This is a genomic window from Kitasatospora sp. NPDC101157 (assembly GCF_044768255.1).
Classification (GTDB): domain Bacteria; phylum Actinomycetota; class Actinomycetes; order Streptomycetales; family Streptomycetaceae; genus Kitasatospora.
Map to the genome: position 1 here is coordinate 1 of NZ_JBIWPL010000034.1, position 53,198 is coordinate 53,198.

Annotated in this window: 46 protein-coding genes; 26 read left to right on the forward strand and 20 right to left on the reverse strand. The window is 73.6% G+C overall.

Annotation, left to right across the window (positions count from 1 at the left end):
* Window positions 1-1,085 precede the first annotated feature (1,085 nt).
* Window positions 1,086-1,652 (forward strand): hypothetical protein, encoded by a 567-nt coding sequence (locus ACIRVF_RS38290; RefSeq protein WP_402828853.1) that lies wholly within the window; start codon window positions 1,086-1,088, stop codon window positions 1,650-1,652.
* Between the two features lie 140 nt (window positions 1,653-1,792).
* Here the strand turns inward: ACIRVF_RS38290 and ACIRVF_RS38295 are convergent, their stop codons facing one another.
* From ACIRVF_RS38295 to ACIRVF_RS38305, 3 genes are read right to left on the reverse strand one after another with little or no spacing between them, the layout of a single operon-like run.
* A complete protein-coding gene (locus ACIRVF_RS38295; protein ID WP_402828855.1) occupies window positions 1,793-2,530 on the reverse strand; it encodes a hypothetical protein in 738 nt (245 codons plus the stop codon).
* 7 nt (window positions 2,531-2,537) lie between these two features.
* Window positions 2,538-3,320 (reverse strand): hypothetical protein, encoded by a 783-nt coding sequence (locus ACIRVF_RS38300; protein WP_402828857.1) that lies wholly within the window; start codon window positions 3,318-3,320, stop codon window positions 2,538-2,540.
* Window positions 3,317-3,805, reverse strand: a complete 489-nt coding sequence (locus ACIRVF_RS38305; protein WP_402828859.1) for a GNAT family N-acetyltransferase — start codon at window positions 3,803-3,805, stop codon at window positions 3,317-3,319. The genes ACIRVF_RS38300 and ACIRVF_RS38305 overlap by 4 nt, the downstream gene beginning before the upstream one ends.
* A 280-nt stretch (window positions 3,806-4,085) precedes the next feature.
* Here ACIRVF_RS38305 and ACIRVF_RS38310 point away from each other — a divergent pair, with 280 nt between their 5' ends.
* The 4 genes from ACIRVF_RS38310 to ACIRVF_RS38325 all read left to right on the forward strand — a co-directional run bounded on the left by ACIRVF_RS38310 (window position 4,086) and on the right by ACIRVF_RS38325 (window position 7,987).
* Window positions 4,086-4,931 (forward strand): class I SAM-dependent methyltransferase, encoded by an 846-nt coding sequence (locus tag ACIRVF_RS38310; protein WP_402828861.1) that lies wholly within the window; start codon window positions 4,086-4,088, stop codon window positions 4,929-4,931.
* On the forward strand, window positions 4,924-5,676 hold the full coding sequence (locus tag ACIRVF_RS38315) for a hypothetical protein (protein WP_402828863.1): 753 nt from the start codon (window positions 4,924-4,926) through the stop codon (window positions 5,674-5,676). Before ACIRVF_RS38310 ends, ACIRVF_RS38315 begins: the two co-directional genes overlap by 8 nt.
* A 93-nt stretch (window positions 5,677-5,769) precedes the next feature.
* On the forward strand, window positions 5,770-6,492 hold the full coding sequence (locus tag ACIRVF_RS38320; protein ID WP_402828865.1) for a hypothetical protein: 723 nt from the start codon (window positions 5,770-5,772) through the stop codon (window positions 6,490-6,492).
* 76 nt (window positions 6,493-6,568) lie between these two features.
* On the forward strand, window positions 6,569-7,987 hold the full coding sequence (locus ACIRVF_RS38325; RefSeq protein ID WP_402828867.1) for a M64 family metallopeptidase: 1,419 nt from the start codon (window positions 6,569-6,571) through the stop codon (window positions 7,985-7,987).
* A 164-nt stretch (window positions 7,988-8,151) separates the two neighbouring features.
* Here ACIRVF_RS38325 and ACIRVF_RS38330 read toward each other — a convergent pair whose 3' ends face one another.
* Window positions 8,152-9,111, reverse strand: a complete 960-nt coding sequence (locus tag ACIRVF_RS38330; protein ID WP_402828869.1) for a helix-turn-helix transcriptional regulator — start codon at window positions 9,109-9,111, stop codon at window positions 8,152-8,154.
* A 113-nt stretch (window positions 9,112-9,224) separates the two neighbouring features.
* Here ACIRVF_RS38330 and ACIRVF_RS38335 point away from each other — a divergent pair, with 113 nt between their 5' ends.
* On the forward strand, window positions 9,225-10,790 hold the full coding sequence (locus ACIRVF_RS38335; RefSeq protein WP_402828871.1) for an MFS transporter: 1,566 nt from the start codon (window positions 9,225-9,227) through the stop codon (window positions 10,788-10,790).
* Here the strand turns inward: ACIRVF_RS38335 and ACIRVF_RS38340 are convergent.
* From ACIRVF_RS38340 to ACIRVF_RS38350, 3 genes are all read right to left on the reverse strand, one after another.
* Window positions 10,760-11,110 carry a hypothetical protein gene (locus ACIRVF_RS38340; RefSeq protein WP_402828873.1) on the reverse strand — a complete coding sequence of 117 codons (351 nt, stop codon included), beginning with the start codon at window positions 11,108-11,110 and terminating at the stop codon, window positions 10,760-10,762. The two genes, ACIRVF_RS38335 and ACIRVF_RS38340, sit on opposite strands and share 31 nt — an antisense overlap.
* Window positions 11,111-11,127: 17 nt before the next feature.
* Complete coding sequence (locus ACIRVF_RS38345) at window positions 11,128-11,487, reverse strand: hypothetical protein (protein ID WP_402828875.1); 360 nt, start codon at window positions 11,485-11,487, stop codon at window positions 11,128-11,130.
* A gap of 362 nt (window positions 11,488-11,849) precedes the next feature.
* A complete protein-coding gene (locus ACIRVF_RS38350) occupies window positions 11,850-12,401 on the reverse strand; it encodes a DUF1772 domain-containing protein (protein WP_402828877.1) in 552 nt (183 codons plus the stop codon).
* Between the two features lie 357 nt (window positions 12,402-12,758).
* Here ACIRVF_RS38350 and ACIRVF_RS38355 point away from each other — a divergent pair, with 357 nt between their 5' ends.
* Window positions 12,759-14,255: an MFS transporter gene (locus ACIRVF_RS38355; protein ID WP_402828879.1), complete on the forward strand. Its 1,497-nt coding sequence runs from the start codon at window positions 12,759-12,761 to the stop codon at window positions 14,253-14,255.
* A gap of 8 nt (window positions 14,256-14,263) precedes the next feature.
* Here the strand turns inward: ACIRVF_RS38355 and ACIRVF_RS38360 are convergent, their stop codons facing one another.
* Complete coding sequence (locus ACIRVF_RS38360; RefSeq protein WP_402828881.1) at window positions 14,264-15,901, reverse strand: alpha/beta hydrolase; 1,638 nt, start codon at window positions 15,899-15,901, stop codon at window positions 14,264-14,266.
* A 170-nt stretch (window positions 15,902-16,071) separates the two neighbouring features.
* Between ACIRVF_RS38360 and ACIRVF_RS38365 the strand changes: the two genes are divergently transcribed.
* Window positions 16,072-16,506, forward strand: a complete 435-nt coding sequence (locus ACIRVF_RS38365) for an SRPBCC family protein (RefSeq protein WP_402828883.1) — start codon at window positions 16,072-16,074, stop codon at window positions 16,504-16,506.
* Here the strand turns inward: ACIRVF_RS38365 and ACIRVF_RS38370 are convergent.
* Complete coding sequence (locus ACIRVF_RS38370; RefSeq protein ID WP_402828885.1) at window positions 16,496-17,335, reverse strand: hypothetical protein; 840 nt, start codon at window positions 17,333-17,335, stop codon at window positions 16,496-16,498. The two genes, ACIRVF_RS38365 and ACIRVF_RS38370, sit on opposite strands and share 11 nt — an antisense overlap.
* A gap of 97 nt (window positions 17,336-17,432) precedes the next feature.
* On the reverse strand, window positions 17,433-18,380 hold the full coding sequence (locus tag ACIRVF_RS38375; protein WP_402828887.1) for a TIGR01777 family oxidoreductase: 948 nt from the start codon (window positions 18,378-18,380) through the stop codon (window positions 17,433-17,435).
* Between the two features lie 213 nt (window positions 18,381-18,593).
* On the opposite strand from ACIRVF_RS38375, the gene ACIRVF_RS38380 reads away from it, so the two are divergent.
* From ACIRVF_RS38380 to ACIRVF_RS38390, 3 genes are all read left to right on the forward strand, one after another.
* Window positions 18,594-18,857 (forward strand): hypothetical protein, encoded by a 264-nt coding sequence (locus tag ACIRVF_RS38380; protein ID WP_402828889.1) that lies wholly within the window; start codon window positions 18,594-18,596, stop codon window positions 18,855-18,857.
* A 230-nt stretch (window positions 18,858-19,087) separates the two neighbouring features.
* Window positions 19,088-19,741, forward strand: a complete 654-nt coding sequence (locus ACIRVF_RS38385) for a class I SAM-dependent DNA methyltransferase (RefSeq protein WP_402828891.1) — start codon at window positions 19,088-19,090, stop codon at window positions 19,739-19,741.
* 145 nt (window positions 19,742-19,886) lie between these two features.
* A complete protein-coding gene (locus tag ACIRVF_RS38390; protein WP_402828893.1) occupies window positions 19,887-20,582 on the forward strand; it encodes an alpha/beta fold hydrolase in 696 nt (231 codons plus the stop codon).
* Between the two features lie 199 nt (window positions 20,583-20,781).
* Here ACIRVF_RS38390 and ACIRVF_RS38395 read toward each other — a convergent pair whose 3' ends face one another.
* Entirely contained in the window at window positions 20,782-22,722 is a 1,941-nt protein-coding gene (locus ACIRVF_RS38395; protein WP_402828895.1) for a YhgE/Pip family protein, read from the reverse strand.
* A complete protein-coding gene (locus ACIRVF_RS38400; protein WP_402828897.1) occupies window positions 22,719-23,501 on the reverse strand; it encodes an ATP-binding cassette domain-containing protein in 783 nt (260 codons plus the stop codon). The genes ACIRVF_RS38395 and ACIRVF_RS38400 overlap by 4 nt, the downstream gene beginning before the upstream one ends.
* 310 nt (window positions 23,502-23,811) lie before the next feature.
* Here ACIRVF_RS38400 and ACIRVF_RS38405 point away from each other — a divergent pair, with 310 nt between their 5' ends.
* The 5 genes from ACIRVF_RS38405 to ACIRVF_RS38425 all read left to right on the forward strand — a co-directional run bounded on the left by ACIRVF_RS38405 (window position 23,812) and on the right by ACIRVF_RS38425 (window position 33,211).
* Complete coding sequence (locus ACIRVF_RS38405; protein ID WP_402828899.1) at window positions 23,812-24,555, forward strand: SOS response-associated peptidase; 744 nt, start codon at window positions 23,812-23,814, stop codon at window positions 24,553-24,555.
* A 146-nt stretch (window positions 24,556-24,701) separates the two neighbouring features.
* Window positions 24,702-29,966 (forward strand): tetratricopeptide repeat protein, encoded by a 5,265-nt coding sequence (locus ACIRVF_RS38410; RefSeq protein ID WP_402828900.1) that lies wholly within the window; start codon window positions 24,702-24,704, stop codon window positions 29,964-29,966.
* A gap of 5 nt (window positions 29,967-29,971) precedes the next feature.
* Window positions 29,972-31,228, forward strand: a complete 1,257-nt coding sequence (locus ACIRVF_RS38415) for a CHAT domain-containing protein (protein WP_402828902.1) — start codon at window positions 29,972-29,974, stop codon at window positions 31,226-31,228.
* Complete coding sequence (locus tag ACIRVF_RS38420) at window positions 31,225-32,268, forward strand: hypothetical protein (protein ID WP_402828904.1); 1,044 nt, start codon at window positions 31,225-31,227, stop codon at window positions 32,266-32,268. The genes ACIRVF_RS38415 and ACIRVF_RS38420 overlap by 4 nt, the downstream gene beginning before the upstream one ends.
* Window positions 32,269-32,674: 406 nt before the next feature.
* Window positions 32,675-33,211, forward strand: coding sequence for a LodA/GoxA family CTQ-dependent oxidase (locus ACIRVF_RS38425; RefSeq protein ID WP_402828906.1), 537 nt, complete (start codon window positions 32,675-32,677; stop codon window positions 33,209-33,211).
* Here the strand turns inward: ACIRVF_RS38425 and ACIRVF_RS38430 are convergent.
* Together ACIRVF_RS38430 and ACIRVF_RS38435 are read right to left on the reverse strand one after the other, a co-directional pair.
* On the reverse strand, window positions 33,148-33,693 hold the full coding sequence (locus ACIRVF_RS38430) for a hypothetical protein (RefSeq protein ID WP_402828908.1): 546 nt from the start codon (window positions 33,691-33,693) through the stop codon (window positions 33,148-33,150). The two genes, ACIRVF_RS38425 and ACIRVF_RS38430, sit on opposite strands and share 64 nt — an antisense overlap.
* A gap of 135 nt (window positions 33,694-33,828) precedes the next feature.
* Window positions 33,829-35,070 carry a styrene monooxygenase/indole monooxygenase family protein gene (locus ACIRVF_RS38435; RefSeq protein WP_402828909.1) on the reverse strand — a complete coding sequence of 414 codons (1,242 nt, stop codon included), beginning with the start codon at window positions 35,068-35,070 and terminating at the stop codon, window positions 33,829-33,831.
* A gap of 256 nt (window positions 35,071-35,326) precedes the next feature.
* Here ACIRVF_RS38435 and ACIRVF_RS38440 point away from each other — a divergent pair, with 256 nt between their 5' ends.
* Both ACIRVF_RS38440 and ACIRVF_RS38445 read left to right on the forward strand, forming a co-directional pair.
* Window positions 35,327-35,680: a zinc ribbon domain-containing protein YjdM gene (locus tag ACIRVF_RS38440; protein WP_402828910.1), complete on the forward strand. Its 354-nt coding sequence runs from the start codon at window positions 35,327-35,329 to the stop codon at window positions 35,678-35,680.
* Window positions 35,681-36,059: 379 nt separating this feature from the next.
* Window positions 36,060-37,787 (forward strand): penicillin-binding transpeptidase domain-containing protein, encoded by a 1,728-nt coding sequence (locus ACIRVF_RS38445; RefSeq protein WP_402828912.1) that lies wholly within the window; start codon window positions 36,060-36,062, stop codon window positions 37,785-37,787.
* Between the two features lie 17 nt (window positions 37,788-37,804).
* On the opposite strand, the gene ACIRVF_RS38450 is transcribed toward ACIRVF_RS38445, so the two are convergent.
* Window positions 37,805-38,284, reverse strand: coding sequence for a hypothetical protein (locus ACIRVF_RS38450; RefSeq protein WP_402828914.1), 480 nt, complete (start codon window positions 38,282-38,284; stop codon window positions 37,805-37,807).
* A gap of 156 nt (window positions 38,285-38,440) precedes the next feature.
* On the opposite strand from ACIRVF_RS38450, the gene ACIRVF_RS38455 reads away from it, so the two are divergent.
* The gene (locus ACIRVF_RS38455; RefSeq protein WP_402828916.1) at window positions 38,441-38,950 is read left to right on the forward strand and encodes a DUF2199 domain-containing protein; all 510 of its coding nucleotides are present in this window, start codon (window positions 38,441-38,443) and stop codon (window positions 38,948-38,950) included.
* 56 nt (window positions 38,951-39,006) lie between these two features.
* Window positions 39,007-39,537 (forward strand): GNAT family N-acetyltransferase, encoded by a 531-nt coding sequence (locus ACIRVF_RS38460; RefSeq protein WP_402828917.1) that lies wholly within the window; start codon window positions 39,007-39,009, stop codon window positions 39,535-39,537.
* Window positions 39,538-39,586: 49 nt separating this feature from the next.
* Here the strand turns inward: ACIRVF_RS38460 and ACIRVF_RS38465 are convergent, their stop codons facing one another.
* Window positions 39,587-40,072, reverse strand: coding sequence for a nitroreductase family deazaflavin-dependent oxidoreductase (locus ACIRVF_RS38465; RefSeq protein WP_402828920.1), 486 nt, complete (start codon window positions 40,070-40,072; stop codon window positions 39,587-39,589).
* A 144-nt stretch (window positions 40,073-40,216) separates the two neighbouring features.
* On the opposite strand from ACIRVF_RS38465, the gene ACIRVF_RS38470 reads away from it, so the two are divergent.
* Window positions 40,217-40,900 (forward strand): TetR/AcrR family transcriptional regulator, encoded by a 684-nt coding sequence (locus tag ACIRVF_RS38470; RefSeq protein ID WP_402828922.1) that lies wholly within the window; start codon window positions 40,217-40,219, stop codon window positions 40,898-40,900.
* Window positions 40,901-40,908: 8 nt separating this feature from the next.
* Here the strand turns inward: ACIRVF_RS38470 and ACIRVF_RS38475 are convergent, their stop codons facing one another.
* Both ACIRVF_RS38475 and ACIRVF_RS38480 read right to left on the reverse strand, forming a co-directional pair.
* Window positions 40,909-41,448 (reverse strand): GNAT family N-acetyltransferase, encoded by a 540-nt coding sequence (locus ACIRVF_RS38475; protein WP_402828924.1) that lies wholly within the window; start codon window positions 41,446-41,448, stop codon window positions 40,909-40,911.
* Between the two features lie 20 nt (window positions 41,449-41,468).
* Window positions 41,469-41,846 (reverse strand): hypothetical protein, encoded by a 378-nt coding sequence (locus ACIRVF_RS38480; protein ID WP_402828926.1) that lies wholly within the window; start codon window positions 41,844-41,846, stop codon window positions 41,469-41,471.
* A 655-nt stretch (window positions 41,847-42,501) separates the two neighbouring features.
* Between ACIRVF_RS38480 and rox the strand changes: the two genes are divergently transcribed.
* Entirely contained in the window at window positions 42,502-43,932 is a 1,431-nt protein-coding gene (rox, locus tag ACIRVF_RS38485; RefSeq protein WP_402828928.1) for a rifampin monooxygenase, read from the forward strand.
* Window positions 43,933-43,954: 22 nt separating this feature from the next.
* Here the strand turns inward: rox and ACIRVF_RS38490 are convergent, their stop codons facing one another.
* Complete coding sequence (locus ACIRVF_RS38490) at window positions 43,955-44,188, reverse strand: hypothetical protein (RefSeq protein ID WP_402828932.1); 234 nt, start codon at window positions 44,186-44,188, stop codon at window positions 43,955-43,957.
* A 77-nt stretch (window positions 44,189-44,265) separates the two neighbouring features.
* Window positions 44,266-45,045: a VOC family protein gene (locus ACIRVF_RS38495; protein ID WP_402828934.1), complete on the reverse strand. Its 780-nt coding sequence runs from the start codon at window positions 45,043-45,045 to the stop codon at window positions 44,266-44,268.
* 263 nt (window positions 45,046-45,308) lie between these two features.
* On the opposite strand from ACIRVF_RS38495, the gene ACIRVF_RS38500 reads away from it, so the two are divergent.
* From ACIRVF_RS38500 to ACIRVF_RS38515, 4 genes are all read left to right on the forward strand, one after another.
* On the forward strand, window positions 45,309-45,686 hold the full coding sequence (locus ACIRVF_RS38500; protein WP_402828935.1) for a hypothetical protein: 378 nt from the start codon (window positions 45,309-45,311) through the stop codon (window positions 45,684-45,686).
* Window positions 45,679-50,265 (forward strand): AAA family ATPase, encoded by a 4,587-nt coding sequence (locus ACIRVF_RS38505; RefSeq protein ID WP_402828937.1) that lies wholly within the window; start codon window positions 45,679-45,681, stop codon window positions 50,263-50,265. Before ACIRVF_RS38500 ends, ACIRVF_RS38505 begins: the two co-directional genes overlap by 8 nt.
* Window positions 50,266-50,465: 200 nt before the next feature.
* Complete coding sequence (locus tag ACIRVF_RS38510) at window positions 50,466-51,446, forward strand: phosphotransferase family protein (RefSeq protein WP_402828938.1); 981 nt, start codon at window positions 50,466-50,468, stop codon at window positions 51,444-51,446.
* Window positions 51,447-51,720: 274 nt separating this feature from the next.
* Window positions 51,721-53,088: a cell filamentation protein Fic gene (locus tag ACIRVF_RS38515; RefSeq protein ID WP_402828940.1), complete on the forward strand. Its 1,368-nt coding sequence runs from the start codon at window positions 51,721-51,723 to the stop codon at window positions 53,086-53,088.
* Window positions 53,089-53,198 lie beyond the last annotated feature (110 nt).

The following is a 53,198-nucleotide window of genomic DNA, read 5'->3' on the forward strand; positions in this document are numbered from 1 at the left end:
GAACCAACCTGCACGCCCCACGCCCGCCCTGCTACCCGTACCAGGGCCGTCCGGATGGCTTCACCCCCTCCCACGCCACCCCAACCCCACCCACACCCCCCCAACCACACCACCCCAACCCCACCCGACACCCCAACCCCCACCCTCACCCACACGAGTGCCCCACACCACCCACCCACCCCAGAGAACGACACCCACCCCTCCTCGACCGAACGAGTGACCCACCCACCCCAGCCCCACCACCACAGCCACCCAGGGCGACGGAGAGACCCCCGGACAACGGGAACATGCCGGACGACGCGAGTGGGCCAGGCCGCGGGCTGGCCCGTGCCTGCGGGTCAGGTCACCGAGCAGGCCAAAAAAGACGCTCGACCTGCCGCCGTCCGCGCCGGGGCTGGCAACGGCCCGCCCCCAGTTGGCGCCGCCCGCCCCGCACAGGCCCCCGCCCCCCACCTCCGGCGCCATGTCGTCCACCAGCGCGCAGACCTCCGGACGGGCCTGAGCGTCGGGGTACTTCTGACTACGGGCCATCGTTGGCCCGCCGATGTCATTGGTGCCGTCGTCGTTGAGCCCAAAACCCCACCCGACGCACCGCGGACCGCCACCGGCGCCGATGCCGGCCGGCCGGCGGGCACTGCTGAGTGCGGGGGCCGGTCAAATCGCTCCGGCCACCGCCCGGTAGCGTCTACCCCTTCGGGCGCCATCAGCGCCTGGAGTTCAAAAGGTGAGTGCTGATGACACGTGGCGAACTGCCTGTCGTGTGGAGCCTGCCTCCTGAGGATGCCCGAGCCGGATGGCGGGCCTTGTGGTGGAGCGTCGGACCGGGCAACGACCTTGCGGTGATGCTGGTTCAGGAACGGAACCTGCGCCGTTCCCCGCATGTCAAGGGATGGCTCGGATGGAGGGTCACGGGTCCGTGTGACGGCGTATTGGTCACGATCTCGGGCGGGACGGAGGACCGCACCCCCGTTACCGGCATCCCCGCGGGGACCGGACACCTGGCCCTGCTTCCGGGGGCGCGGTTCTTGTTGGCGTCAGGCCGGACGGGCCAGGACCAGAACGGGATCTGGGAGAGGAACGCGGTTGTGCACTCCCCCGAGGGTCACCCGGTGAAGCGCTTCTGCATCGGCGATGACATCGACTACCTCATCACCGACCGCCACGGTGGCATCTGGACCTCCTACGGTGACGAGGGCATCTACGGCGACCACCCGGAGACCAGCGCCGGCCTGGCCTGCTGGGACACCGACGGCACCCTCACCTGGAGCCCTCAGGGACGGCTCCCCGTATGGCCCTTGAGCGGAAACGCGGGCGCCACCGAGGCGGCGGCAGCCTGGCTCGCCTGGTACAGCCACAAGGGTGCCTTCATGTCCCGAGTCGATCCCGCCACCGGCGACGTCACCAGCTACCGCAACCCGCTGAGAGACACCGACGGCATCGCCGTCCGCGGCACCCGGATGCTCCTCAGCCGCCGGTCCCACAACCGTCCCGAGGTCGAGCTGAGCCGCGCGGAACTCATCGGCGACGCCTGGGTGATCACCGCTCAGGAGAAGCTGCGACTACCGGGCCCGGTGGTCAGGCGCTGCGCCCAGGGCCGCGACGGTTTCCTCTGGCTCCGCGCCGGTGACAGCTGGGTACAGGTGGAGGCTTGAGCCGTCAACGCTCGACCGCGGGCCGCTGCTTGCACCGCCGCGCACGATGTCGGACCGGGGCAGCCGATGGTCTCCGCTTCCAGGACCGCCGCGCCGCCGATCTCGCAGCCCGGATCGCAGCTCCGGCAGGCTGATCCGCGCTACCCGGGGCGAAGGACGGGCTCGATCTCGGCGAGCACGTCGTACAGCTGACGGGCACCCGGCGCGACGCGGTCGTCCGTGTCCCGCGAAATCTCCGCGCATATCCGCATCGCGTTGTCCCGGTCCTCGGCGAAGACGCTGAACACGTCAACGACTGCCGTGTGGATCCAATCGCTGTGATGCGGGTTGGCGACCGCCATCGCGGAGGCGACGATCGTCAGCCCGATCCTGTCCTTTCGTCGGAACAGGGCTTCCGCGGTCACCCGGGTGACGAAGGTGTCACCCGGGTCGAGCACGAGCTCCAGCAGTGGCCCATGGGCCTCCTGCATGTCGGCGAAAGCCGCCAGGCCGTGCCCGGCATCCGCCCGGTCGCGGTAGTCCTGGCTTCGCCCGAGCTCGCGGAGCGCCGCGAGAGCAGCATGCCGCCGGTCACTGTTCCCCTCCAGCAGAGCACGCAGTCGCCTGACCTCAGCGATCAGCCGAGGCATGTCCTGTCGCGCGGACGCGATGAAATCGAGATCGGCATCCAGTTGCAGGTCCGGACCGACCTGGACCTGCTCTCCGTCGGTGAACCGACTGAGATAGATCTCATCGTCTTTCACGACAGTCGCTGGGGCGATCTGGATGCAGCTCGCCCCGCCGGTCGCACCTCGGGTCTCCAGCACAGGAATCCACGGGCCCGTGGACGCGGCCGCGATGCGCACCTCCATGGAATCGAGCTCTTCTTCAGTCGGCATGACCGGATCATCCACCCCGACCTGGCAAAGCGTCCATGGTGTCGGCGTACTCGTTGAGTTGGAGGACGGGCCTGGGCCGCCGCATCAGTAGCAGGTCCTCGCCCCAGGCGTCCAGCACCGCCGCGTGGCCGGCAGCGCGGGCAGCCGCCTCCACCCGGGCGAAGAGCCGCTGCTGCGCCGCCACTTCGCCGGTCGCGGTGATCCGGGCGACGGTGTCCAGCAGGGCGGCGCTCTCCCAGCCGGGCAGCGGGAACCGGTCCAGCTCCCAGGCCAGGTACTTGTTGTAGGGGCGCGGGCGGCGGTCCAGGGTGAAGAGCAGGAGCAGGAATCCGACGCTCGCGGCCGCGTCGAGGTGGCCGGCGAGCGGGTTGCCGTCGCGGTGGTTCTTGACCGAGCGGTAGAGCGCGTTGGCGTAGGCGTCCAGCAGAGCGGCGCCGGACCGGAAGGCCTCCTCGGCGCCGAGCCGTCCCGTTGCGGCGACGATCCGGCTGACCTCCCCGTCGCAGCGGTCGACCAGCACCTGGGAGCGGGCGGTGGCGTACCGCTCCCAGGCGGCGGGCCGGCGGAAGCGTTCGAGGGTGGTGACGACCAGGTCGAGCCGCGCGGAGCGGTAGCCGTCGAGCGCGGCCGGCTCGCTCGCCGCGTCGTCGTCGTCGAGGATGACGTAGAGGTCGTGGTCGGAGTGACGGGTGGTCATGCCGTCGTGGGCCCGGGAGCCCTTGAGGACGAGCCCCGCGACGGCCGGGTCGGCCGTCGCATCGGCGACGAACGCCTGGAAATCCAGTGTCACGCCAGGTCCTTGCGCATCAGGGTGCACATCGTCTCGTACCGCTGGAGCGAGCCGTCCTCGGCCTCCACGTCCCAGGAGTCGAGCTCGCGGCCGAAGGCCCGGTAGCCCAGGCGTTCGTAGAGGGCGCGGGCGCGCGGGTTGCTCTCCTCGACGCCGAGTTCGGCGCGGGTCAGGCCCCGGGCGCCGATCCGCTGCTCGGCGGAGCGGACCAGCAGCGTGCCGATCCCGCAGGACTGCAGGGCCGGATGGACGCCGAGTTGCCAGAGCGTGCCGGCGCCGGGCTTGACCGTGTAGTCGATGCCGCCGACCGCCACCGGGAGCCCGACCGGCGTGCAGACCGCCAGGTAGTCGATCTCCCCCGCCTCGGCGCGGCGGATCTGGTGGACGAGCTCGCGCACGTGCTTGGGTGAGCCGGCCCAGGTGCAGGCCGGCAGGTCCGCGTCGGTGAGGCCGCGCACCGACAGATGCAGCCTGATCTCGGTCATCACCGCATCCCTTCGACTCCGGCAGTAGCCGTTTCCCATTTCAGCAAGCCGGTCCCCGCGCCGTCCAAGGGGTTTCGGACCGGCCCCGACGTCAGGCGGTGATGCCCGTGAGCGGGGCGCCGGCCCAGCACACCCTGGACTTCCTCTTGGAACCCTGGTCCACCAGCGTCCGTGCCGTCGTCGCGCCAGGCCGCGAAGTAGAAGTGGACGGCCGACCTCGGCGGCAGGGAAACCGAGGAGAACGGGCGCCGACCGTCGCCCGCGCCGATACCGTGGCCGGATGGATCAGAGCGAGCGGGACCTCCACGCATCGTCGTTCGGCGCGGCCGCGGCCGCCTACGCCGAGCACCGTCCGGACTACGCGCTCGATGCGGTGAGCTGGGCGCTGGGGGCCGCGCCCGGTCCGCGGGTGCTCGATCTCGGGGCGGGAACCGGCAAGTTGACCGCAGTGGTGGTCGCGTCGGGAGCGGAGGTGGTCGCGGTCGAGCCGGATCCCGCGATGCTGGCGGAGCTGCGCCGTTCGCAGCCGGCGGTCCGGGCGCTGTCGGGCAGTGCCGAGGCGATTCCGCTGCCGGACGCCTCCGTCGATGCCGTGCTGGCGGGAAACGCCATGCACTGGTTCGACATGGCGGTCGCGGGGCCCGAGATCGACCGGGTGCTCGCGCCGGGCGGGGTCCTGGCGGGGTTGTGGAACGTCATGGACGACGAGGTCGAGTGGGTGGCGGAACTGGCCCGCGTCAGCGGGCCCGCGGCCGTCGGACCGCGGGACACGCCGGCCAGTTGGCGGGCCGCGACGGCCGGGGCGCACCTTCCGAAGCCCGCCGGGACGCGCGGAACGCGGGAGGCGGCCGGGACCGACGGGGTGGCCCGGTTCGGTTCGCCGGAGCAGCGGCTGTTCCCGCACGGGCAGCGCCGCACCGCGGACTCCCTCGTCGCGACCCTCGGGACGCGCGCCGGGATGCTGGTCATGCCCGAAGCGGAACGGAAGGCCGCGCTGGCGCGGATCCGGTCGTTCCTCGCCCGCAGGCCGGAGACCGCCGAGGGCGAGTTCACCCTGCCGATGCTGACCGCCGTGCTGCGCGTCCGGCGGTCGAGGGTGCGGACGCCGGGCGGTGGCGATGCCTGAGGATTCGCCCCCCCGGGACGCGCCCCCGCCGACGGATGAGCCGCAGGAACCGACGGAGCCGACGAACCCGAAGAAGTCGGCAGCCTCACCGAGCATCCGCAGCCGGCTCCTGGCCCTGGCCCGCGTCCCGGTCCTGCTCGCCGGCCTCGCCGTCACGGTGCTCGGCTTCGTCCGGTTCGTCGACGTCTTCCAGGAGATCCACCTCTACCGGACCGTGCCGACCTGTGCGACCCCGGCGGCGCGGCCCGGAGCGCTCTGCGCGACCGTGGAGAGCGGCAGGGTGACGGAGCAGTGGAAGGAGCCAGGCGACGGCTCGACCACCTACAAGCTGACCGTCGCCCGTGAGACCGCGCCGGTCCGCAGCTACATGGTGGGCCAGGCGTTCTACGAGGACGTCAGCCCGGGCACCGTCGTGGAGCTGAAGATCCTGCGGGGCAAGGTGCTGGAGGTCAGCTACCACGGGCACCGCGCGCGAGCCCTCAACTTCCCGTGGCTGAAGTGGATCGAGTTCAGCGTGGTCATCGGCGCCGGGGTGGCCCTGGTGCTCGCCGGCGGCTATCTGGACGAACTGGTACAGCTGGTGGGCATGTTGGCGGTCACCGCGGCGGTCACCGCGGTCGCGACCGCCATCGGCGCGGCTGTCCTGATCACCGTCCAGTGGCCACTGGTCATCAGCCTGGCCATCGGCGCAGCCCTCTGGCTGCTCGCGGTCTACACCGGCCACCGCACCATCGAGGAGTCCTGACCCGCCCGGCCGCCCACCCGACCCACCTGCCCGCCCACCCGTCTGCCCACCCCGCCCCGCCGCACTGTCCGACCCCCGCACTACGCTCCCCGCATGACTGCCGCACCGCACCTTCCCGGTTTCGAGGACGACGAGCTGCTCGCGGGCGAGGACCTCGCGAGCGAGCCCGCCTTCTGGCTCGCCCACCTGCTCCTGGCGCTGGGGCACGACGTGGAGGAGCCGGAGGCGTACGGCATCGCCCGCGACGCCTACGACGCCATGGTGGAGCGGCTGTTCGTCACCGAGACGCCGACGCTGCTGCTGCGGGTGCCGTTCCGCCACGGCCACACCGCCTGCGTCGTCTACCAGAACTTCGAGGACGAGTGCGACACCGACTTCCTCGTCCACCACCCCGCCTGGGGCCGGTTCGGCTTCCTCGGGCAGTTCGGCCCGCACGGCTCCGGACCCGGACTCTCCTGGCCGGAGCTGGTCAACCTGGCGCGGTCCGAGGGCGATCCGGGCGCCGAAGGGCTCCAGGACCACGCCCAGCGCTTCCTGCTCCTGCTCCCGGCACTCGGCGACGCGGACACGCCCGTGGAGGAGGCCCGGCGGACGGTGGCCGAGGCGCTGACGGCGGTCGGGTTCCGGCCGGACTCCGTCGGGGAGTTGGCCGCTCAGCTGCTGGGCGATCCCGAGCACCAGCCGCGCTGGTGCCTGACCCCGGACAGCCCGATCCCGATCTGCTCCTCGGACTACAGCCCCCGGCAGATACCGTTGGCGCTCGGCATCACGGAGGCCCAGGCCCGCACCCTGGCGGAGGCACTCCGCGGGCACTGAGCACTGCCGAGCGATTGTCAGGTCCCGAACAAGGGAAGGACCCTCCCCACACCCGCCGTCCACCGGGAGGACCCTCGTGCACACCAGGACCGCCAGTACGGCCAATACGGGCAGTATGGCCAGTACGGCCAGTACGGCCAGTACGGCCAGGACCAGCAGAACGGCCAGGGCCGCGTCCGCCCTGCTGACCGCCGCCCTCGCCGCGACCCTGTTCGGCGCCGCCCCCGCCTGGAGCGCACCGGCGGACGGCCTCGGTACCGCGGCGGACGGCCGGGGCGCGCCGACGGCGGACGCACCCCGCCGTCAGGTGGAGGTCTTCGCCGAGGACGGCGGCATCTCCCGCGCCACCGCCCCGACCGCCTCCCCCTACCTGGCCGCCCCGGCCGCCGGCCTCGCCGCGCCGGACGGCGACGGCGAGGTCACTTCCCTGGTCCGCAACGGCGACCCGGCCACCAAGCTGGACGTGGTGGTGGTCGGCGACGGCTACTCCGCCCAGGAACAGGGGAAGTTCCGCACCGACGCCGCCGAGAAGTGGCGCGAGATCACCGCCGTCGAGCCGTACGCCACCTACCAGCGCCTGTTCAACGTCTGGGCGGTGTCCGCCGTCTCCCCCGAGTCCGGCGTCACCGGCGATCCGGACCGGGCGACCGTGCGGCACACCGCGCTCGGCTCCTACTTCTGGTGCGACGGGGTGGAGCGGCTGCTCTGCGTGGACGAGAAGGCGGTCGAGCGCTACGCCGCCAAGGCCCCGCAGGCGGACCTGGTGATCGTGGTGGCCAACAGCGCCAAGTACGGCGGCGCGGGCTACAACGACGTCAAGTCCCCGGTGGGCTACGAGGGCATCGCCACCGTCGCGGGCGGCAACGCGAAGTCCGGACAGATCGCGGTGCACGAGACCGGGCACTCGCTGGGCAAGCTGGCCGACGAGTACGCCTATGACGGCCAGGGCACCTACCAGGGCGACGAGCCACCGGAGGCCAACCTCAGCACGTTGACCGCCGACCGGATGAGCGACCAGGACACCAAGTGGGCCCGCTGGCTGGGCCAGTCCTCGCCCGACGGCGGGACGGTCGGAACCTACCAGGGCGGCGGCTACTACCCCACCGGGCTCTACCGGCCGACCGAGAACTCGATCATGCGGTCGCTCGGACGGGAGTTCAACCTGCCCGGGCGGGAGGCGATGATCGCCGGCTTCTACCGGCACGCCACCCCGCTGACCAGCCCCACCCCCACCGGCAGCTGGCTCACCGCCGCCGACCGGCTGACCGTCGACCTGCCGGTGCCCGGCACCGTGTTGCGCTGGTACCTGGACGGACGCGAGCAGCCCCGGCTGCGCGGGCGCACCGCGCTCGACCTCGACGCCCTCCACCTGACCGGCCCGCGCTCCCGGCCGCACCTGCTCAGCGCCGTCGCCACCGACCCGACCCCGGCGGTCGCGGACCCGGCGCTACGGGCCGAGCTGACCGGCAGTCTGTCCTGGCTGGTGACGCGCTGACCGGCCCCACCAGGAACCGTCCGGCCGGCCGTTGACGGCGCACGCCGCGCCGGAGCACGCCGCGCCGGAGCCCGCCCGCCGTCCGTCCGCCCGCCGTCCGCCTGTGCGAAGGGTCACGAGGCGGCCGCGGCCGTGACCATCAGGACCGCGACCACCGAGCAGCTTCAGGACGTGCCGCGCTGACGTACTGCGCTGAAGACCTTCTTCGAGCGGCCGCTCTCACCGCTGACCGGCGAATGGTCGTCACACGACGGGACGGGCACGTCCTGGTCGGAGCCGGTGAGGGCGCCGAGGAGGTGGAGCGCCTCCTCGGCGGGACTTCCGGGCGGGGCCGTGTACACCACCAGGAGGTGGTGGGCGGCGCCGGGGACGTGGAAGGTCTCGTAGTCGAGCGTGACGTCGCCGACCGCGGGGTGCCGGAAGCGCTTGGGGCCGTGGGTCTTCTCGTGCACGTGGTGGCCGGCCCACAGCCGGCGGAAGGTCTCGCTGCCCAGGGACAGTTCGCCTACCAGGCGCACGAGGTCCGGATCGTGGGGGTGCCGTCCGGCGGCCATCCGCAGGATGCCGACGGTGGTGCGCGCGGCCTCGTCCCAGTCGAGGTGGACCTCCCGCGCGTGCGGGTCCAGGAAGATGCGCCGGGCCATGTTCCGCTCGCGGGGGGCCAGGTGGGGGAAGTCGGCGATCAGGGCGGCGGCCGGCCGGTTCCAGGCCAGAACGTCGTTGCGGTCGTTCATGATCAGGGCCGGGGTGACCGGAATGGCCTCGACGATCTGCCGCAGTGCCGGCCGCAGCTCCTCGCTCCGTCCGGCGGCCGCCGCCCTCGCCACCGCCCGGCGGGGCGGCCGGGCCAGGTCGTACAGGTGGGCGCGCTCGGCGGGTCCGAGGCGGAGCGCCCTGCCGAGCGCGTCCAGCACCTCGTCCGAGGGGCGCTCGGCGCGCCCCTGCTCCAGCCGGACGTAGTAGTCGGTGCTGAGCCCGACGAGTTCCGCGACCTCCTCGCGGCGCAGGCCGGGCACCCGGCGACGGCCGGTCTCCGGCAGGCCCGCGTCGGCCGGAGACACCAGGGCGCGCCGGGCGCGCAGGTAGTCGCCGAGGCTGCCGGTGATCGCGTTCCTGTTGGCCATGCGCCCCAGTATGGAGGGCTCCGGCGGGCGAGCGGCGACCGGAGGGTGGCCCTGTCGTTCCCAGGGAACGGCGGACACTTCATGCCCCGGCAGCTCCCGTCGACGATCGGGGCATGTCCACTCCCTCCTCTCTCACCACCGCCCGCCGACCCGGGCCGGACGGCTCCCGACCGGCGGACGACGGCGGCCGCGGCTACTGGCCCACCGTCGTCGCGGTCGCGTCCGCGAGCATGATGCTGCCGTTCTCCGTGACCGGTGCCGCCGTCGCACTGCCGAACATGGCGGCGCACCTGGGCTCCTCGGTCGGCGCCGCCCAGTGGATGCTGAACGCCTTCAACATCACCTTCGCCGCCCTTCCGCTCGCGGCCGGCAGCCTCGCGGACCGGCTCGGCCGACGGCGCGTCCTGCTGACCGGCATCGCCCTGGTCGGGGCGGTGTCCCTGCTGGTCGCGCTGGCGCCGTCGATGGCCGTCGTCGATGCGGCCAGGGCGCTCCAGGGGGTCGGGGCCGCGGCCGTCCTGGCCTCGGGCGCGGCGGTGCTGGCCCACTCCACCTCCGGGCGGCGTCGCCAGCTGGCCTTCGGGGTCCTCGGCTCCTCCTTCGGTACCGGCCTGGCGATCGGACCGCTGCTCGCCGGAGCCCTGGTCGACGCGGTCGGCTGGCGCTCGGTGTTCGTCCTGGTCGCGGCGATGTCCGTACCCGCGTGGCTGTGCGCGACCCGCGCGCCGGAATCCCGCTCCGCCGACCGGCCCGCTCTCGACGTGGCGGGGGCGGTCGCCTTCACCGCCGGGCTGGCCTGCCTGTCCTTCGCCTTCGTCCGGGCCGGGTCCGCGGGCTGGGGCGCCCCGAGCACCCTGCTGCCACTGGTCGCGGCCGTGGCACTGGTGGCACTGTTCGCCGTGGTGGAACTCCGCCGGGGCGACCGGGCGATGTTCGACGTCCGCCTGCTCCGCCGGCCCGAGTTCCTCGCGGTGGTCTGCCAGCCCTTCACGGTCACCCTCGGCTTCGTCATCCTGCTGGTCTACCTGCCCGCCTACCTCCAGGGCGTCGCCGGCTGCACCGTCCTGACCAGCGGACTGCTCCTGCTCCCGATGACCGCCCCGGTGCTGCTGCTGCCGCTCGCCGCCGGTTGGCTGGCGACGCGCACCTCGGTACGGGCGGTGCTGACCTGCGCCTCCGGGCTGATCGCGGTCGGCGCGCTGCTCCTGACCACCCTGCACGGCAACGGCTCGTGGCCCGAACTGGCGCTGCCCCTGCTGCCCTTCGGGGCCGGGGTGGGGCTGGCGTTCGGAGTCATGGACAACGCCGCCGTCAGCACCGTCCCGGTCGGGAACGCCGGAGCGGCGGCGGGCATCTTCAACACCATGCGGATCACCGGCGAGTCCGTCGCCGTCGCCGGGGCCTCCGCGCTGCTCACCGCGCTCACCGCCGCCCGGTTGGGCAGCGGCGGTCTCCCCGCCGGATCGGCGACCCGGGTCGCCGGGCAGGCCGTCCAGGGGCAGCTGGCCGAAGCGCACCGGGCCGCCCTGACGGAGGGGCTGACCAGCGCCTTCCACACCCTCGGACTCGTGCTCGCGGGGCTCTCCGCGCTCGGTGCGGTACTCACCCACCTCGCGCTCGCGCCCCACCGGGCGGTCCCGGAGCCCCGTCAGGTCGGCGGCATCCGGTCCGGAGGCTGAGCCCGGTCGGAGGCGGCCCGCCAGATCCGCCCGTCGGGGAGGTTCTGGCGGGCGCCGAGGAAGTAGTCCAGGCCGTCCGCGAAGCCGAGCGGGCCGAGCAGTTCCTCCAGCGGCCGCCACAGCCGCGCCGGGACGGGATACCCGCCCGCCATCATCCAGTCGTCGTCCCCGAGTTCGGCCGCGAAGAGGTGCCGGATCCGCAGGTAGTCCTCCCGCCCGAACCGGCGGGAGGAGTGCTGACGGTCGTCGGAGCCGTAACCCTCCAGCTCCCAGAGCACGTTGTGCCCGTCGGCGAAGGGATAGGCGTCATCACGGTCCACGGCCACACCCTATGTCCTCAGACGGCGGGCCAGCGGCGCTCCGTGCCCTCCGGGGGGCGGCGCCGCAGGGGGGCCAGTTCGCGCTCCAGCGTCCGGACGTCCCGGGCTATGCTCGCCGCAAGTTCCCTCGGGGCGGTGTCGCTCGGCAGCCGGCGCGTCCAGGAACGGGCCTTGGCCGGGCCGTCCTGGACCATGTGGAAGGTGAGGCCCACCACCCCGCCGACGTCGGCCAGGTTCACCAGGATCCGGGTGTCGGCGAGGTCGATGGTGACCTCGTTGCCGATGCAGGAGCAGGCCACCAGGCCCTCGATGCCCTCCTCCGCCAGGTACCTGGCCAGCGGAACCGCCCTCCCCCGGACCAGAAACGGACGCCCCACCGAACCCACGGGACCCGCCTCCTCTCGCCGTACGCGTGCCGCCTCGGCCGGGCGCGAGCGCGCCGCAACAGACCGGACTCCGCCCATGCTCCACCACACCGCCGAAAAGCGCCAACTTCGTGTCTCGCCAAGTGAATTGAGCGCATGCACCCGACCGGCGCACCGGCGCACACCCGGGCGCACCGGACGGCTCACGACACCGCGCACGGACGGTCCGCCGAGGGTCCGCCGACGGTCGGACCGGCGACGACGGGACGGGGGCCGACCCGGGAGGCACCCCCTGGCGCGCGAAGTGCCCGCCCGCGCGAGGCGGACGGGCACGGGGAGACGCGACGACCGGCCGCCCGGCTCAGCGGCCGTCTTCAGCGGCTGAACCGTCCGTGCAGCACCAGGGAGCGGGTGAGCGCCAGCAGACCCGCCGTGCACAGCGCGGTGCGGAGCATGTTCGTCGCGACCCACGTGCCCTCGAACTCGGCCCGCACGGCGGCGAAGTCATGGATCCGGGACGGGTCCCCGGCCGCCGCCAGCTCGTTGTTCAGCGGGATGTCGACCCCCAGCGTCACCACCAGCGCCACCACGTACAGCGCGGTCGCCGCGACGGCCCAGAGCGCCGCCCGCCGACGGCCCGACCCGTGCTGCAGCCAGGCTGCGGCGCCCGTCGCGACGAAGGCGCCCACGAAGACGAGACCGAACGCGCCGTTCTCGATCGACCTGTTGATGTGCTGCATCGCCGTCACGTACGTCCGGTCGTCACAGGCCGCCAGGCCCGGCATCACCGACACGTCGAAGGCGAAGAACAGTCCCGCCATCAGCCCCATCGCGATGGTGGCGCCCACCAGCACCGGACCGGCCGCCCTGCCCGGCCCGGCCCCGGGCGCCCGACTCCCGTGCTCGGCACCGACCGGAAGGTCCATCACACGCGTACCAGCCCTCATGACCACCCTCGCTCGAAGACACGGAGGAATCCCTGACACCGGCCCGTCGAGGGCGCACCGCACGCCCGGCCGGTCCGACGCGATCCGCGGGCTCCGGTGCTGTCCCCGGCCCGACCGGTTCGTCGTCCTGCCGTCGATTCAACGGCCCTCCGAGCCGGCGGACCATAGCCGCCGCGCTCACGTCCATGCGTGAGCGTCTACGCCGCCCGGCCGCCCGGCCGACCCCGCCCGAGCGGCGGCCCGGCCGCCGCCGGGGCATCATGACGAGGGAGTCGCCACCGTTCACCGAACGTGACCAGCACGCGGCAGGCAGCCGGCCGGCGAAGGAGGCCCGTCATGACCGACCCGTCGAAGCCCTCCCAGCGAGCCAGGCGGCAGCCACCCCCCAGGGTGATCGCCACCGACGTGCCCGCCCGCCTCGACCGGCTGCCCTGGTCACGCTGGCACTGGCGGGTCGTCATCGGACTGGGCACCGTCTGGATCCTGGACGGCCTGGAGGTGACGATCGTCGGAAACATGGCGGGCCGGCTCGCCCAGAACGGCAGCGGCATCAGCATCACCACCGCCCAGGTGACCACCATCGCGGCGGCCGTCTACGTGGCCGGCGCGTGCAGCGGGGCGCTGTTCTTCGGCTGGCTGACCGACCGGCTCGGCCGCAAGAAGCTCTTCATGGTCACCCTCGCCGTCTATCTGGCCGCCACCGCCGTCACCTCGCTCTCCTGGACGGCCTGGTTCTTCTTCCTCTGCCGCTTCTTCACCGGCTTCGGCATCGGCGGCGAGTACGCCGCGATCAACTCGGCCATCGACGAGCTGATCCCGGCCCGGGTGCGCGGCCGGGTCGACCTGGTCATCAACGGCAGCTTCTGGGTCGGCGCCGCGATCGGCGCCTTCGCCTCGATCGCACTGCTCGACACCTCGCTGTTCGCGACGGACCTCGGCTGGCGGCTCGCCTTCGGCATCGGCGTGGTGCTGGGCCTGGTGATCCTGCTGGTGCGCCGGCACGTCCCGGAGAGTCCGCGCTGGCTGTTCACCCACGGCCGGGCGACGGAGGCCGAAGAGGTGGTGGCCGAGGCGGAGGAGGCGGTCGAGCAGGCGACGGGGCAGCCGCTGCCACCGGTCACCGGGGAGCCGATCCTGATCCGCGAACGCGAAGCCCTCGGCTTCGGCACGATCGTCCGCACGGTGATCGCCCGCTACCCGCGCCGCACCACCCTCGGCCTGGCCCTCTTCATCGGACAGGCCTTCCTCTACAACGCGGTGACCTTCGGCTACGCCACCATCCTGACCACGTACTTCGCCGTCCCCGAGGGCAACACCGGCTACTACTTCGCGGTGATCGCGGTCGGCAACTTCCTCGGCCCGCTGCTGCTCGGCCACCTCTTCGACTCGATCGGCCGCAAGCCGATGATCGCCGGCACCTACCTCGGCTCCGGCATCCTGCTCTTCGCCACCGCCGCCCTCTTCCAGCGCGGCTCGCTCTCCGCCACCACCATGACCGGCTGCTGGACGGCCGTCCTCTTCTTCGCCTCGGCCGGGGCCAGCGCGGCCTACCTGACCGTCAGCGAGATCTTCCCGCTGGAGACGCGCGCCCTGTGCATCGCCTTCTTCTACGCCATCGGCACCGCGGTCGGCGGCATCAGCGGCCCGCTGCTCTTCAACGGTCTGGTGAGCAGCGGCAAGGTCTCCGACACCACACTGGCCTTCTGCATCGGCGCCGCGCTGATGACGGCCGCCGGCCTGGTCGAGGCGGCGATCGGCGTGCGGGCGGAGCGGCGCAGCCTGGAATCACTGGCTGCGCCGCTGAGTGCCGTCACGCCGCCGGAGAGCGTGTAGGACAGGCCCTAGCGGAGGGCGCCTCGCACGGCCTCCGGGTCGGTGGGCGGGAGCGGGCCGGTCCGGTCGGCCGTCAGTGCCTTGGCGGTGGCGGGTGGCGGGGTCACGTAGACCGGGGCCGGGTCGGCCTCGGGAGCGCAGGTCCTGGCGATCCGTCCCCTGCCCTGGGGCAGGCTGCCGTCGCGCAGGTAGGCGGTGAAGGTGTCGTCCAGGCAGGCGTTGCCGTGGAAGAGGATCTCGTGGAAGCTGCCGCCGTTCTGGACGACCAGCTTGGAGCCGGGCAGCGCGTCGTGCATGGCCAGGCCGCCCTGGTACGGCGTGGCCGGATCTTCGGTGGCCTGGAAGAGCAGCACCGGGGGCAGGTTCTTGCCGGTGATCTTCAGTCGGCCGGCCGGGTTGCCCTGGTAGGGCCAGAACATGCAGGCGGCGTTGTACCACATGTTGTTATAGGTGTAGAAGGGCGCGGTGGCGTTGACCTTGGCCTGGTCCTTCTTCCAGAACTCCCAGTCGCGCGGCCAGGCGTTCTCGGTGCACTGGGCGGCGTTGTAGGCCGGAAAGGCCCCGTCGTCGGTGCCGGGGGCGGCGTACCTGTTGTAGGCGATGGTCAGCGGCCGGGTGTCGTGCTGGGTGAGGTAGGCGGAGAGCACGGTGGCCATCCGGGGCCAGCGCAGGAAGTTGTAGCCGCCGCTGTAGAAGGTGTCCTCGAACTCGGCGGGGCCGATCCTGCCGGTTGCCGGGGCAGCGTCCGCCGGTTCCTTGCGCAGGGCGTCCTCGACCTGGTGGTAGGCCTGCTCGACGGCCTTGGCGTCGGTGCCGAGGTGGTAGACGGAGTCGGCCTTGGCGGTCCACTCGGCGAAGGCGTCGAAGCGGCGCTGGTGCTCCTGGTCCTGGAGGACGTTGTGGTCGTACCAGCTGATGGTCGGGCCGACGATGCTGTCCAGCACCATCCGGCGCACGTGCGAGGGGAAGAGCTGGCCGTAGGTGGAGCCGAGCGAGGTGCCCCAGGAGCCGCCGTAGAAGTTGATCTTCGGCACGCCGAGCGCCCGCCGGATGCTGTCCAGGTCGCGCGCGTTGTCGACGGTGGTCATGTGCGGCAGCAGCCAGGACCAGTCGGCCGCGCAGTCGGAGGCGTAACCGGCCGCCTTCTTCAGCCAGGCCTTCGAAGTCCCCTGGTCCAACTGGTAGTCGGGGCGCTCGGCGTCGAAGTAGTGGGCGTCGCAGATGACATGGGGGTCGCTGCCGTTGGTGCCGCGCGGGTCGAAGCCGATCCAGTCGTAGGTCGAGGCGACGTCCGCCGGGATCTGGCCGGAGATGTAGGCGGGCATCCAGAGCCCGGAGTCGCCGGGGCCGCCCGGGTTGAGCAGGATCGGGCCCTGCTGCTTGTCCTTGGGGGCGGTGGCGGGCAGCCGGTTGAGCTTGATCCTGATCTTGCGGCCGCGCGGGTCGGCGTAGTCCACCGGCACGTCGAGCATGGCGCACTGGAGCGCCGGGGTGGCGGTGTCGTTGCAGGAGCTCCAGACGAGCTTGCCCTGGCCGGAGTCGGCCAGGTCGGGGGCATCGGGCTCGACGGCGGCGGCGGGGCCGACGATCCCGCCGAGGGTGGCCACGGCCGCGGCGGCCGAGAGGAGGGCGATGGCTTTTCTCATGAGGAGCATGATGTGACATGTGCAATGGCACATCCAGGGGGTAAACCGGACTTTACCGAGCTTTGACCATTTCCGCGGACCTCAGCACGTTCCGACAACGGCCGCACAGCACATGGGCTGGTCCGCCCCGCCACCACCCCTGGCGTCACCCCGTCCGGTTAGGCTGCGACATGGCCCGTTTCGAACTGACCCGCCGCAGCCCGCTGCCGCCCGCCGACTGCTGGGCGCGGCTCACCGCCTGGCCCCGGCACGGCGACCGGGTGCCGTTCACCCGGGTGAGCGTGGTGCGGGGCACCGGGCGGCAGCCCGGCGACGTGATCCTGGCACGAACGGCCCTCGGCCCGCTGGGCTTCGACGACCCGATGGAGCTGGTCGCGCTGGCGGAGCCCGCGCACTGCCGGTTGGCCAAGCGCGGGCGAGTGGTGCGCGGCAGCGCCGAACTGCGGATCCGCGCGGCGGGCACGGGCAGCGAGGTGGTCTGGGCCGAGGAGCTGCGGATCACCGGCCTGCCCCGGCTGTTCGACCCGGCGGTCGCGCTCGCCGGGCGGCTCGTCTTCGGCCGGGTGCTGGACCACCTGCTGGCGACGGCCCCCGCTACGCGCTGAGGGCCCGCAGGCTCAGGTACTGCCGGCGCACGTAGTGCCGCTGGTCGCCCTCGACCCTGATCCGGTCGTGCTCCACCAGCCGCTCCGCCTCCGCCAGCGCGATCCCCAGCGCCAGGCCGTCCCCGTCGCGCAGGAACACCCGGTCGGCCAGCGCCGCACGGCGCACCAGGTACTCCCGGCTCAGCCGCACCCGCCGCTTGACGGTCCTCCCCAGTGCCACCAGGTCACGCCGCTCCTCCTCGATGTCCGGCGCGTCCGCGTAGGCCAGCTCCGGGGCGGGCGCCCCGTCGGCGGGCGGGGTCCAGAGCGGCAGCGGCGGCAGCTGGGGCAGTCCGCGCACCCTGAGCACCTCGTTGGCGAACTCCGGCAGGTCGACGGGCAGTTCGTGTTCGACGAAGACGGCGAACAGCTCGGCCAGCGCCCTGGGCGGGACGCCTTCCGGGGCGTCCTCCTCGGTGACGTGGATCCGGCCGAGCCGCGGGCCCCAGAACCGGCCGGGCGGCTCGGCGAGGCGCAGCCGCAGGGTGAGGTGGTGGGTGTCGTTCTCCTCGTCCCGGCCGAGTTCCATCGCCAGCCCCCGGACGTCCGCCCAGGCGTAGCGGCGCGGCACCAGCAACCGCACCAGGGTGAGCCCTTCCCCGTCCGCGCGCAGCCAGTACGCGTGGGGCGCTCCGAAGGCCGCGACCGCGACGATCGCCGCCATCACGAGGAAGGCCGCTCCCCCACCGACCGTCCCGGTCCCGGCGAGGGCGACGGCCACCACCAGCCCCAGCACGGAGCCGACGCCGGCCAACTCCCCCCGCTGCTGCATGAACCACAGCCGCACCACGTCCCGGCCCCCCTTTCGCCGCCCCCACGCTCCCGAGCGGGACCGGCCTCCGGCAACCGCCGGGGCGAAGCTGTGAAACCGCCGTGACGAACCCGCGTCACCGCTGTCGTCCGCGCAGCCGCCGGACCAGGTTGCGGGCGGCCTGCGGCCAGTCCGGGTGGGCGAAGGCGAAGCCCGCCTCCAGCAGCCGGGTGGGGACGACGCGGCGGCTCTTCAGCAGCAGTTCGCTCTCCGAGCGCAGCGCGAACGCGCCGAGCTCCGCCATCCAGCGTGCGGCGGGCAGCGCCAGCGGCATGCCCCAGCCCGCGCGCAGCTCGCGCATGAACTCGCGCTGGGGCAGCGGGTCCGGGGCGGCGAGGTTGACCGGGCCGCTGAGCTCTTCGTGCTCGATCAGGAACTCGACGGCGCGGGCGAAGTCCTCGTCGTGGATCCAGGACACGTACTGCGCGCCGCCGGCGATCGGTCCGCCGACGCCGAGCCGGGCCAGCCAGGACAGCGAGTCGAAGGCGCCCCCGCGCTCGGGGCCGAGGACGACGGCGGTGCGCAGCGCCAGGCGCCGGGTGTGCGGGGTGTCGGCCTGCGCCTGGGCGTCCTCCCAGGCCCGGGCGATGTCGATGCTGTACCGCCAGGAGGCGGGGGCATCGGGTTCGTCGCCGCCGATCCGGCCGGTCAGCTCGTCGTTGGGCGCGTCGTGCCGGTGGGCGTACACGGTGGCGGTGCTCATCTGCAGCCAGACGGCGGGCGGCCTGCGGGCTTCGGCGATCGCCCGTCCGACGGCCCGGGTGGAGTGCACCCGGGAATCCATCATGGCGCGCTGGTTCTCCGGGCTGTAGCGGCAGTTGACGCTGCGCCCGGCCAGGTTGACGACGGCGTCGCTGCCGTCGATCTCTGCCGTCCAGGCCCCCGGGCCGCACCCGTCCCAGCCGACCTGCCGGGGCCCGACGGGCCGTCGGCTCAGCACCACGACCTGGTGCCCGGCGGCCGTCAGGCTGCGGTCGAGCAGGGTCCCGAGCGCGCCGGAGCCGCCGGGGATGACGATCTTCATGACTTTCCCCCTCATCTCTGACGGCGAGCCTACCGCGAGATTTGAACGCGTTCAATTCAGCCCCTCCCCCCTTCTCGCAGCACCGGCCACGGCCCGGACCGCGGGAGAGTCAGCCTGGGCACGTTTGACGAAAACATGTCATGCGCCGTTGTCCGGCGCTCCCGGCGGTGCCAGGATCACCGCACTGTCCGTACGAACCGCTGGGAGAAACCCATGAGGATGCGCATCGCCCTGCCCCTGGCCCTGCTCACCGCGGCGGGCCTGTTCGCCGGTGCGAACACCGCTGCGGCGTCGGGTTACCCCGGCTACCAGTGCTTCAAGACCGCCGACCGGGCCGTCTACTGCAGCGACGTCAAGGTCAAGAACCATGCCACGGGCGCCGCCCGGATCGCCTCCTGCCCGGCCGACGTCGTCGCCAGGATCTCCGGCAAGCCCTACGTCGCGGCCTCGCGCCCCTCGTCCGCGCACAGCTGCTGACGTCCGGCCCACGACCGGCCGCCCGGCGGAAGCCCCCCGGGCGGCCGGTTCCGTTCCCGCCGACCGTGCCGCCTGGTACGGCGCGACGAACGGAAGCCCCGTCGGTACGTTGAATTGCGCCCACCTGGACGGCCCCTCGCCCGGTTCCACCGGGCCGACGGTCGGAGCCGGCTCGACACGGATCGTCGTCGCGCCGGGCATGCCTTGGTCAGTGAACTACGGTGCCGGGCATGAACACCGAAGACTGGTTGCCGGACACCCGGACGTCCTACGACACCGTCGCCACCAGCTATGCGGACCAGGTGCGCGACCTCCTGGACCGAACACCCTACGAACGCGCGGCTCTGACGCTGTTCGCCGACCTTGTGCGGACGGCCGGCGGAGGGCCGGTTGCGGATCTGGGCTGCGGGCCGGGGAGGATTACCGCCTACCTGCACGCACTGGGCGTGGACTCGTTCGGGATGGATCTGTCGCCCGCGATGGTCGAGGTGGCTCGGCGTGATCACCCCGCCCTACGGTTCGAGGTCGGCTCCATGACGGACCTCGACCTCGCCGACTCCTCGATGGCCGGTCTGGTCGCCTGGTACTCGCTGATCCACGTCCCCGACGACGAGATCGGCTCGGTCTTCACCCACTTCCGACGGGTGTTGCGGCCCGGTGGTCCACTGCTCCTCGGCTTCCACGTCGGCGATGGGTCGCGGCTGAAGACACACGGGTACGGCGGCCACCCGATGAGGGTCCACGTCCATCGCCGCCGGCCCGGCCGGATGGCAGCCTGGCTCAACGATGCCGGCTTCACGGTCGAGGCGCAGATGACTCTCAGCTCTGCCGAGAGCGCCCACGGGGGAATTCTCTTCGCTCGTCGCCGGCCTGCTGTTCAGTAGGGGCCCGCGGCTCGCAAGCCCTCTCGGCCGGCCCCGGGGCCCGCCGGCCGGCAAGGTCCACCTGGCCGATCTTCGGGTCCCTGTCGCAGCGGCGGATACTCCTGTCGTCGGTCGAAAGGCGGCCGCGGCGGACCGGGAGGCAGCGGTGAGGGTCGTGTTCGTGCACGGGGCGTGCGTACGGGACGGGTCGTGGTGGTGGCACCGCACTGCCGAGCTGCTGCGGGAGCGAGGGGTGCGCAGCGTAGCGCCGGCGCTGCCGAGCTGCGGCGAGGCGGGCCTTCCCGGGGGCCGCGGCGGTCCGGGGCTTCCCGAGGATGTCGCGGCGGTGCGGCAGGTGCTGCTGGACGGCGACGAACCCACTGTTGTGGTCGCCCACAGCTACGGTGGCGTCATCACTGCGGAAGCCGCTGCGGGTGCCGGGGCGGTCCGCCACCTGGTGATGATCTCCAGCTATCTGCCCGAGGTCGGGCAGAGCCTGTCGGACTTCGGGGACGGCAGCCCCGCCCCGTTCCTCGACGTCGACTCCGACGACGGCACCTTCGGGGTCCGCCCCGAGCTACTCGTGGACACCTTCCTGCAGGACTGCGCCCCCGAGATCCAGGCGCAGGCTGCGGACCACCTCGCCCGGCAGAGCGTGCAGGTGACCGGGCAGCCGGTCCGGGCGGCCGCATGGCATCAGGTGCCCTCGACCTACCTCGTCTGCGCCCAGGACCGGGGCACGCCGCCAAGCCGGCAGCGCGACTTCGCCCGCCGCGCCGGCAGCGTTGTCGAACTCGACGCCGGCCACCACCCGTTCCTGTCCCAGCCCGACACAGTCCGGGACCTGCTGCTGAGCCTGTGATCGGCGGCCACGGGATCACCCACGAGGAGGACTCACCGCAGACCCCGGCGGCCGCGGCCTTCACGCGGGAACGCGTCCAGCAGGACCGACCCGACGGTCCGTCAAACCGGTACGCCCACCGAATCCGGCGTCGGCGACGCCATCCGGCCCCCCGGCGTCCCGGCGTCCCGGAGGCGGGGACGCCGGGACGGTCCGGCCGTCACAGCTCCAGGTCCGGGTGGAGGCGGGCGACCGTCCACACCCGCCGGCGGCACAGGGCCAGCGAGGTGAGGGCCAGGAACAGGACGCCGAAACCCGCCAGGACTGCGATGTCCCGGGTGAGGTGGTCGGCCGGGCCACCGCTGATCGTCACCCGGAGCCCGTCGACCAGGTAGGTCATCGGCAGGAAGGGGTGAACCGCCTGGAACGGCGCCGGGGTCGTCTGCATCGGGTACAGGCCGCCCGAGGCGGTCAGTTGCAGGATGAGCAGGACCAGGGACAGCACGTCACCCGCCGTACCGAACGCGGTCCGCAGGCAGTGGTCGACGGCGACGAACGCGGCGGCACCGACCGAGAGGAGCAGGACGGTCTTCCAGGGGGCCTGCGCGTGCAGCCCGAGGCCCGCGCTGACGACGCCGTAGAGGATCAGGGCTCCGAGCACGCCCAGCGCGGCGGCCGGGAGCCAGCCCGCAACGGCGAGGGTGGAGGCCCGGGTGCGCGCGGCCAGCGCCCTGGTGTTCACCGGTCGCAGGAAGAGGTAGGCGAAGAGGCCGAACACCCATAGCGCGATGCCGAAGAAGAACGGGGCCAGCCCGCGGCCGTAGACGCCGGCCGGGTGGAGGTTCGACCGGTCGATGTCGACGGGCGTCCCCAACACCTTCGACGCATGGTCCACTTGTCCGGAATCCAGGACGGGGACCTGCTTCCTGCCGTCGTCGATCAGGGTGGCCAGCGTGGTGGCGCCGGTGTGGGCCTGGTCGGCGGCGGTCTTCAGTGCCCCGGATCCCTGCTGGAGGGCGGACAGGCCCGTGGACACGGTGGTGGCCCCGGCGGCGATGCTCTGGGCGCCGGAGTCGACGAGGGCCAGCGGAGTCTGCGCGTTCTGGGCGGACTGCTGGGCGGCCACGGCGGCCTTCTGGAGGGCGACGGCCTGCTGCTGCGCCGTGTGGGCGTTGCCGCTGGCGGTCGCAGCGTGACCGTCGATCTGACCGGCGACGGTGTCGGCCGCCGTCATGTCCTGTTTGGCACGCTGGAACACGGGGTCGTCGCCCAGTCCCGGGTGCGCCTCGGCCAGGCGGTCCAGATCGGCCACCGCCTTGGCGGTTCCCTGCTTCACCGCCGAGGTCGCGGTGTGGACGGCGTCCACGCCCTGCGAGACGACAGTGGCCGCGTTGACCACGGCGCCGGCGGCCGTGCTCAGCTGCGGCGCGGCCTCGGTGAGGGCGGCGGCCGCCGCGTGCACCTGGGCCGTGGCCTGGCTGAGCTTCTGGGCGCCGTCGGCGAGCTGGGTGGAGCCGGACTGCAGCGTCGCACCGGCACCCGCTGCGGCGGAACTCCCCTGCTGCGCAACGGTAGTCGCGTTCACGAGCCCCTGCGCCGCCTGTGCCGCCGTGTTCAGCTTTCCACCGATGTCCGCGAGCCGGCCGTAGACGCCGCGGACGTACGCCTCGTGCGCGGCGGAGTTGACCTGTTCCTGCAGCTTCGTCTGGACGACCTCGGTCATGACGCCGGCGATGTAGTTGTTCGCGTCGTTGAGCTGGATGTGGATCCGGGCCTGTTCCGGCTGTGCGTCGGGGCCGGTGGCGAGGCGGGCGCTGAAGTCGGCGGGGATGCGGACCGTGAACGCGTAGCGCCCGTGCTCCAGACCGGTGCGGGCCGCGGCGTCGTCGACGAACGCCCAGTCGAACTCCCCCGAGGCCTTGAGTTCCGTCACGACCTGGGCGCCCGCGTCCACCCGCTGCCCCTGTCGGGTCTCGGCCGGGTGGTCCTCGTTGACCACCGCCACGGGGATGTGCCCGGTCTTCCCGTAAGGATCCCAGTTCGCCCACAGGTACATGGCGCCGTACAGCAGGGGCACCAGACACAGGACGAGCGGGACGAACCGCCTCAGCGGGCCCCGGAAGCTGCGCAGTTCCAGCACGGCGAGCCTGATCGCGGTCATGTGCCCTCCCCCTCCCGGGACGCGCGGGCGTCCCCATCCTCCGGTCCCCGCCGTCCGAGCACCCGCCGGGGGATTCGCGACGAGGCATCCGGCTCGTCCGCCTGCGCCGGCCGCTCGGGCAGGCGGCTCCGTCGGGGCAGGGCCACCAGCCCCGGCGCGGGGTGGAGGCCGACCCCGGGTCCGGGCGGGTCGAGCGCACCCGCCAGAACGGTGCAACCGGCCTTGAGGACCAGGCCCACGAGCTGCCACGCCCGGGCCCGCTCCTCCGCCGGGCACCCACGGTCGACGTCGTCCGCGACGATCACGGCGGGACGCGTGGCCAGAGCGAGTGCGAGGGCCACGCCCAGGGCCTCCACCGGCGGCAGGTCCCGCACCAGTGTCCGGGGGTCCACGTCGATGCCGAGGACCGAGAACGCCTCGTCCAGCCGGGCACCGGCCCCCCGACGGCGGCTCAACCACCGGCGCTCGGCGACCAGTTCGCGCACCCGCAGGTCCGGGTCCAGGCCGACGGCGGGCTCCGCACGGGCCACCGCCACCAGTCCCCTGACGCGACGGCCGCCCCGGGGCAGGGCGTGACCGCCCACCCGGACCGCTCCGCCGTCCAGCCGCATCCGCCCCGCGAGCGCGAGCAGCACCGTGGTGCGGCCCGAGCCGCCGGGCCCATGGACCACCAGCAGCCCTCCGGGGTCCACGTCCACGTCCAGGTTCTCGAACACCGCTCCCCGGGGCCCGCGCACGCTGGCTCCGCGCGCGACCACGTCCACACCGGCAATCTCCACCCCCAGCCGGTAACCCGCCCGGGCCGGGACATGTCTGTCAGACCGGTCACATACGACCACGCCGCTCCCGGCGCTCACCGCAGGATCGGCGGTCGGGCCGGTGCTCGACCGACTCGGTGGTGGCGGCATGTCCGCCGTGCCCGCCCTGGTCCACCTGCTGCCCACCGCTGCGGCTGGTCCTCCGCCCGGCCTTCATCGACGTCCTCCGCCGCGCCTGCGGGCACACTCCGGGCCACGCCGTCCCCACTCCGGACGGCCGACCGGCGCGCTGAGGGCCCGGCTGTCCGTGCCGGGTGGCAGGCTGGGGGGCATGTGCGGCCGCTTCGTCTCCACCACCACGCCCCAGGACCTCGTCTCGCTGCTCGGAGAGCTCCGGTGGGACCCGGCCGAGACCCTCGCGCCGAGCTGGAACGTCGCGCCCACCGACCCGGTGCCGGCCGTCCTGGAACGCCTCGACAAGGAGACCGGCGAGGTGCTGCGCCAGCTGCGTCCGCTGCGCTGGGGCCTGGTCCCCTCCTGGTCCAAGGACCCGTCCGGCGGCGCCCGGATGATCAACGCCCGCTCGGAGACCGTCGACACCAAGCCCGCCTTCCGCAAGGCCTTCGCCGCCCGCCGCTGCGTCATCCCCGCGGACGGCTACTACGAGTGGCGCGAGGTGCCCGCCACCGCGGACCGCAAGAAGTACAAGCAGCCGTACTTCCTCAGCACCGGCGGCGTGATGCTGATGGCCGGCCTCTACGAGTTCTGGCGCGACCCGACCCGGCCCGAGGACGACCCGCTCGCCTGGCTCGCCACCGCGACCGTCATCACCACCGACGCCACCGACTCCGCCGGGCGCGTCCACGACCGGATGCCGCTCACCATCGCCCCCGGCGACCTCCCCACCTGGCTCTCCCCCGGCCACACCGACCCGGCCGAACTCCACCACCTGCTGCGCCGCCCCGCCGACGGCGCCCTGCGGGTCCGCGCCGTGCCGCCCACCGTCAACAGCGTGCGCAACAACGGGCCCGAGCTGCTCGACACCGCGCCGGACCCCCTGGGGCTCGCCGACTGATCCTGATCACGGCTGGTCCCCACTGATCCCGGCCGATCCCGGCTGATCCCGGCCTTGGGCCAATCCGCTGACAACAGGCCTGACCAGCACTACGGTGGGCGGGCGAAGCCGTAAACAGGGGGTGGGGGCGCGAAGTGTTGATGTCCATGACGGCACACATCCGCCCCGAGAGCGGCATGCCCGACCTGGAGTCCTTCGAACAGCGCCACCGCCCCGGCTCCCCCTCGGCGGCCGACGGCGACCCGCACGCCGCCGTCCTCCCTCCCGAGGCCGCGCAGGCCGCGCTGACCGTCGAGGCCACCACCCCGACGCCCAACCTCCCGCCCCGCGCCTCCGGCCGACTCATCGGCCGGGAGAGCGAGTTACGGGCCGTCGCCGATGCCCTGGCCCACCACGACGGCGGCGGGCTGGTCACCCAGGCCACCACCCTCCACGGCCTCGGCGGCGTCGGCAAGACCAGCCTCGCCCTGCACCACGCGTACGCCCGGGCCGACCACTACCGGCTGATCTGGTGGATCACCGCAGAGTCCGAGGGCCAGCTCGCCGAGGCCTTCGCCGGGCTCGCCGTTCACCTCCACCCCGTCTGGGCCCTCACCGCGACGCCCGGCCAGCAGGTCGAGTGGGCCATCGCCTGGCTGCGCGCCCACGACCGCTGGCTGCTCGTCTACGACAACGCCGAGGACCCGGCCCACCTCACCCCCTACGTCGGCCGACTGCTCGGCCACGGCCACCAGCTGGTCACCAGCCGCCGCGCGGGCGGCTGGCACCCTGGCATCCGGCCCGTGCGGATCGACGTCCTCGACGCCCCCGAGGCCGCCCGGCTGCTCTGCGGAGCCGCGTACCCCGGCGCGGCGCTCGACCCGGCCGAGCAGGACGAAGCCCGCGCCCTCGCCGACGAGCTGGGCCACCTGCCGATCGCCCTGGCCCAGGCCGGCGCCTACGTCCAGCAGACCGGCACCACCTTCGCCGCGTACCGCGAACTGCTGCGCGCCACCGGGCCCGTGGGGCCGGGGGCCGAGCACACCGTCGCCCGGCTCTGGCAGACCACCCTGCGGACCGTCCAGCACACCGCGCCCTTCGCCGTCGAACTGCTGCGCACCCTGGCCTGGTACGCCCCCGAGGCGCTGCCCCGCGAAACCCTCACCCCCTTCGGGGCGCGGCGCCCGGACGAGGTGGACCGGGCCCTGCGGCTGCTCGCCGACTACCACCTGATCACCCTCGGCGACACCGTCACGGTGCACCGCCTGCTCCAGCGGGTGCTGCGCGACTCCGGCCCCGCCCACGGCTTCCGGCAGCGGGCGGAACAACACCTCGCGGAGGCGGCGGCCCGGCTCTGGCCCTCGGGCGGCGCCGGGCTGCGGCGGGCCCTGCTGCCGCACATCCGGGAACTGGCCGACAGCGGGCCCTCGGAGCAGCCGACGGCCGAGACCGTCGCCCTGTACGGCCTGGCGGCGGACGAACTGACCGACCGGGCGCAGCAGGTGTACGCCGTACGCCTGGTGGAGGCGCGGGCGGACGGACAGCGACGGCTGCTCGGCGAGGACCACCCGGAGACGCTGACCACCGAGCGGCAGCTCGGCCGGCTGTACGCCCGGACGGGCGATCCGGCGCGGGCCGTCGAACTGTGCCTGGCCGTGTTCGCGAAGCGGTCCGGGGCCCAGGGCGCGGACCATCCGGATGCCCTCGCCGACCGGCACGTGCTGGCCAAGGCCTACCGCAAGGCCGGTCACCACGCCATCGCCGTCGGGGAGTTCCGCGCGGTCGTCGCCGAGCGGACGAGAGTGCTGGGGGCGGACCACCCCGACACGTTGGACAGCCGGGGAAGTCTGGCGTTCGCGCTGCAGGTCGCGGGCCAACACCGGGATTCGGTGGCCGAGTTGGAGCGCCTGGTGACGGACGCGGAGCGGGTGCTCGGCGCCGACCACCCGGACGTCCTGACCCGCCGGAACGCGTTCGCCTTCGCCCAACTCGCCGCGGGGCACCACGGCTTGTCCATCCGGCTCTACGAGCAGGTGGTCGCCGACCGCACCCGGGTGCTCGGCCCCGATCACCCCGACACCCTGAACAGCCGCGGCTGGCTCGCCGCCGCCCACGCCGACTCGGGCGACCACCCGGCGGCCATCGCCGCGTACGGGAGCGTGGTCTCGGACCGCGCCCGGGTGCAGGGCAGGGACCACCCGCAGACCCTCCACGCCCGCGGGCGGCTGGCCACGGTTCGGCGCAACTCCGGTCAACTGCTCCTTGCCACGGAGGAATTCGTGGCTCTGGTCGCCGACTTCACCCGGGTGCTCGGCCCCGACCACCCGCACACCCTCGATACCCGGTGCAGTTTGGCCCGCGCCCGCCGGAGGGCCGGTCAGGCCAACCTCGCGGTCGAGCAGCACCGGCTCCTGGTCCGCGACCGCACCCGGATCCAGGGCCTCACCCACCCCTCCACCCTGGCGGAACGCGGCCACCTGGGCTACGCGCTGCGCGTGGCGGGCCTGTTCGGGCGCGCCGTCGAGGAGCTGGAACACCTGGTGGCCGACCGGATCCGGATCCAGGGCCCCGACCACCCGGACACCCTCGACGAGCGGTCCGGTCTCGCCTGGGCGCTGCAATCCGCAGGCTACCCGCGCGACGCGCTCGCCGTGCGACGGCAGCTCCTCGCGGACCGGCAACGGGTTCACGGGCCGGAACACTTCGAGACCTACGACGCCCGCCTCGCCCTCGCCCGCGGCTTCAGCCACGTCGGAGAGCACCAGCGGGCCGCCGAGCTGTGCGACGAACTGGTCGCCGACCGGGCACGGGCCCTGCGGACCGACCACCCCACGGTCCTCCACACCCGGATCTGGCAGGCCTGGCTGCACGGCGAGGCCTGCCACCACGATCACGCCGTACGGCTGCGCGAACAGCTGGTGGCCGACCGCACCCGGGTGTACGGACCCGGGCACCCGAGCACGCTCGACGCGCGCAAGGGCCTCGCCCACAACCTCCAGGCGGCCGGCCGCCTCCGGGAGGCACTCGCCGTTCGCGAGAGCCTCGTGGTCGACCGGAACCGGATCCAGGGCCCGGAGAACGCCGACACCCTCAGCGCCCGGCTCAACCTGGCGGTGGCGCACTGCGAGGCCGGTCACTACCGCCTCGCCGTCCAGCAGTTGACCGAACTCATCGCGGACCACACCCGTCTTCAGGGACCGAACCACCCGGACACCCTGGAGGCGCGGTTCTGGCTCGCCTCCGCGCACGACGCCGCCGCCGAGCCCCTGCGGGCGGCGGAGCTGTTCGGTGCGCTCGCGGCCGACCGCGCCAGGGTCCTCGGCCCCGGCCACCCCGACACCTTCATCACGCGCTCCCGGCTCGCCGGCAGCCACCGGGCGGCCGGCCACCACCAGCGCGCCATCGCGCTGTTCCGGTCGCTGGTGGCCGACCTCTGCCGCGCCGCCGGACCGGGCCATCCCGAGACCCTGGACGCCAGGAAGGACCTGGCCATCGCCCTCTCGTCCGCGGGCGACCACCGGCTGGCCCTGGAGCTGCACGGCCTGCTCGTCGCGGACCGGACCCGGATCCAGGGCGCCGACCACCCTCTGACCCTGCACTCCCGGTGGTTGCGGGCCAACGCCCTCACCCAGGCCGGTCGGCACCGCCGGGCCCTTGAGCCGTACGCCGAGCTGGCGGCCGACCATCACCGCGTCAACGGCGCCGAGCACCCCGACGCTCTGGTGGCCCGCTGGTGGCAGGCCATCGGGAGCGTCCAGGTCGGCGACCACCGGCAGGCGGTGGCCCGCTACACCGTGCTGGTCGACGACTTCACCCGGGTCCACGGTCCCGAACACTCCCGTACCCTGTCCGTCCGCAGCGGCCTGGCCTGGGCCGTCGCCCGTGCGAAGGACCACCGACGGGCCGTCGCGCTCCATCAGGACCTCGTGGCGGACCGGATCCGCGTCCAGGGCCCCGAGCACCCCGACGTGCTCACCGCCCGGTCCGATCTGGCCCACGCCATCAGCACGGGGTGGCAGCACGAGCGAGCCACTGCGGTCCACCGAGCCCTTCTGACCGATCGCGGGCGGATCCTGGGGGCCGACCACCCGGACACGCTCGACGTCCGGGGCAGCATCGCGCTGAGCCTCCGCCTCTCCGGCCGCTACGCCGAGTCCGCCGCGCACTACCGCGAGGCCTTGGCCGCCGCCGTCCCGGTCCTCGGACCGGAGCACTCCTTCGTACGGGAGCTGCGGCACGGCCGTGCCACGGCCCTGGTCCTCAAGGGCGAGCTCGACACCGCCGTCGCCGAACTCTCGTCCATCGCCGACGACCGGGCGCGGCCCCGCTGGTTCGACCTCCCCGGCGTGGTCCGCGCCGGTTGCACGCTCGCCGTCGCGCGCCACCTGAACGGAGAGCACCAGGCGGCCCTGAGTCTGGCCGCTGACCTGGTCGCCACCGCCGTCGAGGCCCTCGGCGGCTCTGACGAGGCGACGGTCACGGCCCGAGAGACCCGTGCGCTCCTGCTGGCCGACGGGGCTCGGCCGCTGCGCGCCGTCGTCCGGTTGGAGGAACTGGCGGAGGGCTGCACCGAGGACGCCGGTCCGCACAGCACGCTCACATCGAGCGTCCGCCGCAGCCTCGCCCACGCCCGGCTGCGGGCCGGGGACGCCGAGGGCGCCATCCAGGTGTACGAGCGCATCATCGCCGACCGGACCGCGGCCGGAAGCGCCTCGCCGACCGCCGGGCTGCTGGCCGGTCACGGCGAGGCCCAGGACGTCGCCGTCAGCATCGGCGCCGAACACCCCGGGCCGCTGCCGGTGTTCCCCTCCCTCGCCGTCGGCCTGGCCGGCGCCCTCGTGGCGGCCGGGCGACGCGAGGCCGCCCGGGAACTGCTGGCGGCGGTGTGCGTCGGCCGCGAGGCACTGATGGACCCGGGCCACCCGCTACTGGCGGAAGCCCGTTCCGCGCTGGCGCAGCTCGACCGGGCCGAGCCCTCGTCGACCCCCGGCGCACCCGTTCCCGCGGAGCCCATCAGGACCAAGCCCACCCCTTTTCCCCGCCACTCCCGCGGCTCGGTCCGCCGAGCTCCCCAGCCGGCCGTCGTCCGGCCGGCCTGGCGCCCCCGCCTCACCCTCACCGAGGAGCCCGCCGTGGGCACCACCACCCACCTCGAACTCCGCCTGGAGCCCAGCGACGACCCCGAGGCAGATCCGACCGCGCTGCCCGACCTGCGTCTGGTCGCCGCCGTCGACCCGCACGCGGTGCTCGAACCGCCCGTCACCGACCACACCCCGGCCGGTCCGCCCGCCCGGTTCGCGCTGACCCCGGCCGCTCCCGGCTCGTACACCGTCCGGGTCACCGTCTTCGACCGGGGCCACGGCGCCGTCCTCCAGGACCTCTGCGCCGTCGTGGACGTGCCCCGGCCCACCCCAGCCCAGGACCAGGAGTAATCGACGTGCCCCGGGATCTCCACGTCACCATCCGGCAGAACCCCTCCGCCGACTACACCCGGCTGCCCCTCCAGACCCGTCCGGACGGCCTGCCCTCGAAGGAGCGGGCCCCGCTGGACCTGATCGTCACCCTTCGGCGACACGGCGACGAGCTGAACGTCGCGGCCTTCCGGACGGGCGAGCGCACCCCCGGGAACCGCATGCACCGGGCCCGGTTGGCCGTCTCCGCGCCCAAGCTGCTCCACCTCGCCGCCCGGCTGCGCAGCGTCTGGCGCGACCGCCTGATCGGCTACGATCCCGACCCGCTCAACCCGTACCCCTTCGCGAGCACCGTCGACTTCACCCCGCTGGCCGCCGTCGCCGAGCGCAAGGTCGCCGAACTCGCCGAGGAGGGGCGGTACTTCCTGGAGACGATGTTCGAGGGCAGCGACCGCAGCCTGGTCCTGTTCCGCGAGTACCTCAACCGCACCCTGACCGAGCACGGTTCCCTGCGGGTCAGCTTCGACTCCGACCTCCACCTCCCCTGGCCGATGCTCGCCGTGGAGAGCGAGCGGCCCGACCCCTGGGCGGACTTCCTCGGCCACCGCCACCAGATCGAGCAGACCGGCGCCGCCTACCCGCCGATCCAGCCACCGAACTCCGCCCGCGCCAGGCCCGTCACCAGCCTGAACACCGACGAGCAGCTCACCGGCATAGGCAGGGCGCCCGACGTGCGCAAGCTGCTGGAGGACCGCTCCCAGCTGACCGTGCGCACCGAGTCCGACCTGCTGCTGAAGGCGCTGTCGGCGGCTGTGCTGGACGAGGACGTCATGTACTTCTGGTGCCACGGCCAGTTCGTCGCCAACGACTCACCGTACGAGCAGCTGGCCGTCCGGCTCTCCGACGACCGGCACATCGACGCCGAGCTGGTGCGCCGCCACCGCCGCCACCACCTCGACCGGCCGGACGCCGTCTTCCGGCCCTTCGTGCTGCTGAACGCCTGCCACACCGGCCAGTCCGCGGCGGCCGAACTCGACCATCTGGGGCGGGCATTGGTGGACCTCGGGGCGGACGGCGTGCTCGGCCCGCAGATCCAGATCCCGCAGGAGTTCGCCGCCGAGTACGCCTTCGCCTTCCTCGACCACTACCTGACCGGCGAGTACACGGCCGGTGAGATCACCCAGCAGCTGGTGCGGTGGTTCGCCCGCGAGTACCGCAACCCGCTGGCCCTCGCCTACTCCCTGCACTGCGGCATCGACAGCATCCTGGAGCTCAACGCATGACCACCACGGCGCCGCCGACCACCGCACGCCCCGCAACCGTGGACCTGGACGAGCACGGCCGCCTGGTCGTGCCCGGCACGGCGACGCCCGTCCCCGAGGCGCGGGTCGCCGAGCACCTCGCCCGCCATCTGCGGATCCCCGCGTGGGCGACCGACCTGTTCGTCTACGTCCACGGCTGGCAGACCAGCCCCGGGGCCGCCCACCGCACGGCGGCCGCGCTGGTCGACCGGGCCGCCGCCCTGCACGTCGCCGCCCCGGGCGCCTACCCGGGACTGGCCGCCGGGTTCCGCCCCTGGTGCGTGGTGGTGCGCTGGCCCTCCTCCAGCCTGCCGACCCTGCACGGCTACCGGCGCATCCGGGAGCGCGCGCACGCGATGAGCGCCCGGGGCCAGGCCGGGCGCATCCTCGGCCACCTGCTCGGCTACCTCGACAGCGGCCGAGGCCGCCCGGACGCCCCGCGCGTCCTGGCCAACCGGCACGGCCAGTACCTCCACCTGCTCGGGCACTCCTTCGGCGGCCGCTTCCTCTGCGAGGCCGTCCAGTACGCCGCCGACCGCCCGGCCGGCCCGCCAGTGCTGAGCTGGTCGTCCCGCCCCGGCGATCCGGCCCGCCCGTTCACCGTCGACAGCGCGCTGGTCTTCCAGATGGCCGCGCCCCGCGACGCCTTCGACCGGCTGTTCCCCCGGCTGTTCCTCGGCCCCGGCCGGGCCGGCGCCCCGCTGCGCGGCCCGCTCGTCCTCACCCACTCCCGCTGGGACCGCGCCACCGGCTTCTGGCACCTGCGCGCCGAGGGCCGCCCGGGCATCGGCCACTCCGGTACCGGCTCCGCGCCGGTCGCCCAGTTCAGCACCCGGCTGCGCCCGACCGACTCCCCGTACCCGCACGCCGACCTCGACCACCCGATCGTCAACATCGACGCCGGGCACGTCTACCGGGGCGGCCTGGCCACCCGCCACCTCCACCCCTCCGGCGCCCACTCCGACTTCCAGCACCCGGAGTCCGCCCACCTGCTCCTCAGCCTGGCCTCCCACTCGCGCTGATCGCACGGCGGGGGCCGGGACCCCGCGCTGATGCCCGGTGGCGCTTCCCGGCGACGAGGCCCGCCGGTGACACCCGCCGGCACGGGTGGCATTCGAACGATGCCTCCCTTGAACGGCCGTCCCCGGCATGACGGGTGACGGCCCCCGTCCCATGCTGGAGACGCGGACATCCTGGCGCGGCAGGCATCCGACCGCGCACCTGTCAGCCGGCCGACCCACTCCCCATGACGGAGCGGCCGCGAAACCCGCGCTACGGACCCCCGGCGTTTCCCGTTCGAAGCGGCCGCCGGCCACCGCCCGGCCCTGGTCCACCCGCGTCCACGTCCGCACCCACGTCTTCTTCCACGTCACCGCCCGACGCCCCGCCGTACCCGCCCGCACCCGCGAACTCCCAGGAGCCACCCGAATGACCGACATTGCCTATGTGAAGATCCACCCCGCGATCGGCATCGCGCGGGTGGGCAACGGCGACACCTTCTTCTACGGGCCGGAGACCCCCGACGAGCCGCCCGGTCCGCCCGGCTTCTCCAAGGAGGGCACCGGCAGGATCAAGCGGCAGGCGGCCCGCTTCCGCGTGTACGGCTACGACAAGGAGGGCGAGGTCGTCCGGGAGGTCCTGGACGGGCAGGGCGGTGCCGGCGTCGAGTGGACGGTCCACCTCGCCAACCGGAAGGCCGCCTGGTACAAGTTCTCGCTCGCCCTGGACATCCCCGAGGCCCAGCGCCTGTCCCAGGACCAGTACGAGCGGCGCAACAACGCGCTCAGCAGGAGCCTGCTGACCATCGACCCCGGCCCCCGGACGATCTCGGGGGCGAACCAGGACGGCCGGAGCTTCGACACCGGGAAGATCCGTCCGCGACACACCCGCTCGGACCCGCGTCAGCGCTGGCGCACCGCACTGAAGCCGCAGACCGGGGTGCAGAGCGTGACGATGCCGCTGTAGCGGTAGTTGGTCCGGCCCCGGGAGATGGTGTGCACGGTCAGCTTCTCCCGCAGGGTGGTCTGGAAGCAGCGCGGGCAGGCGGCGGTGACCGGCTTGCCCCACGGGCGGTTGGGGTTGAGCTTGGTGACCGCCACGCCCATGAGGACGACGGACAGGCCGGTGCCGACGAAGCCGACCACCTGCCACACGCCCTTGCCTGACTCGCGCCGGTCGATCATCTCCTGGTAGCCGTAGATGCCCCCGCCGCCGTGGTTGGACCAGATCCGGCACTCGTCGCTCCGGGTCATGGTCGTCCCGTTGCAGGTCGGGGCGCTGTCCGGGTCGGACTTGCCGACCACCAGCGCCAGGAAGAGGCCGAGGCCCGCCAGGAGGACCAGCACCACCAACGCCGTCGCCCGGCTGCGGCCGGTCTGCAGGCGCGTGCGTTCCTTCACCGCCGTCTCGATCACAGCGTTCGCCATGTTGCTGCCGTCGACCGCCACCACTCGTCTCCTGATGTCCGCGTTCTGTCCGTAAACGTCCCCCGGCGGGCCGGGGTCGACACGAACCCACCATGATCAGGACGGTCCCGCGCGGAACTTGGCGAGACCTTGACCTCACCGTGACACGTCCGACGCTCAGTCCCGGGGTGCCACCGAGGCCAGGTAGGCGGCCGCCTTCTCCGGGTCCAGCAGCCAGTCCTCCACATCCGCCGGGTCGTTGAAGGAGTTGGCGAACCGGTCGGCCACGGCGGGGAGTCGACCGGCCGCGACGAACAGCTCCCCCACGTGCGGGGGCGCCGGGGCGAGCATCGCGTTGGTCCAGTTGGTGACGGCCCGCCCGGTCTCCGCCCAGAAGCGGTCGAAGGCGGCCTGCTGGAAGTCCCGGTCGAAGGGCTTGTCACCGTGCGCGAGGATCGCCTCCAGGTACAGCGCGGCGCACTTGGCGGCGTTGTTGGCCCCCTGGCCGGCGATCGGGTCGTTGGTGACGACCACGTCGGCGACGCCCAGCACCGCCTGTCCGCCGGGCAGTTCACCGACCGGGCGACGGACCACCGGGGTGAAGCGGCCGGCCAGGGTCGCTCCGGCGTCGGTGAGTTCGACGCCGGAGCGGGTGCGGTCGTACTCCCAAGGGGTGAAGGTCTTCATCAACTCCAGCATCACCCGCAGGTGTTCGGCCGGATCGCGGACCCCGTCGAAGGCGTCCGCCGGACCGCCCGGCTGCGCCTCCCAGAACAGGATGTCGCACGGTCCCGCGGCCGTCAGGGCCGGCATGGTGAAGAACTCGCCGATGCCGGGCAGCAGGTTGCAGCGCACCGCCGGGAAGTCGTGCTCGGGGCGCGGCGCGAGCCCGTACACATAGCTCACGGCCAGCGCGCGCTGCGGCCGCAGGTACGGGGACCGCTCCTCGTCGCGCTCGAACAGCGAGGCGAGCTTGCCCTTGCCGGAGGCGACCAGCACCAGGTCGTACGAGCCGGCGAGGTGCTCCAGGTCGGCGGCGCTCACCTGCCGCAGCTCCACCCGGCCGCCGCGGGCGGCGAAGGCCTCCAGCCAGGTGGACATCTTCAGCCGCTGGTCGACGGACTGGGCGTAGGCGTCCAGCCGCCCGACCCAGTCGATCACCCGGGTCGACTCCGGCCCGCCGACCGACACCCCGACACCCTCGATCCGGGGCGCCCGTTCGGCCCACAGGTCGAGGCCGAGGGCGCGCTCGGTGCGCAGCGCGGAGTCGAACATGCACTGGGTGGACAGCACCCGCCCTCCCCGGACCTCCTGCGCGTCGCGGTCCGTCAGCAGTGTGACGTCGTAGCCGTGGGACTGCAGCCCGAGGGCCAGTTGGAGGCCGGCCTGCCCGGCGCCGACGATCAGGATCCTGCGCATCGCCCCTGCTTCCTTGGTGGTCGGTCCAGCCCGGGGCGCCCGCTCCGCCCGGCTGCCAGGTGACTGGATATCAGGCCGGAGCGCCCGCGTCCACGGCGCGGACGGGACGGGCGCGCGCCGGGTGGGAGCCGGTCGGGGGCCAGGGGAGCGGCCGGGGGCGTCGGGATGGCGATTTGAAAAATTCTTCAAGTTCATACAGGCTGGCCAGCCGCCGACACTCGTTGCCGACCGGACCGAACAGGACAGCCAGAACCCCATGAGCGACAACCTCCCCCCGTGCCCGCAGTGCTCCAGCGAGTACACCTACGAGATGAACGCCCTGATGGTCTGCCCCGAGTGCGCCCACGAGTGGGCTCCCGCCGGCGCCGACGCCCAGGCGGGCGCCGGCGAGCGCGTGATCAAGGACTCCGTCGGCAACGTGCTGAGCGACGGCGACACCGTGACCGTCGTCAAGGCCCTCAAGGTCAAGGGCAGCGCCTCGGGCATCAAGGCGGGCACCAAGGTCCGCAACATCCGCCTGGTCGACGGCGTGGACGGCCACGACATCGACTGCCGGATCGAGGGCTTCGGCGCGATGCAGCTCAAGTCCGCCGTGGTGAAGAAGGCCTGACGCAACATCAGATTTTCGGGAAGCAGACGGCCCGTACGAGCACTGCCGCTCGCACGGGCCGTCGCCGTTTCCCTGGTCGCCGACCGCATCCGCGACCTCCTCGACGCATCCGCCCGACCGGTCCGGACCCAGTCAGGCACCCCCGCCCGGCCGGGTCGGCCCAGCGGGCAGCAGACGCCGGTGAGCCGCTCGGGCCGGGCCGGCTCCCGGCCCGACCAGCGTCGCAGGTCAAGCGCTCGCAAAGCCCCCGCTGTCGCCCGTCGGGCCGCCGCCGCATAGGCTGTCCGGGCCCGAACGGCCCGGCGGGCGCTTGAACGACAGGGCGCGTCCGGGAGGGACGGGCGCCACACACCGAAGGACCCAGGGGGGACGCAGCACCATGTACCAGGAACACGACGAGCAGCATCCGGAGCAGGACCACGACGACCACCTCGTCCACGACGACCACGAAGAGGCCCCGAACCGCTCCCGGTCCCGCCGGGTCTGGCTGGTGGCGATCGGCGGCGTGTTCACCGCGCTGGTGGTGGTCGGCGGGTACGGCGCCTACAACGTGGTCAGCGCGGTGTCCGGCGGTTCCTCCGGCAAGGGCGCCGGTGCGGACGCGACGGCCTCCAAGGGCCCGCAGGCGCCGCCCACCGCCGCGGAGGCCGACGCCGTCGCCAAGGACTTCCTGGCGGCCTGGGGCCGTGGGGACCTCACGGTCGCGGCCGGTCTGACGGACCGTCCGGAGGCCGCCCGGGCAGCCCTGACCTCGTTCCACGACGGGGTGTCCGCCCGGGCGCTCACCCTGACCGGGACGGGCGCCGCGGCCTCCGGCACGCCGAGCGAGCCCGCCGTCGGCTACCGGGTGCGGGCCGAGTTCGACGGCACCACGGAGGCCTGGGAGTACGACAGCACGCTGGGCGTCGTGCGCGCCGCGGACGGGCGCATCCTGGTCCGCTGGGCGCCGACGGTGATCCACCCCAAACTGGGCGCCGGGAAGACGCTCGCCGTCAAGGCCCTGCCCAACCCGGTGTCCAAGCCCACCGACCGCAAGGGCCGGCCTCTGGACTCGTTCCCGTCGCTGCGGTCCGTGCTGCCGCAGATCGCCCCACCCGACGGTGCGAAGGTCGTCACCGGCCAGGCCGTGGTGCTCAGCGGCGGCGGCTCGCAGGACCCGGAGCAGCTGTTCGTGCTGACCCCGCCCAGCGCGCCGAAGGTCGAGCTCACCCTGGACGCCGACCTCCAGCAGGTCGCCGAGGACGCCGTGAAGCAGCAGTCGGCCGACGGCAAGCCCGCCTCGCTGGTGGCGATCCAGCCGAGCACCGGGAACATCCTGGCGATGGCCTTCGCCCCGCAGGGCGGCTTCAACCGGGCGGTCGGCGGCGGGCAGGCGCCCGGTTCGACGATGAAGGTGATCACCTCGGCCGCGCTGCTGGAGGCCGGGCTGACCCCCGACACCGCGGCGCCCTGCAAGGAGACCACCAACTCCCCCCGGACCTGGCACAACGACGAGCCCGGCAACCACCTCGACTACACCCTCAGCGACGACTTCGTCCACTCCTGCAACACCGGGTTCATCGACAAGGGCCTGGAGAAGCTCCAGCCCGGCACTCTGGCGTCGGTCGCCCGCGACCAGTTCGGCCTGGGCCTGCAGTGGCGGATCGGCATCCCCAACCGGGACGCCACCATCCCGGTGCCGGGGAACAAGGACGAGGCGGCCGCCGAGTACATCGGACAGGGCCAGATCCAGGTGAACTCGCTGCTGATGGCCTCGGTCGCCGCCACCGTGCAGAGCGGAACGTTCCGTCAGCCCGTGCTGCGCGAGGACGTCAAGCGCGTGACGGCCCCCGGCCGGCTGCCCGCGGACGTCGCCCAGAGCCTGCGCTCGATGATGGCCCGGACCGCGACCCAGGGCACCGCCCGGGCCCCGATGTCCGGGCTGAGCGGCCAGATCGGTGCCAAGACCGGCACCGTGGAGGCCGGGTCGCAGGCCACCAACAGCTGGTTCATCGCCTACCGCAACGACCTCGCCGTCGCCGCCGAGGTGGAGGGCGGCGGCCACGGCAACAGCGCCGCGGGCGTGGCCGCGGCCCAGGTCCTGAAGGCCGGCGGCGGCAAGGGCTGACACCGCCCGACGAAGCGCTACCGGAGCGGTTCGACCTGCTCCGGGGTGACGCAGTGGGTGTACTCGCCGACCTCGACGGTGTACCCCATCGGCGGCTCCAGCGCGCTCTCCCACCACAGCCCGGTGACCCGCCCGACGGCCCCGGCCGGCCCGCCCTCCGGGGCCGGGCCGGCCAGGATCCGCACCCGGGTGCCCTCCGGCAGGTCACTGCGGTAGCGCGGCGGCAGGTCCGTCCGGCAGCCGCCCAGCGCGGCCAGGAACTCCGGCCGCAGCCGCCACGGGCTCCCGTCCTCGGTCACCACCCCGTACACCGGGCCGTCGCCCTCGACCCTGCAGCCGACCACCACGCCCCGGGTGCCGACCAGCCCGTCCCCCAGCCACCCGAGGTCCGGCACCGGCGGCCCCGGCGTGACCAGTTCCACCAACGCGCCGTACCCCAACCGGGCCTGATCCGGCCAGGGCGTCTCGTCCAGCAGCCACCGATGCCCGCCCGCCACGCCCGTACTCCCATCCCCGCGGACCACTGCGGATCACTGCGGACTTCCGCGCCACGCTAGCAGGGCCGGGGCGCCCGCAGTCCGCGGCGTCCGCTTCGTTCGTCATCAACCCACCCGGAAGACACAAGGTCAGTGCCTGCCCGTAAGCTGCCGTGCATGTCTGACCACCTCGGCCACACCCGCACCTGCTGCGACCGGCACCACGACGAACTGCCGCTCAACTTCTCCACCCTGGCACCCGACGTCTGGGATCCGGCCCTGGAAGCCGACCCGGACAGCATGCTGACGGCCGAGCAGTGCGTCGTCGGGGGCCAGCACTTCTTCGTCAAGGGCCTGATCGAGATCCCGGTGACCGGCGGCGAGGAGGTCTTCTCGTGGGGCGTCTGGGTCTCGTTGAGCCAGGCCAGCTTCGCCCGCGCCACCGAGCTGTGGGAGACCGAGGGCCGGGAGGCGGAACCGCCGTACTTCGGCTGGCTGACCACGGAGCTGCCGATCTACTCGCCGAGCACGATCAACCTGAAGACCATGGTCCACACCCGTCCGGTCGGCCGACGCCCCTTCATCGAGCTGGAGCCGACCGACCACCCGCTCGCCGTGGAACAGCGGGAGGGGATCAGCCAGGACCGGGTCCGCGAGATCGTCGCCGCGGTGCTGCACCCGAGCTGAGCCTCCGTCGGCCCCAAGTCGGCGGCCGCGGGGCGCGGCTGGGGCATCATGGCGCGATGCCCGAACTGACCGACCCGACCGTACGGCTGCGGAGCTCCTTCCTGGCGGCGGTCGCCGAGTTCCGCGCCGAGCCCGGCGCGACGCCCGTCCCGTGGTTCGTGTCCGACGTCGAACCGGCCGCCCGGACGGACCCGGCCGCGTTCGCCGGCTACGTCGCGCGTGTCCTGGCCGAGCGCACCGAGGCGGGCATGCGGGCCGACGCGGGAGTGCCGATGACCACACTGTGGTGGGCCGAGGGCGACCAGATGCTGGGGCGGCTGGCGATCCGCCACCGGCTGACCCCCGCGCTGGAGCGGGTCGGCGGGCACATCGGCTACGACGTGCGGCCCGGCGCCCGGCGGCGCGGCCACGCGACCGCGATGCTGGCCGCCGCCCTGCCGGTGGCCGCCGCGCTGGGCGTCAGCGGCGCACTGCTGACCTGCGACGGGACGAACACCGCCTCCCGGCGCGTGATCGAGGCCAACGGCGGCCGCCTCGTCGCCACGGAGGGCGGCAAGCTCCGCTACCTGGTACCGACCACCGCCTGAAGCCCGGTGTCCGGCGCCCAGGCACCCGTCGGCGGGCACCTGGCGCCGTTCAGTCGGTCGTGACCCGGAAGACCGGGAAGCCCGGGGCGATCCGCAGCAGTTCCCCGGTCGGGGAGCCGGCGTCGACGCCCTCGAAGAAGTAGCCGACCTCCCACTTCCAGCGGCGCAGGTACTCGCGGAGCACCTCGGGCTTGTCCGCGTCGGGCAGTTCGACGGCCCGGAAGGTCTCGCTGCGGCGGCCGACCCGAAGCTCGCCGGTCCCGGCGACGCGGAGGTTGCGGACCCACTGGGTGTGGCCGCGCGGGGCGACCAGGTACTGCGCGCCCTCGTGGGTGAGCAGGTTGACCGGGGTGGTGCGCCATTCACCGCTCTTGCGGCCACGGACGGCGAGGACCCGGGAGCCCCAGAGGCTGATGCCGGCCCTGGTGAGGGCGGCGACCAGGTTGATGAGCAGCCGGACGGCGGCGGCGCCGAGGCGGCTGGTGGGCGCGATCAGGCGGGTGGCGGGGTCGGGCGACTGGGCGGGCTGGGACATCGGACTCCCTCGATTCCATGACTGCCGCTTCAATTCGAGAGCACTGCTCTCGTTGACGCCTTCAGCATGGCAGCGGTCGCCGCCGGAAGCAAGAGCACTGCTCTCGAATGCGTGCGCCGCTCCAACCTGTGGCAGACTCCTCGCATGCCAGCCATCCGCACCGCCCGCGAACGGGCCCGCGAGGAACTCACCCGCGAGATCAAGCAGGAGGCCCGTCGGCAGCTCGCCTCCGCGGGCGCGCAGCAACTGTCCCTGCGCGCCGTCGCCCGCGAACTGGGCATGGCCTCCTCGGCGCTCTACCGCTACTTCGCCGGCCGCGACGAGTTGCTGACGGCACTGATCATCGACGCCTACAGCGAACTCGGCGAAGCCGCCGAAGCCGCCGACGCGACCGCCGCCGACGCCTCCCCGCGCGAGCGCTGGCGGGCGGTGTGGCAGGCCGCCCGCGACTGGGCCCGCGCCAACCCGCACGAGTTCGCCCTGATCTACGGCACGCCCGTTCCGGGCTACGCCGCGCCCCGGAGCACGGTCACCGCGGCCGCCCGCCTCCCGCTCGTCCTGCTCGGCATCGTCGGCGCGGCCCCGCTGCGCCCCGTCCCGGCCGGCCCCGCCCTCCAGGGCGCCCTGCCCGAGCAACTCGCCGGCCTCGCCGCCGCCTTCGCCCCCGACCTCCCCCCGCGCACCCTCGCCCGCGCCGTCTCCGCCTGGATCCAGCTCATCGGGCTGATCGGCTTCGAACTCCACGGCCACCTGGTCGGCTCGCTCGACCCGGCCACGGACTTCTTCGCCTGGACCACCGAGGAGGCGGCCGACGCCATCGGCCTCTGAGGCCCGGCTCAGCCGGCCGATGTGGCCGGAGATCGCCTGCCGAGCCACTGTTCGGCGCCCCAGGCGTCGAACCGTTCCACTTCGATGAACCCCAGCTTCGCCGCGAGTCGCATCGAGGCGAGATTGGCACTCTGGGTGGTCAGTACCACCGGCTCGCCGGGGAGCGCGCCCGCGAGCCAGCCGAGCGCCGCCGCGCACGCCTCGGCGGCGTAACCGGCCCCCCACGCCCGCGGCAGGAACAGGTAGCCGAGATCGGCCTTCCCCTCAGCGGCCGGACGGCGGTGGCCCGTTGCCCTCCTGAGCAGGACCTGTCCGATCATCGACCCGTCGAGTTCGACGACGAAACTCCCGGGCCACCGCTCGGGCACCTCGGGCAGCTCGCGCTCCAGTTCGTCGCGCCGCCGGGGGCCGCCGAGGTAGCTGTGCACCTGCGGCGAGGCGAGCAGCTCGACGAACGCCGTACGGTCCCGGGGCTCGGGCTCGCGGAGCACGAGCCTCTCGGTCCTGATCGGCGCGGGAGGCCAGGCCACGGATCCAAGATTTTCCATCCGCGCACGGTAACAGGCGGTCACCACGACCGGTCCGGTACCTGTAGCCGTCTGCGCCACCAACCGTCGATTCCCTGGGGCGAATCCGGCATCCTCAGCCACGGCATCGGGGTGCTCCGCCGGTCGAACTCGGCGTCGAGACGGGCGACCAGGCGGCCGAGGTCGGTGCGGGCACCGCGGGGCAGCCAGCGCAGTACGGCCTCCAGCTCGTCGCGCGCCAGGACCGGGTTGCACGGGTCGCAACCGACTTCCGGCTCCGGCAGTGCCCGCCCGGGCTGGTCGAGGTACCGGCGGCACCCGGCCAGCGCCCAGAACACCGTGTCCGGCGCCAGCCGTTCGTCCTCCAGCCGCCGGATCGCCGCCCGGGTCAGCCCCGAGACGCCACGGATCCGGCGCACCGGCACACCTCGCACGGGCTGCCGGCACTCCGCCCGCAACCCCTTCGGCCGCCTACGCGGCATTGCTCCTACGGATCAGCATGGCGCCCATCCTGGCCTGAACGCCCTTCCCGCACCACCGAATTACCCGCCGCCCTGGCAACGGCCCCGCCGGGGCGCCGGCGGCCCTCCCACCGGACCAGCGTCGGCGCCTCCACCACAGGGCCAGAGCCTCCCGTTTCGCGCCGATCGTCGGGTGCCCGGTCACGGCCTCCTCCACCCGTCCCTGCCGGGCCGGCAGGTGGGCGAACTCACCGGCCGATCCCGGTGCCGGGGACGGACGGAGCAGTTCGACGGCCTCCGCCACCCGGCCGTCCAGGTCCGCGCGCAGTGCCGCTGCCCGCGCTCACGCTGCTGCCGTTCAAGATCGTCGATGTTCGTCCGGGCAGCGTACGGGCGGTCTCCGACAGGGCCGCGAACGACGAGGGCGAGGAGTTCAGGGACTCCTCGCCACTACCAAGGTATCCCCCACAGGGGGCCTTGCCGCAAGGCCCCCGTCAGGGCGCACAATCGTCGACCGAGGCCGGAACCTGGCGAAATGCGCGGTTCACCCCGTCCGTACGCCGGTGTCCGAGTTGCCGGCCTCTTTCTTCGAGCTCACTGGGGGATGTCCCGAATGATCGATGTGATCGTGGTCGGCGGCGGGCCGACCGGCCTCATGCTGGCGATCGAACTACGACTCCACGGCGTGCAGGTGGTGGTGCTGGAGCGGCTGACCGAGCCGACCGGGGAGTCCCGCGGCCAGGGGCTGCACGTGCGCAGCGTGGAGATGATGGACCAGCGCGGGCTGCTGGACCGGTTCCTCGCGGTGGGCGCGAAGTTCCAGGTCGGCGGCTTCTTCGGCCACATCCACAAGCCGTGGCCGGAGACCACGGACACCGCCCACCCGTACGGCCTCAGCGTCGAACAGCCCGTCACCGAGCGGCTGTTGCGCGAGTACGCGCTCGAACTCGGCGCCGGGATCCGGCACGGCCGGGCGGTCACCGGCCTCGGCCAGGACGAGGAGGCGGTGACGGTCGAACTCGCGGACGGAACCCGGCTGCGCTCGCGTTACCTGGTCGGCTGCGACGGCGGCCGCAGCACCGTGCGCCGACAGCTCGGCATCGCCTTCCCCGGCGAGCCGTCCCGGGTCGACACCCTGCTCGGCGAGTTGTCGCTGGCCGAGGACCCGGCGACGATCGAGGCCGTGGTCACCGAGGTCCGCCGCACCGAGCTGCGCTTCGGCGCCGTACCGCGGGGCGACGGGGCGTACCGGATGGTCGTCCCCGCCGCGGACGTGGCCGAGGACCGGGACGAGCCGCCCACCCTGGAGGAGTTCCGGCAGCAGCTGCTCGCCACCGCCGGGACCGACTTCGGCGCGCACTCGCCCCGCTGGCTCTCCCGCTTCGGCGACGCCACCCGGCAGGCCGAGCACTACCGGCTCGGCCGGGCCTTCCTGGCCGGCGACGCCGCGCACATCCACCCGCCCACCGGCGGCCAGGGCCTCAACCTCGGCATCCAGGACGCCTACAACCTCGGCTGGAAGCTCGCGGCCGCCGTGCGCGGCCACGCCCCCGCCGACCTGCTGGACAGCTACCACGCCGAACGCCACCCGGTCGGCGCCCGCGTCCTGGCCAACACCCGGGCCCAGATGACCCTGCTGGGCGGCGAGCCCGGCGCGGTCGCGCTGCGCGAGCTGCTCTCCACCCTGATGGACTTCGAGGAGGTGAACCGCTACATCACGGAGATGGTCTTCGGCCTCGGGGTCCGCTACGACCTCGGCGAGGGCCACGAACTGCTCGGCCGCCGCCTGCGGGACGTCCGGCTGAAGCAGGGGCGCCTGTACGAGCGGATGCGCGGCGGCCGGGCACTGCTGCTGGACGCGACGGGCGGTGGCCTCTCGGCGGCGGGCTGGGCGGACCGCGTCGACCACGTCATGGACCCGGCGGAGGAGCTGGACGTCCCCGCCGTCCTGCTGCGCCCCGACGGGTACGTGGCCTGGGTCGGCGACGACCAGCACTCGCTGAACGACGCACTGGCCCGCTGGTTCGGCGCCGCGACCGCCTGAACGGGGAGCGGCCGGTGGCGGCTCAGTCGGCTGCCGGGTCCGGCAGGCCCGGGTCGATCCTGAGCAGCGAGCGCTTCGCCGTACCGTCCGGCTCGTAGACGGTCCGGTACAGGTACGGGCGGTCCGAGCCGGGGAAGAGCACGACGCCCTCCTCGACCACCGGCCGCTGCTCGGCGATGGCCCGGAGCCTGTGGTCGGCGTCGGCCGGGAACTCCGGCTCCGGGGGGGCGTCGGTGGCGTCCGGCCACGGGTCCACTCCGTCCCTTCTGAGCTGGACCGAGCCCGCCCGGAAGGGCCGGGCGGGCTCGGTGTCCGGTCGGTGCGGCCGCGCCGCTACTGCGGGCCGGGCTTGATCATCGCGAACGGGGCGCCCTGCGGGTCGGCGACCACCGCCATCCGGCCGGCCACCATGTCGAAGGGCCGGGCGAGGAGGGTGCCGTTGCGCTTGACCACGGTGTCGGCGGCGGAGTCCACGTCGTCGACCGCGAAGTAGCACAGCCAGTGCGCCGGGGTGCCGGGCGGGTCGTCGGCGAGCAGCGAGGCGCCACCGACGGGGCGGCCGCCGACCTTCAGTTCCCAGTACCGGTCGTTGCCCTCCACCGGCACGACGTCGATGCCGAACGCCTTGCCGTAGAAGGCGCCGGCGGCCCCGATGTCGTCGGTGTGGAGTTCGTTCCAGATCAGTGCGCCGGGTTCGTTGACCACCCCGGCTCCGGCGAAGTCCAACGCCTGCCAGACGCCGAACACCGCGCCCTGCGGGTCCGCGGCGACCAGCAGCCGGCCGAGCTTGCCGACGTCCATCACCGGCGCCAGCAGGGTGCCGCCGGCCGAGACGATGGCGTCCTGGGTGGCCTGGGCGTCCGTGGTGGCCAGGTAGCTGGTCCACACGGTGGGCGGCTCCGGCATGCCCTCGGGGGCCATCGCCGGGCCGATGCCCGCCACCGGCCTGCCGTTGAGCTCGCAGACGGCGTACCCGCCGAACTCGGCCGGGCCGATCTGCCCCTGCCAGCCGAACAGGTCGCGGTAGAAGTCCAGCGCGGCCTGCTGGTCCTGCGCCATCAGATCGATCCAGCACGGGGTGCCGGTCACGTACGGGGTGGTGACTTCGGGCATGCTCGCTCTTTCCTCGGGTGGTCCCCCGCCAGTCACCCTCCCGTCCCGCCCCAGGATCCGCCACCCGACACGCCGCTGCCGCAGGGGGCTCCGGACGGCCGCGTTCGCTCACCCGTTCGGCTCAGCGGAAGGGCCGCCGGGCCGTCCACCCGGCCTCCCGACCTCGGCGTTTGACCGCGACCACTCATCATTGTGACGCTTGGTCAACACAGCGTGCACCGTTGGCTCCTGGGGGGACCGTGGACGAACCGCTCCGAATCCGTGTGACCGACGCCGACCGCGGCGCCACCGCCTCCCTGCTCGCCTGGCTGCGGGCCGAGGAGGAACTGCGCGGGCGCGTCGAGCTGGAGGCCGCGCCGCCGCGGCCCGGCTCGCTGGGAACCTTCGCCGACGTGCTCACCGTCGCGGTCGGTACCGGCGGCGCCGTCTCCGGACTGACCAGTGCCCTGATCGCCTGGATCCGGCGGCGGGCCGGCGAGACGGTGATCCAGGTGACCCGCGCGGACGGCAGCTCGATCGAACTGCGGGCGACAGCGGTGCACGGCCTCCGGCCGGACGGCGTCGCCGAGCTCGTGCGCGAGGTGGGCCGCTCGCTCGCCGAGCGCCCCGGCCCGGCCGCGCTCCCGGACGGCGATGAGTGACGCCGGACTGCCGCTGGGACTCCCTGGCGCCCGGGCCCTGATCATCGGGACCGGCAGCCACGTCCCCGGCTCGGTCCTGCCCGAGGTGCCGGCCGCCGCCGGAACCGTCCGGGCCGTCGAGCGGGCGCTCGTCGACCGCTGCGGCCTCGCCCCCGAGCACGTGCGCACCGTGCTCGACCCGGAGAACCCGGTCGTCCTCGGCGAGGAACTGACCGGTGCGGCCGAGGCGGCGGACTCCGTCCTGCTGGTCTACTACGTCGGCCACGGCCTGGTCGGCGACGACAACGAGCTGTACCTCGCGACCCGCGTCACCGACCACCTGACCCGCGGCCTGCCCTACAAGGCCCTGCGCTACGCGACCCTGCGCGAGACCCTGGCCACCTCCCGGGCCCGCTCGGTGGTCCTGGTCCTGGACTGCTGCTTCTCCGGCCGGGCGGCGCCCGTGGGCGGCGCGGGCGGCCCCTTCGAGTCCGCGCACCCGGGCGGCGGCTTCGTCCTGGCCTCCGCCGCCCCGGAGGAACTCGCGCTGGCCCCGCCCGGCGCACCGTACACCGCCTTCAGCGGCGAGCTGCTGCGGCTGCTGGGCGAGGGCGACCCTACGGGGCCGCCGCAGTTCACCCTGGACGACCTCCACCGGGCCCTGTCGCGGGCGCTGGGCGACCGGGGCTTCCCGCGGCCGCGCCGCCGGTCCGAGGGGCGGGCCGGTGAGCTGGTCCTGGCCGCCAACCCGGCCTACCAGCCGCCGGAGGCACCGGTGCCGGGGCCCGATCCGGCGACCTGCCCGTACCGGGGCCTGGCACCGTACGGCGCGGAGGACGCCCGGTTCTTCTTCGGCCGCGAGGCGCTGACGGCGGAGCTGGTGGGCCGCGTCGCCGAACAGCTCTCCAAGGACGGGCTGCTCGTGGTCGTCGGTCCGTCCGGCGTGGGCAAGTCCTCGCTGCTGCGCGCCGGGCTGCTGCCCGCGCTCGACCACGGGCTGCCGGCGGAGCTGCGGCCGGGCCGCTGGCCACGCGTGGTGTTCACCCCGGGCGACCGACCGGTGACTCAACTTGCCCGCGTGCTGGCGCAGTTGACCCAGGACGAACCGGATTCCGTACGCGCCGCCCTGAGGTCCGATCCGGAATCGGTCGTCGGCCGACTGCCCGAGGACGGTACGCGGCTGGTGCTGGTGGTGGACCAGTTCGAGGAACTGTTCACCGCGTGCACGGACGAGGCCGAGCGGGAGGCGTTCGTCGCGGCGCTGTCCGCCGCGGCCCGCCGCAGTGCCGGGTCGGCCGCTCCTCGCGCACTCGTCCTGCTGGGGCTGCGCGCCGACTTCTACGGGCACTGCACGGCCTACCCGGCGCTGGCGCAGGCCCTGACCGACGGCCAGGTCCTGGTCGGCCCGATGACCACCGGGGAACTGCGGGACGCCATCGAGAAACCGGCCCGGCTCGCCGGACTCGGCCTGGAGGCGGGGCTGCTGGACCTGCTGCTGCGCGACCTGCGCACCGGCGGCGGCCACCGCGGCCCCGGCGCCGCCCTGCCGCTGCTGTCCTACGCACTGCTGGCCACCTGGCAGAAACGGGCGGGCCGGATGCTGACCACGGCGGGCTACCAGGCCTCCGGCGGCATCTGGGGCGCGGTCGCGCAGGCGGCCGAGGCCACGTACGAGGCACTCGACGCCGACGGTCGGCGCGCCGCCCGGCAGATCCTGCTGCGCCTGGTGCACGTGGTGGAGGGCGCCGAGGACACCCGCCGCCGGGCCCCGCTCGGTGAACTGGACCTCGAAGGCGACCCGGCGGCCCCGACGGCGCGCGCCGCGCTCACCGAGGCCCGGCTGCTGGTCGTGGACGACGACCACGCCGAGCTGGCCCACGAGGCGGTGCTGCGCGCCTGGCAGCGGCTGCGGGACTGGATCGAGAACGACCGGGCCGGCCTGCTGGTCCGCCAGCGGCTGCACGACGCCGCGGACGCCTGGGAGCGGGACGGGCGCGACGAGGGCGCGCTGTACCGGGGCGTCCGGCTCGCCGCGGCCCTGCAGTGGATCGAGGAGTCCGCGCAGCGGCACGGCACCACCCGGGCGGCCCGGGAGTTCCTGGCCGCCGGCCAGGCCCGGCAGGCCGCCGAACGGCACGCCGAACACCGCCGCACCACCCGGCTGCGGGCCCTGGCCGGCACCCTGGCCGTCCTGCTGCTGGTGGCGGTCGCGGGGGTCGGGACGGCGGTGTGGCAGAAGCGGTCCGCGGACGAGCAGCGGGACTTGCTGTCCTCCAAGGTGGGCGCACAGGCCGCCAACAAGCTCCGGCCGGTGGACCCGACCCTGGCCCTTCAACTCGCCCTGTCCGCAAGGAAGGTCGCGGACACCCCGGAGGCGCGCAGCGCGCTGTTCGACTCGGCGCTGGCGCCCTACTACACGCCGGTGGAGGGGCACACCGACACCGTCAAGAAGCTCTCCTACAGTGCCGACCGGCACCTGCTGGCCAGCGCGGGCACCGATCACACCGTCCGGCTCTGGGACCTCTCGGATCCGCGCCGGGCGACGTCCCTGTCCGTGATCCGGACCGGCAGCGCCTCCACAGGCCTCGCCCTCACCGGGGACGGCCGACTGCTCGCCGCCCAGGACACCGACACCACCGTACGGCTGTGGAACGTGACGGACCCGGCTCATCCGGAGGCCGTCGCCGTCCTGCCCGACGCCTCCGGCTCCCTGGCCCTCAGCCCGGACGGGCGCAGGTTGGCCGCCCTCGACCGGAACGGGTCCTCGCTGTGGGACATCGGCGACCCCCGGCACCCGGTCCGGACGGCCTCCCTGCCCACCGCCACGGGCACAGGGCAGTCCGGGGCGTTCAGCTCGGACGGACACCTGCTCGCCCTCCTGCACTACGAGTCCGAGGACAACACGTCGACCCAACTCTGGAACGTCGCAGACCCGTTGAAGCCGGCGCTCACCGCCACGCTCGCCGACAGCCACGCACTCGGCGTGGCCTTCAGCCCCCGGGCACCCCTGCTGGCGCTCGGCACCAACGGCCGGGGCGTCGGGCTGTGGGACACCGGCGACCCGGCCAAGCCCTCGCCCGTCACCGACCTCTACGGCCGTTCGGATCCGGTCGCGATCGACATGGTGCAGACGGTGGCGGCCCTCGGCTTCTCACCCGACGGCCGCACGCTAGCGGTCGGGGCGTCCCGGGACACCGGCTTTCAGCGGAGTCACGTCGAGGCCGTGGACATCGGCGATCCACACGCTCCGGTCCGCGCCGCCGACTTCCCCACCTCCGGGGTGGTCTTCTCGCTCGTGGTCGGCGACGGCGCGTCGTCCCTGCTCAGCACGAGCGAGGAGAAAAAAATCCGGAGCTGGCACCCGGCGCCTGCCGCGGCTCTGCCCGGCACGGGCACCGACGGGGCCTTCACCCGCGACGGCCGCACCATCGCCTGGGAGATCGACCCCCCGCACGGCCGTCGCACCCAGAACGCCAACGCCGGAGAGTACCAGCTGTGGCGGACCGCCGATCCGTACGGCACACGCCCGGCCGGGACGTTCACGGTCCTCGATCACGGAATCGTCCGCCCCGTCAACGAGCACACCCTGCTCGCGTTCAGCGATGTCGGCCTGCCGCGGCTCTGGGACGTCACCGATCCGGACCATCCCAAGCAAGGAGGCACGCTCAACGAGCTCGCTGACTACGTCGAGCACACCGGAGCCCTCGAAACGTTCACCACCGACCTGGCCGTCAAGGACAGTCTCGTCGCGATCAACGGTCGGGACGGCCGGATCCACGTCTGGGACGCCGCCGACGCCGGTGCCCCGAAGGAGCTCTCCACCATGCAGTCCCCCCAGCCTCCGGGCCAACTCAGCCTCGTCAACCGGAAGCTGCTGTCCCTGGACCGGGTGAAGAGCCATCGGATCAGCCTCTGGGACCTGAGCGACCCACGGCATCCGGCCGCCGTCGCGCCGATCGACCTCGACAACAACGTCGCGCTGTCGGACCACGCATCGAACCGGCTCGCGCTCGGCCTGGCAAAACTCCAGGAGTCGAACCCGAAAACCATTCAGCTGTGGGACCTCACAGACCCCCAACACCCCGACCACAACGTCGTCACCGAGGGCGTCGTCAACGACTTCGCTCTCAGTCAGGACGGGCGCACCCTCGCAGTGTCGACCGACAAGACCATCGACCTGTGGGACGTCACCGACGTCCACCACCCGGCCAAGACCGGTTCCCTCCCCGCCGAGCGCCAGTTCGGTCTGCAGTTCAGCCCGGACAACCGTCTGCTCGTCAGCAAACCCAGGACCTTCCAGAGCACCGACCCCGACACCGGACAGATCCACCTGTGGCAGGTGGCGGATCCTCGTAAGCCGACCGAGGTCGGCATGGTGACCGCCCCACACAACGTCTACGCCGTTGGTTTCAGCCCCGACGGGAACAGTCTGGCGGCCGGTGAAGCCCAGTTGATCGACGACCCGGGCCGCGTCCTCCTCATCGACCCCGACATCGACCGGCTCACCCGCCACCTCTGCGACACGGTGGGCACCGCCGTCACCCCCGACCAGTGGCACCAGTACTTCCCTGGCACCCCGTTCCAGCGCCCCTGCGGCTGACACGTCGACCGTCCGCCGAATGCGGTGCCGCTGGGCCGGCCGGGTGCTCGCGGGTGCGCTCAGCGGAAGGCGGCGGCGTTCTCCGCGACCCACTGCTCGAACGGCCGGGCGGGCGTCCCGGTGACCGTGGCGACCGTGTCGCGCACCCGCAGCACCGGGTAGGGTGCGCGGATCGTGGAGACGGAGAGGCGGGGGCACCGATGGCGGTCGAGGCGACGACGCGGGCGCAGTTGGCGGGTGCGGCGCGGGCTGTCCTCGGTGGACGGCTGGCGGCCGTGGAGCGGTTGGCGGGCGGCAGCAAGAAGGGCGTGTACCGCCTGGTGACGGACGACGGGTCGACGGCGGTCGCCTACCGCTGGGCCGATGCCGAGAACTACTGGCCGGCCGCCGAGGGCGACGACGACCTCGCCGACCCGTTCTCCCCCGGTCTCGGGCTCGGCCTGTTCGAGGCGGCGCACGCACGCCTCGCCGGCCTGGGCGTCCGGGTCCCGGCGATCCGGCTGGTCGACCGCGACGGCGCGTACGGCCCGGCCGACCTGGCCGTCGTCGAGGACGTGCCGGGCGAGAGCCTGGAGTCCCTGCTCGCGCGCGATCCGCGGGCCGCCGCCCCGGTGCTGGCCCGGCTCGGGGAGGCGCTGGCGGCGATGGGCGGCCACCGGGCGCCGCGCTACGGCAAGATCGCCGTGGTCGACACCGGCGGTGCCTCGCACGGGAGTTCCTGTGAGGTGGTCGTGCTGGAGCGCGCCCTGCGGGACCTCGCCGAGGCGGCGGCGCGCGACCCCAGGATCGCGGCCGCCCGCGAGCGGCTGGAGGATCGGCTGCGGGCCCTGGCGGGGGCGGTGCGACCGAGGGCGGAGTACGCCGTCGTGCACGGGGAACTGGGCCCCGACCACGTACTGGTGGACGCGACCGGGCGGCCCGTGCTGATCGATCTCGAAGGCACGATGTACTTCGACGTCGAGTGGGAGCACGTGTTCCTGCGGCTACGCCTGCACGAGGCCTACCGGCCGTTGGAGACTCCCGGGTTGGACGAGGACCGGCTCGCCCTCTACCTGCTGGCCCAACGGCTCTCCCTCACCGCGGGGCCGCTGCGGCTGCTGGACGGGCACTTCCCCGCCCGGGCGGCCATGGCGGCCATCGCCGAGTACAACCTGAACCGAGCCCTGGAGCTGGTCCGCTGAACCGCCGTCCGCCGAAATCCCGCCGCGGCGCCGTCTGCGACCATGCCCGACCGGGCGGCCCTGCGCCCGGCCGAACCGATCGCGGGCCGAACCGCCGCGGAGGCCTTCCAGCTCGCCATCGAGTACGGCCCCGGCCGCCCCTCGACTCCGGCTCCTACGCCGAGGCCTCCCCCGAGTCCAGGACCAACCTGGCGAACCGCCCGTCGCACCCTGCCGCCGGAGGACCCTGCGAAAATCGGTTGAGTGCGGATCGGAGCGCCGCCACGCTTGCCCGGTGACCCTGGACCTGGCCCCCCACAGCCTGACGTGGGACGAAGTGGACCCCGACCGTCATCCCTTCGACCACGCGACCGCGGCCCAGGTGGTGCGCGCGCTCAACCCGTCGCGGCAGGTGCCGCATCGGGACGATGTGTCCCCGGTCACCGCCGCCCAGCACGCGTGGCGCTGGGAAGTGGCGCGGCCGTGGACGGAGGCCATGTCCTATGCCCTCGCGCAGCGCTACGGCCGTTGGGCCGTCGGCTGGCGCTGGTCGGTCGGCGAGGGGGACCTCGACGGCGGGCCGGTCGGCAACTGGTGCTGCTCGTCGCACTCGATCACCACCCCGGAGGAGACGATCGAGCGGGTCGTGGCGTCGCTGTGCGAGTGGCGCGCATGGCTGGAGCTCCTCGCCGACCGGTTCGAGGCGTACCCCTTGGATCCCGCCGGGATCGAGGACCAGCGGGTCCTGTGGGAGCTCGCCGTCCGGAACATCGTCCATCAGGTGGTGGACTACACCGGCCACGAGAGCGCCTGGTACGGGCACTGCGCGCTGGTGCTCACCTGGTTCCTGGACCGCTGGGGTTTCGAGCCGGTGGCAGCGGAGCGCCTGGTCCGGCAGGCGATCGGCGGGCGGTTCAGGAGCTGGACCGCCCCGGACCTGGTGCTGGTCGACGACGTCGCCGAACGGCTCACGCGCTCGCTGCGCCCCGCCGGAGCCGCCGCCCGGCCCATCGCACCCGCACCCGCACCCGACCACCTGGAGGGCTGGGTCGCCGCCCGCGGAAACATCGCGTGGCCCGAACCGTCCACCGGGGCCGCGGACGGACCGCCGCTCCCGGCCCGTGACGGCGCAGCGGCGGACATCCGCGCCTTCGACGCCGCCATCGATCCCGCCCGGGCGGAGGGCATGCTCGCCGCCCTCGACCGGCTGCGGGCCGACGCCGCACGCGCCGCGGATCTCGACTTCGAGCTGCTCCGCCGTTGGCAGCAGTACGTCCTCGGCACACCGCGGCCGCCGGAGTTCCGCATCCTGCCCGCGTTCGCCAAGGAGGGTCGGGAGCGTTACGGCATCGCTCCGGACACGCGTGCCGGGTTCGATGCCTGTCTGGCCGAGAGCGCGCCAGCCGGCGACCGCCCCCTGCCGCTGGCGGCCCGTGCCGCCCGCGCCTACCTGGACGTGTGCTTCTTCCATCCGTTCGACGACGGGAACGCCCGCTGCGCCTTCCTCACCCTCGTCTTCGTCCTGGCCCGGGAGGGCGTGGCACTGGACAGCGTCGGCCTGCTGCGCCGGATGAGCTACGGTGCCACCGATCCGTCGGCACCGGTGTTCCTCGGCCACCTCGTCAACCGCCACGTCGTGGAGAGCAGACGCCGAGCCGGCTGAGCACGCCCGGTCGTGGGGGGGGGAGTGGGGGGGGGCGCCAATTAACCCCCCGGCGGGGGGGCCGGCGGGGGGGCCGCGGGGCCCCGGGACGCACCTGGGCGCCGGGGCCC

What these genes read in the sequence shown, in the direction of transcription:
- ACIRVF_RS38355 (WP_402828879.1), top strand. Translation starts at nt 12,759, where the DNA reads ATGACCGACCCGTCGAAGCCCTCCCAGCGAGCCAGGCGGCAGCCACCC.
- ACIRVF_RS38460 (WP_402828917.1), top strand. Translation starts at nt 39,007, where the DNA reads ATGCCCGAACTGACCGACCCGACCGTACGGCTGCGGAGCTCCTTCCTG.
- ACIRVF_RS38465 (WP_402828920.1), bottom strand. Translation starts at nt 40,072, where the DNA reads ATGTCCCAGCCCGCCCAGTCGCCCGACCCCGCCACCCGCCTGATCGCG.
- ACIRVF_RS38380 (WP_402828889.1), top strand. Translation starts at nt 18,594, where the DNA reads ATGAGGATGCGCATCGCCCTGCCCCTGGCCCTGCTCACCGCGGCGGGC.
- ACIRVF_RS38445 (WP_402828912.1), top strand. Translation starts at nt 36,060, where the DNA reads ATGTACCAGGAACACGACGAGCAGCATCCGGAGCAGGACCACGACGAC.
- ACIRVF_RS38495 (WP_402828934.1), bottom strand. Translation starts at nt 45,045, where the DNA reads ATGCCCGAAGTCACCACCCCGTACGTGACCGGCACCCCGTGCTGGATC.
- ACIRVF_RS38375 (WP_402828887.1), bottom strand. Translation starts at nt 18,380, where the DNA reads ATGAAGATCGTCATCCCCGGCGGCTCCGGCGCGCTCGGGACCCTGCTC.
- ACIRVF_RS38475 (WP_402828924.1), bottom strand. Translation starts at nt 41,448, where the DNA reads ATGGAAAATCTTGGATCCGTGGCCTGGCCTCCCGCGCCGATCAGGACC.
- ACIRVF_RS38295 (WP_402828855.1), bottom strand. Translation starts at nt 2,530, where the DNA reads ATGCCGACTGAAGAAGAGCTCGATTCCATGGAGGTGCGCATCGCGGCC.
- ACIRVF_RS38425 (WP_402828906.1), top strand. Translation starts at nt 32,675, where the DNA reads ATGACCGACATTGCCTATGTGAAGATCCACCCCGCGATCGGCATCGCG.
- ACIRVF_RS38435 (WP_402828909.1), bottom strand. Translation starts at nt 35,070, where the DNA reads ATGCGCAGGATCCTGATCGTCGGCGCCGGGCAGGCCGGCCTCCAACTG.
- ACIRVF_RS38410 (WP_402828900.1), top strand. Translation starts at nt 24,702, where the DNA reads ATGACGGCACACATCCGCCCCGAGAGCGGCATGCCCGACCTGGAGTCC.
- ACIRVF_RS38440 (WP_402828910.1), top strand. Translation starts at nt 35,327, where the DNA reads ATGAGCGACAACCTCCCCCCGTGCCCGCAGTGCTCCAGCGAGTACACC.
- ACIRVF_RS38365 (WP_402828883.1), top strand. Translation starts at nt 16,072, where the DNA reads ATGGCCCGTTTCGAACTGACCCGCCGCAGCCCGCTGCCGCCCGCCGAC.
- ACIRVF_RS38320 (WP_402828865.1), top strand. Translation starts at nt 5,770, where the DNA reads ATGACTGCCGCACCGCACCTTCCCGGTTTCGAGGACGACGAGCTGCTC.
- ACIRVF_RS38315 (WP_402828863.1), top strand. Translation starts at nt 4,924, where the DNA reads ATGCCTGAGGATTCGCCCCCCCGGGACGCGCCCCCGCCGACGGATGAG.
- ACIRVF_RS38335 (WP_402828871.1), top strand. Translation starts at nt 9,225, where the DNA reads ATGTCCACTCCCTCCTCTCTCACCACCGCCCGCCGACCCGGGCCGGAC.
- ACIRVF_RS38455 (WP_402828916.1), top strand. Translation starts at nt 38,441, where the DNA reads ATGTCTGACCACCTCGGCCACACCCGCACCTGCTGCGACCGGCACCAC.
- ACIRVF_RS38360 (WP_402828881.1), bottom strand. Translation starts at nt 15,901, where the DNA reads ATGAGAAAAGCCATCGCCCTCCTCTCGGCCGCCGCGGCCGTGGCCACC.
- ACIRVF_RS38305 (WP_402828859.1), bottom strand. Translation starts at nt 3,805, where the DNA reads ATGACCGAGATCAGGCTGCATCTGTCGGTGCGCGGCCTCACCGACGCG.
- ACIRVF_RS38510 (WP_402828938.1), top strand. Translation starts at nt 50,466, where the DNA reads ATGGCGGTCGAGGCGACGACGCGGGCGCAGTTGGCGGGTGCGGCGCGG.
- ACIRVF_RS38420 (WP_402828904.1), top strand. Translation starts at nt 31,225, where the DNA reads ATGACCACCACGGCGCCGCCGACCACCGCACGCCCCGCAACCGTGGAC.
- ACIRVF_RS38470 (WP_402828922.1), top strand. Translation starts at nt 40,217, where the DNA reads ATGCCAGCCATCCGCACCGCCCGCGAACGGGCCCGCGAGGAACTCACC.
- ACIRVF_RS38350 (WP_402828877.1), bottom strand. Translation starts at nt 12,401, where the DNA reads ATGGACCTTCCGGTCGGTGCCGAGCACGGGAGTCGGGCGCCCGGGGCC.
- ACIRVF_RS38310 (WP_402828861.1), top strand. Translation starts at nt 4,086, where the DNA reads ATGGATCAGAGCGAGCGGGACCTCCACGCATCGTCGTTCGGCGCGGCC.
- ACIRVF_RS38505 (WP_402828937.1), top strand. Translation starts at nt 45,679, where the DNA reads ATGAGTGACGCCGGACTGCCGCTGGGACTCCCTGGCGCCCGGGCCCTG.
- ACIRVF_RS38405 (WP_402828899.1), top strand. Translation starts at nt 23,812, where the DNA reads ATGTGCGGCCGCTTCGTCTCCACCACCACGCCCCAGGACCTCGTCTCG.
- rox (WP_402828928.1), top strand. Translation starts at nt 42,502, where the DNA reads ATGATCGATGTGATCGTGGTCGGCGGCGGGCCGACCGGCCTCATGCTG.
- ACIRVF_RS38395 (WP_402828895.1), bottom strand. Translation starts at nt 22,722, where the DNA reads ATGACCGCGATCAGGCTCGCCGTGCTGGAACTGCGCAGCTTCCGGGGC.
- ACIRVF_RS38330 (WP_402828869.1), bottom strand. Translation starts at nt 9,111, where the DNA reads ATGGCCAACAGGAACGCGATCACCGGCAGCCTCGGCGACTACCTGCGC.
- ACIRVF_RS38385 (WP_402828891.1), top strand. Translation starts at nt 19,088, where the DNA reads ATGAACACCGAAGACTGGTTGCCGGACACCCGGACGTCCTACGACACC.